Source organism: Sulfuricystis multivorans, from assembly GCF_003966565.1.
In the GTDB taxonomy this organism is placed as follows: domain Bacteria; phylum Pseudomonadota; class Gammaproteobacteria; order Burkholderiales; family Rhodocyclaceae; genus Sulfuricystis; species Sulfuricystis multivorans.
The window spans coordinates 728,363-784,416 of the sequence record NZ_AP018718.1; the positions used below are offsets into that span (position 1 = coordinate 728,363).

Below are 56,054 nucleotides of genomic sequence, written 5' to 3' on the forward strand. Positions count from 1 at the left end.
CGCCCGCGCTGGCCGTCGGCGGCTGGTTCAAGAACACGGTCTGCGTGATGCGCGGCGATCAAGCCTTTCTCTCGCAGCACGTCGGTGACCTCGACAACGCGGCCGCCTGCGGCTTCTTCGCGGAGAGCGTGGCCCATCTGCTCTCCATCCTCGATGTCGAGCCAGCCCTCGTCGCCCACGATCTGCATCCCGACTTCTTCTCGACGCGCTTTGCGGCGCAGTTTGCGGCCGAGCGCGGCATTCCGGCCATCGGCGTGCAGCATCATCATGCGCATATCGCGGCAGTCTGCGCCGAGCACGGCATCGCTGCGCCGGTGCTGGGGCTCGCGCTCGACGGTGTTGGCCTTGGCACGGACGGCACCGCTTGGGGTGGTGAGCTCTTGCGCGTCGAAGGCGGCGCTTTCGAGCGTCTCGGGCATCTTTTCCCCTTGCCGCTGCCCGGCGGCGATGTCGCGGCGCGCGAGCCCTGGCGCATGGCGACCGCCGTCTTGCATAGACTGGGGCGCACTGACGAGATCGTCCGTCGCTTCCCTGACGAGCCGGCCGCGCCAACCGTCGCGCAGATGCTCATGCGGGGCTTCAATTGCCCGTCGACATCGAGCGCGGGCAGGCTGTTCGATGCGATGGCCGGAATGCTCGGTGTGCGCCGCAGACAGAGCTTCGAGGGGCAAGCGGCGATGCTGCTCGAAGGCTTGGCCGTGCGACATGGGCCGGTGGCGCCGCTCGATGGGGGGTGGCGCATCGAGGATGGGCGGCTCGATCTGCTGCCGCTGTTCGCCTACCTCGAAGACTGCGAGGATGCCGCGGCTGGCGCGGCATTGTTCCACGCCACCTTCGCCGCGGCGCTCACCGACTGGGTGACCGCAGCGGCTCGGCAGACCGGCATCCTCACGGTGGCTGCGTCCGGCGGCTGCCTGCTCAACCGCTTGCTGTCGGCGACGCTGTGCAGTAGCCTTGCCGAACGTGGCGTGCGGCTCATTAAAGCGCGCCTGCTTCCGCCCAATGATGGCGGTTTGAGCCTCGGTCAGGCTTGGGTGGCCGGCAGCCGGAGTGTGTGCGGCCGGGCTTGATACTCCGCCCCTTCCGCCCCCATTTATGCGCATGACTTGATTTGGAACAGGCAAAGGCATGGAATTCAAAAACTATTACGAGGTGCTCGGGGTCGCGCGCGATGCGACGGCGGACGAGATCAAGAAGGCCTTCCGCAAGCTGGCACGCAAATACCACCCCGATGTCTCGAAGGAGCCGGATGCGGAAGCGCGCATGAAGGAGGTCAATGAGGCCTATGCGGTGCTCTCCGATCCGGAAAAGCGTGCCGCTTACGATCAGTTGGCGCAAGGCTATCGGCCGGGGCAGGAATTTCGCCCGCCGCCCGGCTGGGATGCCGGTTTCGAGTTCAGCGGGCATGGTTTCTCGCCCCACGAGGCTGCGGAGTTTTCGGATTTCTTCGCCGAGCTGTTCGGGGGGCTGGGCGGGCGCACGCGCCGCGCCGGCGGCTTTCACGCCCGCGGCGAGGATCATCACGCGAAGATCTATCTCGATCTGGAAGATGCCTATCGCGGCGCGACGAAGCAGATCAGCCTGCGCGCACCCAGGCTCGATGCCCAGGGGCATGTCGTGTTGGAGACGCGCACGCTGAATGTGAAGATCCCGAAGGGCGTGCGGGAAGGGCAGACCATCCGTCTGGCCGGCCAGGGCGCGCCCGGCCTCGGCGGCGCGCCAGCGGGGGATCTGCTGCTCGAAGTGCATTTCCAGCCCCATCCGCGCTACCGCGTCGATGGCCGCGATCTATTCATGACGCTGCCGCTCGCGCCTTGGGAAGCCGCGCTGGGTACGGTGATCCCGATCGATTTGCCGGAGGGCAGCGTGAAGGTGCGCATTCCACCCGGCGCCCAATCGGGCCAGCAATTGCGGGTGCGCGGCAAGGGCATTCCTGCCGACCCGCCCGGAGATCTGCTGCTGAATTTGCAGGTGGTGGTGCCGCCGGCCGATACGCCGCGGGCACGCGAGCTTTATGAGACGATGGCGCGCGAGCTGGCCTTCGATCCGCGCGCCGGGAGATGAAGATGAGCGAAAACGAAGTCTTGATCGGCACGCTGCTCGATGAGAGCTGGCTCACACTCGAACAAGTCGCTGCCGCCTGCGATGTGGAAACGGACTGGCTGCTGGCTCATCTCGAAGCCGGCCTGTTTCCGCATGCCGAGAGCGTCGCGGGGGTGTGGCGTCTGGCCGGGGAGACGCTGCGGCGGGCGCGGCGCATGCGCGCGCTGGAACGCGATTTCGACGCGGTGCCCGAGCTGGCGGCTCTGGTGGCCGACCTGCTCGAAGAAACCGACCGTCTGCGCGCGCGGCTTTACTGCCTTGGCGAGGAATGAATGGCCCGGCTGCATGCGCTGGCCAACCGGCTGCAAAGCGCGCTCCTCGTCGCCGTGTTGCTGGCGATCGCGGGAACGGCTGGCTGGCTGCTGCTCGGCCCGGATGGTCTGTGGATGGCCCTCGGCGCTTCATTGCTGGCGCTGTTGATCGAGCCGGTGGCCGCCGGACGTCTGACGCTGGTCCTCTATCGGGCCGAGCCGCTCTCGCCCGTCGCCGCGCCCACGTTGCACCGGCTGGTCGATGAGCTTGCCGACCGTGCCGGGCTGACCCGGGCCCCAAGGCTGTATCGTATTCCCAGCCCGCTGGCCAACGCTTTTGCGGTCGGCGGGCGTGACGACGCCCACATCGCGCTGACCGACGGCTTGCTCCATGCGCTCGACTTGCGCGAGCTGGCCGGCGTGCTGGCGCACGAGATCGCCCACATCGTCCACGGCGATCTCAGGGTGATGGGCATGGCCGATTATGTGAGCCGGCTGACTGCCTTGTTCGCGACGATCGCCCAGGTGCTGTTGTTGTTTTCCTTGCCCGCTTGGCTCACCGGCGCGGTCGAGGTGCGTTGGGCGGCGCTCATCTTGTTGCTGTTTTCGCCGCAGCTGGCACTGCTGGCCCAGCTGGGTCTGTCACGGGTGCGCGAGTTCGATGCCGATCTTGCCGCCGCGCGGCTGACGGGTGATCCGGCGGGTCTGGCTTCGGCATTGCGGCGCATCGAGCAGGCGACGCGTTCCTGGCGCAGCTGGCTGCTGCCGGGCTGGGGTAATCCCGAACCTTCCTGGCTGCGTACCCATCCAGCCACCACAGAGCGCATCGCGCGGCTCATGGCGCTGGAGGGTGGCAGCCGTTGGATGCGATTTGAAGACTGGCGCTGGCCGGGGGCTGCGCCGCTGGGCAATCCGCGCTGGCGCATCGGCGGCATCTGGCGTTGAACCTAAAAACCCCAGTTGATCGCTCCTCAAGGCAAAAAATGTCTTCGGAAATCAGCAGTTATCTCGCTTTCGCTGCTCACCAAAAAGGTGAGCCCGCTACGCACCCCCTGGCGCACCCCGGCGGGCGCCTGGCTTTGTTGCTCCTCCTTGCAGGCATGAGCCTGCTGCGTCGTCGCGTCGCGCCATGCACCCGCCGGGACGCACCATCGGGCGCGTCCAACTGAGGTTTTTAGGTTGAAAGGATCGGTGTCATGGAACAGAAAACGCAATGGAACACCTTCTACTGGATCGTCGCTGCGTTGATGTTGCTGTTCATTCAGGACTGGTGGCAGGCGAGCCGCAGCATCGAACAGGTGCCCTACAGCGAGTTCGAGCAGGCCTTGAAGGAAGGCCGCGTTGCCGAGGTGATGGTGACGGACAAGGTACTCACTGGCCGGCTCAAGTCACCGGACATCAAGGGCAAGACGATGATCATGGCCACCCGCGTCGAGCCCGACCTCGCGGCACGGCTGTCGGAATACGACGTGCCTTACCGGCGCGTGATCGAGAGCACCTTCCTGCGCGATCTGCTGTCCTGGATCGTGCCGGCGGTGGCCTTTTTCGCGGTGTGGTTCTTCCTGTTCCGCAAGTTTGCCGAGAAGCAGGGCATGGGCGGCTTTATGACCATCGGCAAGAGCCGCGCCAAGGTCTATGTCGAGAAAGATACCGGCGTGACCTTCAACGACGTCGCCGGCGTCGATGAGGCCAAGGCGGAATTGCGCGAGGTGGTCGATTTCTTGAAAAACCCGCGCGAATACGGGCGGCTGGGCGCGCGCATCCCGAAAGGCGTGCTGCTCGTCGGCCCACCGGGCACCGGCAAGACGCTGCTCGCCAAGGCGGTGGCGGGCGAGGCAGGCGTGCCGTTCTTCTCGATCTCCGGTTCGGAATTCGTCGAGATGTTCGTCGGTGTCGGCGCCGCCCGCGTGCGCGATCTGTTCGAACAGGCGCGCGAACGGGCGCCGGCGATCATTTTCATCGACGAGCTCGACGCGCTGGGCCGGGCGCGCGGCGCGGCGAATCCGCTCGGCGGCCATGACGAACGCGAGCAAACGCTCAACCAGCTGCTCACCGAGATGGACGGCTTCGATTCCTCGGTCGGGTTGATCATCCTCGCCGCGACGAATCGGCCGGAGATTCTCGATCCGGCGCTGTTGCGCGCCGGCCGCTTCGATCGGCAAGTGCTGGTCGACCGGCCGGACAAGGCCGGTCGCGTCGCGATCCTGCGTGTCCATGCGAAAAAGATCACGCTGGCGCCGGACGTCGACCTGGAACAGGTGGCGGCGCTGACGACCGGTTTTTCCGGCGCGGATCTCGCCAACCTGGTCAATGAGGCGGCGCTGATCGCCACGCGGCGCAAGGCCGATGCCGTCACGCTGGCCGACTTCACCGCCGCGGTGGAACGCATCGTCGCCGGCCTCGAAAAGAAGAGCCGCGTGCTCAATGAGCAGGAACGCCGCACCGTCGCCTATCACGAGATGGGCCATGCGCTGGTCGCCTTGGCGCTGCCGGGCACCGATCCGGTGCACAAGGTCTCGATCATTCCACGCGGCATCGGCGCGCTCGGCTACACGATCCAGCGCCCGACCGAGGACCGCTACCTGATGACGCGCGAGGAACTGGAAAACAAGATCGCGGTGTTGCTCGGCGGCCGGGCGGCGGAAAAGCTCGTCTTCGGCAAGCTCTCCACCGGAGCTGCTGACGATCTCGCGAAGGCGACCGACATCGCCCGTGACATGGTCACCCGTTACGGCATGGACGAGGAGTTGGGATTCATCGCCTATGAGGCGCAGCGGCCGCGTTTCCTGGACGTCCCCGAGATGGTCGCGGGCGGCTGCCGTGTCTCGGAGGCTACCCAGGGACGCATCGATCAGGCCGTGCGCGGCATCGTCATGGGCGTGTTCTCGCGCGCCTATGGCATCCTGGAGAAAAATCGCGCCATTCTCGAACGCTGCGCCAACGAGCTGCTCGCCAAGGAAACCCTCGACGAGGCGGCGATCGCCACGCTGACTGCCGATCTCGACCGGGCGCACCCGGCTTCCGACAGCGCTTGAGGCTACAATCCGCCGCCAGGCCAATGATCAATGTCTTCAAGGTCATGAATTCCAAACAATATCCATTCCTCGATCGTTTCCGCAAGGAATGGGCGGTGCTCGGCATCTATGAGCGCCTCGAGCAGATCGTCGCGATCATCTTGTCCGGCGTCATTGCGGTGATCGTGGTGATTTCACTCATCCAGCTGATTCAGCAAGTGTTTTTGCTGTTGTGGCTCAATGCCTTCAATCCGCTCGATCATAAAGTGTTCCAGGCGGTGTTCGGCGCGATCATGACCTTGCTGATCGCGATGGAATTCAAGCATTCGATCATCCAAGTGGCGATGCGTCGAGGCAGCATCATCCAGCTCAAGACCGTGATCCTGATCGCGCTGTTGGCGCTGGCGCGCAAATTCATCATCCTCGATCCGGAATCCATTGGCGCAGAAAAGATCGCCGCACTCGCTGGCGCCACTTTGGCGCTAGGCATCGTGTATTGGACGATACGCGAACGCGATGAGCATGAACAACGCGTCGGGGAGAACGAGACTCAATGAAAATCGGAGTATTGTTACGCGCCCTGTTACTGGCAGCCGTCATTTTCCTTGTCTGGCAGGGCGCGGCGCTGTTCCTCGATGGTGGGCGCGATGCCCAGCCGCGTCTCGTGACGGCCCGCGGCGATCTGGCGGCCGACGAGCAAGCGACGATCGAGCTGTTCGAAAAGTCGAAGGACAGCGTCGTCTTCATTTCCACGCGTGCCGCGGTGATGGATGTCTGGACGCGCAATGTGTTCACCGTGCCGCGCGGCACCGGTTCGGGCTTCATCTGGGACGATGCCGGCCATGTCGTGACCAATTTCCACGTCATCGAAGGCGCCAGCGAAGCCCTGGTCAAGCTCGCCGACGGTCGCAGTTTCAGAGCCGCGCTGGTCGGCGCTTCGCCAACCCACGACATCGCGGTGCTGAAGATCGGTGTCGGCTTCAAGCGTCCGCCGCCGGTGCCGATCGGCACCAGCCATGACCTGAAAGTCGGGCAGAAGGTTTTCGCGATCGGCAACCCGTTCGGACTCGACTGGACGCTCACCACCGGCATCGTCTCGGCGCTGGATCGCTCGCTCGGCACCGAACGAGGCCGCAGCATCGAGCATCTGATCCAGACCGACGCGGCGATCAACCCGGGTAATTCGGGCGGCCCGCTGCTCGATTCTGCGGGACGGCTGATCGGTATCAACACTGCCATCTACAGCCCCAGCGGGGCGAGCGCCGGAATCGGTTTCGCGGTGCCGGTCGATACGGTCAATCGCGTCGTGCCGCAGCTGATCGCGAAAGGCAAATACATCCGTCCGGTGCTGGGCATCGAGGTCGATGAAGGACTCAACGCACGGCTGACGAAGTTACTGGGCGTGGAAGGCGTGGTGATCCTGCGCGTGTTGCCGGATTCGGCTGCTGCGGCGGCGGGATTACGCGGTGCCGCTCTGGCCGCGGATGGTTCGCTCGTGCCGGGCGACATCATCGTCGCCGTGGCGGGCAAACCCGTGCGCAATGTCGCCGAGCTGTTCGCGCGCTTGGACGATCATCAGGTCGGCGAGGTCGTCTCGCTGCGCATCCGGCGCGATGGACGCGATGTGGAGGTGAGCGTCACCCTTCAAGCGGGGGCCTGACATCCGCCTGGGGTGGCCGCCGGAAGTGGCCGCGTCAGAATAAAATGAGATATTTAAGGAATGATCATGGCCCAGCCGCTTTTCGAATCCACCATTGCCAGTCTGCCACTCATCCATCGCGGCAAGGTGCGGGACATCTACGCGGTCGGCGACGACGAGATGCTCATCGTCACGACCGATCGGCTTTCGGCTTTCGACGTCATCCTCCCCGACCCTATTCCCGGCAAGGGCGAGGTGCTGACCGCGATGGCCAACTTTTGGTTTGCCAAACTGGCGCACATCGTGCCGAACCAGCTCACCGGCATCGATCCTGAGTCGGTGGTCCAGCCCAACGAGCGTGAGCAGGTGCACGGCCGTGCGATCGTCGTCAAACGGCTCAAGTCCTTGCCGATCGAGGCGGTGGTGCGCGGCTATCTGATCGGCTCGGGCTGGAAGGATTACCAGAAGACCGGCAAGGTTTGCGGCATCCCGCTGCCCAGCGGCTTGCGCATGGCCGAGAAGCTGCCGCAGCCGCTGTTTACGCCCTCGACCAAGGCGGCGCTCGGAGAGCACGACGAGAACATCGATTTCGCCACCGTCGAGAAGACCATCGGCCCGACGTTGGCTACCCAAGTGCGGGATGTGGCGCTCAAGCTCTACACCGAGGCCGCCGAATATGCCCTGAGCCGTGGCATCATCATCGCCGATACCAAGTTCGAGTTCGGTCTGGATGAAGCAGGCCGGCTCCATCTGATCGACGAGGTGCTCACCCCCGATTCCTCGCGCTTTTGGCCGGCCGATACCTACCAGGTCGGCGTCAGTCCGCCTAGTTTCGACAAGCAATTCGTGCGCGATTACCTCGAAACGCTCGATTGGAACAAACAGGCGCCCGGTCCGCACCTGCCGCCGGAGATCATCGAAAAGACCGCCGCGAAGTACCATGAGGCGCTCGAACGCCTCACACACCGAAACTCGGCGCTGGCGGGGCGGCATTGAAGTTTCGTCTTCTGCACTCGAATGAACATGAATCCTCTGCTCGATTTTTCCGGGCTGCCGCGCTTTGCGGAGATCCGGCCCGAACACGTCGCTCCGGCGATCCGCCAGTTGATCGCAGAATACCGTGAGGTGCTCGCCCGGCTGGAGCGTCCCGAGACGCCGCCCACCTGGGACGACTTCGTCGTGCCGCTGACTGACGCTGGTGAGCGGCTCGGCCGCGCCTGGGGCGTGGTCGGCCACATGCATGGCGTCAATGACGTGCCCGAATGGCGAGAAGCCTACAATGCGCTGCTACCCGAGGTAACGCGCTTCTACGCCGAGCTGGGCCAGAATCTCGCGCTATTCGAAAAATTCAAGGCGCTTTCCGCGAGTCCCGAATATCTGCGCCTGAACGCGGTGCAGCGACGCATCGTCGATCACGAGCTGCGCGATTTCCGGCTCGCCGGCGCGGCATTGCCGCCCGAGCAGAAACCGCGTTTTCAGGCGATCCAGGAGGAACTTTCGGCACTCGGCGCGAAGTTTTCCGAGAATCTCCTCGATGCGACCAATGCTCACGCCGAATGGGTGACCGATTTGGCGGCTTTGGCCGGCCTGCCGGAAGACGTCAAGGCTGCAGCGCGTCAAGCGGCCGAGAAGGACGGCAAGCCGGGGTGGAAATTCACCTTGCATGCGCCGTCCTATCTGCCGGTGATGCAATATGCCGACGATCGCGACCTGCGTTACCGGATGTATCACGCCTATGCCACCCGCGCGTCGGAATTGGGCCCTGCCGAATGGGACAATGGGCCGCTGATCGAGCGCATCCTCGAATTGCGTGCCGAGGAGGCAAAGATGCTCGGCTTCGCGAACTATGCGGAGCTCTCGCTGACGCCCAAGATGGCCGACTCGCCCGCACAGGTCGCCGCCTTCCTGCGCGATCTGGCGGCAAAGGCGCGGCCATTCGCCGAGCGCGATCTTTCTGAGCTGAAAGACTTTGCCGCGCGCGAGCTGGGGCTCGAATGTCTCGAAAGCTGGGACATCTCCTGGGCTTCCGAAAAGCTCAAGCAGTCGCGTTACAGCTTTTCCGATGACGAGGTGAAGCAATATTTCCCGGAGCCGAAGGTGCTCGAAGGATTGTTCCGCTGCGTCGAGGCGCTGTTCGGCGTCGAGATGCTGCCTGATACCGCGCCCGCCTGGCATCCCGAGGTGCGCTTTTTCCGCATCGAGCGACAGGGGAAACTCGTCGGCCACTTCTTCCTCGATCTCTATGCGCGCGAAACCAAACGTGGCGGCGCCTGGATGGCGGATGCGATCTCCCGGCGGCGCAAGAAAGACGGCACGATCCAGACGCCTCTCGCTTATCTGTGTTGCAATTTTCCCGCCCCGGTGGGCGACAGGCCGGCGCTATTCACGCACGACGACGTGCTGACGCTCTTTCATGAGACCGGCCATGGGCTGCATCACCTGCTCACCGAGGTCGAGGAACTGGCCGTCTCGGGCATCGATGGCGTGGAATGGGATGCCGTCGAGCTGCCCAGTCAGTTCATGGAAAACTTCTGCTGGGAATGGGATGTGCTCAAAGACATGACCGCGCATGTGGACACCGGTGAGCCGTTGCCGCGCGCGCTCTACGACAAGATGATCGCGGCGAAGAATTTCCAGAGCGGCTTGTTTACGCTGCGGCAGATCGAGTTCGCGCTGTTCGATCTGCGTCTGCATTGGGAAGGCCGCAGGGATTTCATGACCGTGCTCGACGAGGTGCGCCGCGAGGTCGCGGTGGTCATGCCGCCCGAGTGGAACCGCTTCCCGCACAGCTTTGCGCACATCTTCGCCGGGGGCTACGCGGCCGGCTACTACAGCTACAAGTGGGCCGAGGTGCTTTCCGCCGATGCCTATGCCGCCTTCGAGGAAGTCGCGCCGGAAATCGGCACGGTACTCGACGCGGCGACCGGCGAGCGCTTCTGGCGCGAGATCCTCGCCGTCGGCGGCTCGCGCCCGGCGCTGGAATCCTTCAAGGCCTTTCGCGGCCGCGAACCCTCGCCCGAAGCGCTATTGCGCCATAATGGCATGGTCGCCACGATGCCGTGAGAAGATTGTGATGAAACGCATCGTCTTGCTTTGGGGTTTGGCCTGTGTCGCGATCGTCGCGCAGGCGCAGTATTACCGCTGGGTGGATGAGCAAGGCAAGGTGCACTATGGCGATCGCCCACCGCCGTCGCTGGCGGGCAAGGCGCAGGTGATGCGGCATGGCGCCCCGGCGCCGGATCGGGAGCTTCCCTACGCGGTGCGTGAGGCGATGGCGAATTTCCCCGTGACGCTTTATGTCAGCGCCGATTGCGGGCAGGGATGCCGAGATGGGCGCGATTACCTCAAGCAGCGCGGCATCCCCTTCACCGAAAAGCCGGTTGCGACGAAGGAAGACGTCGAGGCGCTCAAGAAACTGGTCGGCGAGGACGAAGCTGTGGTGCCGGTGCTCGCGGCCGGGCCGAAGACCGTGGTTGGCTGGCGTCTGGCCGACTGGCAGCACCTGCTCGACGCGGCCGGCTATCCAAAGGAAAAGGGGCGCTGAGCTTTGAGCGGGTTGAAGGTCGCCACCTGGAACGTCAATTCACTCAAAGTCAGGCTGCCACATCTGATCGACTGGCTGAAGGCTGTACAGCCGGATGTGGTCTGTTTGCAAGAAACCAAGACCGAGGATGCCGGCTTTCCGTTCGCCGAGATCGCGGCAGCCGGATATCACGCGATCCACAACGGGCAGAAGACCTACAACGGTGTGGCGATCCTCGCTCGCAGTCAGGCCGGTGACATCGTGCGTGAGCTGCCGGGGTTCGAGGATGGCCAGAAACGCTTGCTTGCGGCAACGGTGGGACCGGTGCGCTTCATTTGCGCCTATATGCCAAACGGCCAGGCGGTCGGCTCCGCCAAATATGCCTACAAGCTCGCCTGGCTCGATGCGCTCGCCCGCTGGCTCGGTGACGAGTTGCGGCGCCATCCGCAACTGGCATTGCTCGGCGATTTCAACATCGCTCCCGAGGATCGCGACGTGCACGATCCGGCGGTCTGGCAGGGACAGGTGCTGACGAGTGAGCCGGAGCGCGAGGCTTTCCGGAGACTCATCGCGCTGGGGCTCGTCGATGCCTTTCGCCTCTTCGATCAGCCGGAAAAAAGTTTCACCTGGTGGGATTACCGGATGATGGCCTTTCGCCGCAACCACGGCCTGCGCATCGACCACATCCTCGTCTCGCCGGAACTGGCCAAGCGCTGCACGGCCTGCTCCATCGACAAGGCGCCGCGCAAGCTCGAGCGGCCTTCAGATCATGCACCCGTCGTCGCGGAGTTCGAGCTGTGAATCTCGATGCGCTCTACCCGGTGCTCGGCGAGCTGCCTGATGAATTACGCACCCGCATCGCCGCGACGATCCAGCCGATGAGCGTGCCGGGCGGCACAGTGCTGTTCGATGAACGGCAGCCCTGCCAGGGCTTTCCCTTCGTGCTCTCGGGTTGCATCCGTGTGTTCAAGCGGGCGGCCAACGGCCGCGAGCTGCCCCTCTACAAGGTGCTGCCGGGTGAGAGCTGCATCATCACCTCGAGCTGCCTGCTCGGTCATGCCGATTACAACGCCTGCGGCGTGACGGAAGGCGAGACCCGTTTGGCGCTGTTGCCGCGTCCGATGTTCGATGAGCTGCTCGAGGCGCCGGCTTTCCGCGATTTCGTCTTCGCCCTGTTCGCCGAGCGCGTCGCCGATTTGATGCAGCTCGTCGAGGAGGTGGCCTTCCGCAAGCTCGATGCGCGGCTCGCCAATCTGCTGCTCGGACACGGCCGGCAATTGAACGTCACCCACCAGCAGCTTGCCGACGAGCTGGGCAGCGTTCGGGAAATGGTCAGCCGGCTGTTGAAGGGCTTCGCCGAGCAGGGGTTGGTGCGGCTCGGTCGCGAACAGATCGAGATCCTCGATCCTGCCAGTTTGCGCCGGATTGCCGGCTGAGAGTCGGCGCTGCCGGGACGGCACTCTGTGACCTAGGTTACTGAACGAAACCGGCAGCGCGTGTTCTAATGATCACGATGTAACTCACCCCAAAGGAGATCGCTATGAAACAAAACGTTGGTGGTATCGACCGTGTGTTGCGTATCGTCGTCGGCTTGGCTCTGATCGCCTGGGCATTGATGGGCGGGCCCGTCTGGGCGTGGATCGGCATCGTGCCGCTGGGCACGGGCCTGGTCGGCTTCTGCGCGTTGTATCCTCTCTTGGGCATCAATACCTGTCCGAGCAAAAAATAACCCGGTTTTGCCTTTTCGCGTTGTCAACGGCGTGCCTGGGCACGCCGTTTTCGTTGGCGATGGCATGTCTGGTGACTCCATTTCCGGCCCCTCCAGGCATCCTGAGGGGTAAAATCAGTCCATGCTGAAGCAACGCACCCTCAAATCCATCGTCAAGACCACCGGCGTCGGTCTCCATTCCGGCGCCAGGGTGACGCTCATGCTACGTCCGGCAGCGCCCGGAACTGGCATCGTCTTCCATCGAGTCGATCTGGATCCGGTCGTCGACATCAAGGCCGACGCGCTCGCGGTGGGCGATACACGTCTGGCCTCCTGCCTGGAAAAGGATGGCGCGAAGCTCGCTACCGTCGAGCATCTGATGTCCGCGCTGGCGGGGCTGGGCATCGACAACCTTCATGTCGATGTCGATGCCGAAGAGATTCCGATCCTCGATGGCTCCGCGGCGCCTTTCGTTTTCCTGATCCAGTCGGCGGGCATCGAGGAGCAGAATGCAGCGAAGCGTTTTCTGCGCGTCAAGAAGGTCGTCGAGGTCGAGGACGGCGACAAATGGGCACGCCTGTCGCCGTTCGAGGGCTTCCGGCTCGAGTTTTCGATCCAGTTCAATCATCCGGCGGTCGACAAGTCCGGCACGCGCGTGGCGATCGATTTCGCCGACCAGTCCTACATCCGCAACATTGCCCGGGCGCGCACTTTCGGCTTCATGCAGGATATCGAAACGATGCAGGCACAGGGGCTGGCGCTGGGCGGCAGCCTGGACAACGCGATCGTGATGGATGAATACCGCGTGCTCAACCCGGACGGCTTGCGCGTGCCCGACGAGTTCGTGCGGCATAAGGTGCTCGATGCGATCGGCGATCTTTATCTCGTCGGCGCGCCGTTGTTGGCCGCTTTCAGCGCGCACAAGTCCGGCCATGCGCTGAACAATCGGTTGCTGCGCGCCTTGCTGGCGGATGCGACGGCCTGGGAATGGGTGAGCTTCGAGCGGCCGGCATCGATCCCGGCACGCGTCGCGCAGTTGTACCCGGACGTGCAGTTCGCTTGAGCGATGTTCTTTTTGCGTTTTGTCGGCATTCTCGCTGCGATCGCCATCGGCGCCGGCATCCTGGCCTTTCTCTTCACTGGCGAGCGCCGCTATCTTGGACTTTCCTGGCGCATCGCCAAGTATGCGCTGATCTTTGCGCTCGTGCTGTTCGCGCTGCTTGCGCTCGAGCGCCTGATGGTCATTCTCTAGTCGTTGCCAGCAGCCGTTCGAGCGCCGCCTTGAGCGGCGAGCCGTCGGGCAGCCCGGCGGCCAGCGAGGTGAGTGACTGCTTCGGCCGGATACCCAGCTCTTTCGGGAGGATTTTTTGTTGTGGCAGCGAAATTCGTCTGCCGGGTTGCACCCTTACCTCGATTCCGCTAACCTCCTGCCCCTGTTGATTGAGCCCTGCGGCGAGCCTCGGCCCCAATTGCCTTAGCTTGACCGCGACCGCGCCGCTGTCGGCGTGGATGACGACTTTGCCCCGCTTGAGATTGGCGACGCGTGCCGCGGTTGCCAGATGGATTGGCAGCATCGCGTCGAGTAAAGCCTGCAGCTGGCGTAGGCGTTCTGCCTGGTCGGCAAGCCGGGCAAAGCTGTCGCTGTCGGCGAGATGATCGGTCAGCGATCCGCGTTTGCGAGCAGGCATCGTGTGAGCAGTGCGGTTTTTCTGGCGAAACGTCAAGTCGGCATACCGGGTTGTCGGAATGAAAAGGGAGTATACGCGTGCAGATAATTCTCGTATCGGATCGAATGGCGACTGCCCGCAGTATCACTTTGACCGGGCGTCATCTGGCCTTGGCCGTCAGTCTTCTGATCGTCACCGTGCTGGTGCTCGCGACGATGTTTTCCTATCTGACGGTGCGACATGCCGCGGAAATGCGCCTGCCTTTCCTGGAACAGATGCTACGCAACATCAGCCTCGAGGAGGCGGCGAAGACGCGGGACCTGGTGCGCGAAAACCTGGTCAACATGGCGACCCGGCTTGGGCACATGCAGGCCCAGCTGATGGAGCTGGACTCGCTCGGCGAACGGCTGGCGGGCATGGCGGGCGTCAAGGTCAAGGACCTCAAGCCTGCGCCCGTGGCAAAGAGCGCCCAGGGCGGCCCACTGGTTTCGCCGGAGAACCTCGATGCACAAGCCTTGCAACGCGCGCTGGATGATCTCTCGCGGCAAGTCGAGGCGAAGAGCGAAGCGTTGGCGAGTCTGGAGAATCGGATTTTCGACGAGCGCATCCGTAAGAGCTTGTTGCCGACATCGAATCCCATAGCCGATGGGGTGCGCGGCTCGGGCTTCGGCTGGCGCACCGATCCATTCACCGGTCAGACGGCACTGCATGAAGGGATCGATTTCGCCGCTGATCCCGGCACGCCGATCCTCGCGGCGGCGCCCGGGATCGTGCTCAATGTCGAGCGCCATCCCGAATATGGCAACGTGGTGGATATCGATCATGGCGACGATCTGATCACCCGCTATGCGCACGCCTCGCTGGTGTTGGTCAAGCCGGGTGAGTTCGTCCGACGCGGCCAGCAGATCGCCGCAGTCGGTAGCACCGGTCGATCGACCGGCCCGCATCTGCATTTCGAGGTACGCGTGAAAGGCGTGCCGCAAAATCCCGCCCGCTTCCTCGATCGCGGCGAGCAGGTGGCAAAGCGCTGATCCCGGTAGGGTAGAATCACCGGCTCTTTCCCAAGCCGGCTGGATTCATGATCGCAAATTTCCTCAAGAAGATTTTCGGCAGCCGCAACGACCGGCTGCTGAAGCAGTATTCGGCTGTCGTCAGGACCATCAATGCGCTCGAACCGCGCATCCAGGCCTTGTCCGACGACGAATTGGCGGCGCAGACGCCGGCCTTCAAAGCGCGGCTGGCCAATGGCGAGCCGCTCGACAGCCTGCTGCCCGAGGCGTTCGCGGTAGTGCGCGAGGCGGCGCGGCGGGTGCTCGGCATGCGCCACTTCGACGTTCAGCTGATCGGCGGCATGGTGCTCAACGACAACAAGATCGCCGAGATGCGCACCGGCGAGGGCAAGACGCTGGTGGCGACACTGCCGGCCTATCTGAATGCGCTGACCGGCCGGGGCGTGCATGTCGTCACCGTCAACGATTACCTCGCCAGCCGCGACGCGGCCTGGATGGGGCGCGTCTATAGCTTCCTCGGCCTTACCGTGGGCTGCAATCTGCCGCACATGGATCACGCCGCCAAGCAGGCCGCCTATGCAGCTGACATCACTTATGGCACCAATGGCGAGTTCGGCTTCGACTATCTGCGCGACAACATGGTCTATTCCGCCAGCGAGCGGGTACAGCGCGGCCTGAACTACGCGATCGTCGACGAAGTCGATTCGATCCTGATCGACGAGGCGAGAACGCCGCTGATCATCTCCGGTCAGGCCGAGCAGCATACCGATCTCTACGTCAAGATGAATGCCGTGCCGCCGCTTCTGGAAAAGGGTGTCGCGGCGCAGAGTCCAGAAGAAAAGGATACCGGCGATTTCATCGTCGATCTGAAGGCCCATTCGGTGCTGCTCACCGAGCAGGGGCACGAGAAGGCCGAGCGCATCCTCGCGCAGATGGGGCTTTTGCCGGAGGGCAGCAGCCTCTACGATCCGCACAACATCCTGCTGATCCATCATCTCTATGCCGCGCTGCGCGCGCATCATTTGTTCCACCGTGACCAGCATTACGTGGTGCAAAACGGTGAGGTGATCATCGTCGACGAATTCACCGGCCGTCTGATGGTCGGGCGGCGCTGGTCCGATGGCCTGCACCAGGCGGTGGAAGCGAAGGAGGGCGTGCCGATCCAGTCCGAGAACCAGACGCTGGCCTCGATCACCTTCCAGAACTACTTCCGCATGTACAAGAAGCTCTCTGGGATGACCGGCACGGCCGATACGGAAGCTTATGAATTCCAGCAGATCTACGGTCTCGAGACGGTGGTCATCCCGACCAACAGGCCGATGATCCGCAAGGATCTGAACGACCAGATCTACCGCACTGCGAAGGAGAAATATCAGGCGATCCTCAATGACATCAAGGACTGCCAGCGACGCGGCCAGCCCGTATTGGTCGGCACCACGTCGATCGAGAACTCCGAGCTGCTCTCCGGCCTGCTCGACAAGGAAAAACTGCCGCACCAGGTCTTGAACGCCAAGCAGCACGCGCGCGAGGCCGAGATCGTCGCCCAGGCCGGCCGGCCGGGGATGATCACGATCGCCACCAACATGGCTGGCCGCGGCACCGACATCGTGCTGGGCGGCAATGTCGAAAAGCAGATCGAGATGATCCGCGCCGATGCGAAGCTCTCGCCCGAAGAGCAGGAAGCGAAGATCGCGGCGCTGAAGGACGAATGGGGACGACTTCACGAGCAGGTGATCCAGGCCGGCGGCTTGCACATCATCGGCTCCGAGCGTCACGAATCGAGACGCATCGACAACCAATTGAGAGGTCGCGCCGGTCGTCAGGGCGATCCCGGTTCCTCGCGTTTTTACCTTTCGCTCGAAGATCCGCTCCTGAAGATCTTCGCCGGCGACCGGCTGAACGCGATCATGGTGCGCCTGAAGATGCCCGAGGGCGAGCCGATCGAGCATCCGCTCGTGACCCGTTCGCTGGAATCGGCGCAGCGCAAGGTCGAACAGCGCAACTTCGACATCCGTAAGCAGCTGCTCGAATACGACGATGTCGCCAACGACCAACGCAAGGTGATCTACCAGCAGAGAAACGAGCTCCTCGATGCTGCCGACATTTCGGACACCATTCATGCCATGCGCCAGGGCGTGATCCACGATCTGTTCCGCGAGTTCGTCCCGGCCGAGAGCGTCGAGGAGCAGTGGAACCTGTCCGGTCTCGAAACGGCGCTCTCTGGCGAGCTCTCGCTCAAGCTGCCGGTCATGCAATGGGTCAAGGACGATCCGAAGCTGACCGACGACGATCTCTTGAAACGCATTCTCGATGCCGCCGACGCCGCCTACGCGGAGAAGGTGGCGAAGGTCGATCTCGCCGCCTGGCAGGGCTTCGAGCGCAGCGTGATGCTGCAAAGCCTCGACAACCACTGGCGCGAGCATCTGGCCGCCCTCGATCATCTGCGCCAGGGCATCCACCTGCGCGGCTATGCGCAGAAGAACCCGAAGCAGGAATACAAGCGCGAGGCCTTCGAGCTGTTCGAAGCCTTGCTGAATGCGGTGCGCAACGAGGTCACGCGCCTATTGATGACCGTCGAGGTTCGCAGCGAAGCACAGATCGAGGAGGCCGAGCAGGTTCATCCGCAGCTCGAGAACGTGCAGTATCACCATGCCGATTACGAGGAAGCGCTCGCCAGCGCGGCCACGGCCGGGAAAAAGCCCCAGCCGCAAGAGCGGGCGCTGCCCAAGGTCGGGCGCAACGATCCCTGTCCCTGCGGCTCCGGCAAGAAATACAAGCACTGTCACGGCAAACTCACATAACGCCCGTCCGCCCCAGCCCTGCCTTCGCGGGCGGGGAGACTGGCAGCTCGTTGCGCCCGAAATGAGCACCCTTCTGCAAACCATCGCTGAGGAAAACGGCGACGTCGTCATCCTCGATCAAACGAAACTGCCGGATGAAGCCGTCTACGTTCGTCTCAAGACGCTTTCCGATGCGGCGCATGCGATCCGCGTGATGCAGGTGCGCGGCGCGCCCTTGATCGGCGTCACGGCGGCCTATGGCGTCGCGCTGGGCCTCGAGGAAGGCAAACCGCTCGACGAGATCCTCGCCCAGCTTTCCGCCACGCGGCCGACGGCCGTCAATCTGCATTGGGCGCTTAAGCGGATGCGTCGCGTGTTGGAAAACTCGGCGCCGGCGCAACGGCAGCGACGCGCCTGGGAAGAAGCACGGGCGATCGCCGATGAGGATCGCGAGGCGAATGCCGCGATCGGTCGGCATGGTCTGGTCGTTCTCGAAGCCATCGTCGAGCGCAAGGGCGCCGTCTCGGTGATGACCCATTGCAACGCCGGGTGGCTGGCCACCGTTGCCTACGGCACGGCGCTGGCGCCCATCTATGCCGCACATGCAGCGGCTCTTGCGGTGCATGTCTGGGTTTCCGAAACCCGCCCGCGCAATCAGGGCCGGCTCACCGCCTGGGAGCTCGCGCAGTCGCAGGTTCCCCATACTTTCATCGCCGACAATGCCGCGGGCCTCTTGATGATGCAGGGCAAGGTCGATGTCGTGATCGTCGGTGCCGACCGCATTGCCGCCAACGGTGACACTGCCAACAAGGTCGGCACCTATCTGAAGGCATTGGCCGCAAGCGCGCACCACGTGCCGTTCTACGTCGCCGCGCCACTATCGACGATCGATTTCGCCTGTCCGGACGGCGCGCAGATCCCGATCGAGGAGCGTGCCGCGGAGGAATTCGGCGAACTGCATACGCCGGTCGTCAACCCGGCCTTCGACATCACGCCGGCGCAACTCATCACCGGCATCATCACCGAACGCGGCATCGTCGCGCCCGGAGAACTGGCCAAGGTGAGGCCGTGACGCTCGCCGCAGAAGTGCTCGCCACCGCTCGCGCCATCAATGCCTCCGGCATCAACCGCGGCGCGGCGGGCAATGTCAGCGCGCGTGACGGGGAGGGTTTCATCATCACGCCGACCGGCATGGCTTATGACCGGTGCGTTCCCGAGGACATGGTGAAAGTCGGCGCTGACGGCATGGCACAGGGCAGGCGCAAGCCTTCGTCCGAGTGGCGCTTCCACCGCGACATTTATGCCACTCGGCCAGAGGCCGGGGCGATCATTCACGCCCATTCTCCTTTCGCCACGGCCTTGGCCTGCCAGGAACTCGACATCCCGCCTTTTCACTACATGATCGCGCGCTTCGGCGGCGACACGGTGCGCTGCGCAGCTTATGCCACCTTCGGCACCCAGGCGCTTTCCGATGCGATCGTCGCCGCGTTGGCTGGGCGATGCGCCTGCCTGATGGCGCATCACGGCATGGTGGTGTTTGGCAGCGATCTTACCGAGGCCCTGGCGCTGGCGGTGGAGTTCGAGGCGCTGTGCGAACAGTACTGGCGGGTGCTGCAGCTGGGGGCGCCGAAGCTCTTGCCGAGTGACGAAATGGCGCGCGTGATCGAGAAGTTCAAGGATTACGGCAAGCAGTCATCCAGTCACTCGTAGCGCACGTCGAGGATTTCGTATTCGCGTCGGCCGCCGGGGGTGTGCACTTCGACGATGTCGCCGGCGTACTTGCCGATCAGCGCACGGGCGACGGGTGAGTTGAGAGAGATCTTGTTCTGCTTGATATCGGCTTCGTCGTCGCCGACGATCTGGTAGGTGACCGTCTGACCGGCGTCGATGTCCTCGATCTCCACCGTGGCGCCAAAGACCACGCGGCCATCGGCATCGAGCGTGCGTGGATCGATGATCTGCGCATTGGCGAGCTTGCTTTCGATCTCGGCGATACGGCCTTCGATGAAACCTTGCCGTTCCTTCGCGGCGTCGTATTCGGCGTTCTCGGACAGATCGCCATGCGAACGCGCTTCGGCGATCGCGGCGATCACCGCTGGACGATCGACGGTTTTCAGGCGCTGCAGCTCGTCCTTGAGCTGCTGGGCGCCGTTGAGGGTCAGGGGAATCTTGCTCATGGATGCAACTCGGCGTGCAGTGTCTGCAGCGCATAGGTTTCGAGGCCGGAGTGCTGCATGCCGATGCAGGCGGCGCGCGCTCCTTCGATGGTGGTAAATAGAGTCACCTTCTGGGCCAGCGCCGAAGTACGGATCGAGCGCGAAGCCTGGATCGCGGCGCGTTTTTCATCGACGGTATTGACGATCAGCACGATCTCGTCGTTTTTGATCATATCGACGATGTGCGGGCGACCCTCGCTGACTTTGTTGACCGGGCTGACCGGGATGCCGGCTGCCTCGATCGCCGCTGCGGTGCCGCGCGTGGCCAGCAGCGTGAAACCAAGTTCGTGAAGCAGCTTGGCGACTTCGACGGCCTTGGGCTTGTCGGCCGGTTTGACGCTGATCAGCGCCTTGCCGGATTTGGGCAGACGCGCGCCGGCAGCGATCTGCGACTTGACGAAGGCTTCGCCGAAGCTGCGGCCGATGCCCATCACCTCGCCGGTCGATTTCATCTCCGGGCCAAGCAGAGTATCGACGCCGGGAAACTTGTTGAAGGGGAAGACCGCTTCCTTGACCGAGAAGTAGGACGGCACGACCTCGTGCGTGATGCCCTGCTCGGCCAGGCTCTTGCCGGCCATGCAGCGCGCGGCGATCTTCGCCAGCGGCAGTCCGGTGGCCTTCGAGACGAACGGCACGGTGCGGGAGGCGCGCGGGTTGACTTCGAGCACATAGACGACGGAATCGGCTCCATGCCCCTGGATCGCGAACTGGACGTTCATCAGGCCGACGACATTGAGACCCTTGGCCATCAGCGCGGTCTGGCGTCTGAGCTCGTCCTGCACCTCGCGGCTTAGCGAGAACGGCGGCAGCGAGCAGGCGGAATCGCCCGAATGCACGCCGGCCTGCTCGATGTGCTCCATGATGCCGCCGATGATCACCTGCTGGCCATCGCACAACGCATCGACATCGACTTCGGTGGCATCGTTGAGAAAGCGGTCGAGCAGCACCGGCGAGTCGTTCGATACCTTGACAGCCTCGCGCATGTAGCGTTCGAGATCTTTTTCCTCATGCACGATTTCCATCGCCCGGCCACCGAGCACATAGGAGGGGCGCACGACGAGCGGATAGCCGATTTCGCGCGCCAGCCGCAAGGCCTCTTCTTCGGTGCGCGCCGTGCGGTTCGGCGGCTGCTTGAGGCCGAGATCGAAGAGCAGCTTCTGGAAGCGTTCGCGGTCTTCCGCGGCATCGATCATTTCCGGCGTGGTGCCGATGATCGGCACGGCAGCGGCTTCCAGCGCCAGGGCGAGTTTGAGTGGCGTCTGGCCACCGAACTGGACGATCACGCCGACGGGTTTTTCGACATGGACGATCTCGAGCACGTCTTCGAGGGTGAGCGGCTCGAAATAGAGGCGATCCGAAGTGTCATAGTCCGTCGATACGGTCTCCGGGTTGCAGTTGACCATGATGGTTTCATAACCATCCTCGCGGCACGCCTGTGCCGCATGCACGCAGCAGTAATCGAATTCGATGCCCTGGCCGATGCGGTTCGGCCCGCCGCCCAGCACCATGATCTTTTTCTTGTCCGTGGGCTGGGCCTCGCACTCTTCCTCGTAGGTCGAATAGAGGTAGGCAGTGCTGGTGGCGAACTCGGCGGCGCAGGTGTCGACGCGCTTATAGACTGGTCGCACAGCGAGCGCATGCCGCCGGGCGCGCACCGCTTGCTCGGAGGTCGACAGCAGATGAGCAAGGCGTCGGTCGGAAAAACCTTTGCGCTTGAGCTGGCGCAGCTCCTCGGCGTCGAAGGAATCCAGCGTGCGTTGCTCGATGGCCAGTTCCAGATCGACCAGCTCCTTGATCTGGGCCAAAAACCACGGATCGATGCGCGTGAGCTGATGAACCTTGTCGATCGACATGCCGATGCCGAAGGCATCGGCGATGTACCACAGACGTTCCGCCGAGGGGCGCGCCAGCTGCTCGTCGATGGTGTCGGGATCGACGCTCTTCAGGTTGAGGCCATCGACGCCGACTTCGAGGCCACGCAGGGCCTTCTGCAGCGACTCCTGAAAGCTGCGGCCGATCGCCATCACTTCGCCGACCGATTTCATCTGTGTGGTGAGCGTCGCGTCGGCCTGGGGAAACTTTTCGAAAGCGAAGCGCGGCACCTTGGTGACGACATAGTCGATCGATGGCTCGAACGAGGCGGGGGTCGCGCCGCCGGTGATTTCGTTCTTCAGCTCGTCGAGCGTATAGCCCACCGCCAGTTTCGCCGCTACCTTGGCGATCGGAAAGCCGGTGGCCTTCGAGGCGAGTGCGGAGGAACGCGACACACGCGGATTCATCTCGATCACGATCATGCGCCCATCTTCGGGGTTGATCGCGAACTGCACGTTCGAGCCGCCGGTATCGACGCCTATCTCGCGCAACACCGCAATCGCGGCGTCGCGCATGCGCTGGTATTCCTTGTCGGTGAGCGTCTGCGCCGGCGCGACGGTGATCGAATCACCGGTGTGCACCCCCATCGGATCGAGGTTTTCGATCGAGCAGACGATGATGCAGTTGTCGTGCCTGTCGCGCACCACCTCCATCTCGAACTCTTTCCAGCCCAGCAGTGACTCCTCGATCAGGAGCTCATGGGTTGGGCTCGCTTCGAGGCCGCGCTTGCAGATCTCGATGAATTCTTCCTGGTTGTAGGCGATGCCACCGCCCGAACCACCCATCGTGAAGGAAGGCCGGATGATGGTCGGAAAGCCCAGCGCGCCTTGAACTTGCTGTGCTTCCTCCAGGCTATGGGCGATGCCGGAACGCGCCGAGCCCAACCCGATCTTGGTCATCGCCTTCTTGAACTTCTCGCGGTCTTCGGCCTTGTCGATCGCCTCGCGGGAGGCGCCGATCAGCTCGACGCCATATTTTTCCAGCACGCCATGCTTGGCGAGATCGAGCGCACAGTTCAACGCCGTCTGACCGCCCATGGTCGGCAACAGCGCGTCTGGGCGCTCCTTGGCGATGATGTTTTCCAGAACCTGCCAGGTGATCGGCTCGATGTAGGTGACGTCGGCCATTTCCGGGTCGGTCATGATCGTCGCCGGGTTGGAATTGACGAGGATGATCTTGTAGCCTTCTTCCTTCAATGCCTTGCAGGCTTGGGCGCCGGAATAGTCGAATTCGCAGGCCTGGCCGATGATGATCGGGCCCGCGCCGATGATCAGGATGGAATGGATGTCAGTTCTTTTTGGCATGTTCCATCATTCCGATGAAGCGGTCGAAGAGAGAGGCAACGTCGTGCGGCCCAGGGCTCGCTTCGGGGTGGCCCTGGAAGCACAGCGCTGGACGGTCGGTCCAGGCCATGCCCTGCAGCGAGCCGTCGAACAGCGAGACGTGCGTGACCTTGACGTTGGCCGGCAGCGTGGCCGGATCGACCGCAAAGCCGTGATTCTGGCTGGTGATCAGCACCTGCCCGGTCTCCAGGTCCTTGACTGGATGGTTGGCGCCGTGATGGCCGAATTTCATCTTCAAGGTTTTCGCGCCGGCGGCCAGGCCCATCAGCTGATGGCCCAGACAAATGCCGAAGGCGGGAATCTTGCGGTCGAGGAGTTCCCGGATCGCGGCGATCGCGTAGTCGCAGGGTTCGGGATCGCCAGGTCCGTTCGAGAAGAACACACCGTCCGGGTTCATGGCCAGCACCTCGCTGGCGGAGGTTTGCGCCGGCACGACGGTGAGCCGGCAGCCGCGGCTGGCGAGCATGCGCAGGATGTTGCGCTTGACGCCGAAATCAAAGGCGACGACGTGGAATCTGTCCTGCGCCGGTGCCATGTAGCCAGCGCCGAATCTCCATTCGCCTTCGTGCCAGGCATAGGGCTTGCGGGTTGATACCACCTTGGCGAGGTCCATCCCGGCCAGCCCGGGGAAAGCCCGGGCTCGGGCAATCGCGTCATCTGCATCGAGAGCCTCGCCGGTCATCAGACAACCGGCTTGCGCGCCTTTCTCGCGGAGGATGCGGGTGAGCCTGCGGGTATCGATGTCGGCGATGGCGACGACGCTCTCGCGCTTCAGGTAGTCGGAAAGGGTCTGTTCGGAACGGAAATTCGAGGCAACGAGCGGCAGGTCGCGGATCACCAGCCCGGCGGCGTAGATCCGGTCGGCTTCGCAGTCTTCGCGATTGACGCCGGTATTGCCGATGTGCGGGTAGGTGAGGGTGACGATCTGGCGCGTGTAGGAAGGGTCGGTGAGGATTTCCTGGTAACCGGTCATCGCGGTGTTGAAGACGACTTCACCGACCGTGCTGCCAATGGCGCCGATGCCCTTGCCCCGAAATACCGTTCCGTCGGCGAGGGCGAGCAAGGCAGACGGGAATGCGGTCAAAATCGGGCTCCTGGTCGAATATTGCGCCGCATCAATCCCTTGGGCATCTCAACAAACCTGCTGCGCGACCCGATTGCTGCGTTGGGTGGTGCTCGCTCCCTCGCCTAACTCATTGTTATGTCTCGGTCGCTGCGCACCAATCGCCTTGCACTCGGGCCGCTCGCGACGGTTTTTCGCGATGCCCCATTAAAAACAGGATGATGGGCAAACCGGCGCATTATAGCCGATTCGCCTCGCCCTCGGCAGGCGCGGCTATTTCAGCCCCAGGACATCCTGCATGTCAAACAGGCCGTTCTTCTTGCCTCGCAGGAAGCGCGCGGCCCGCAAGGAGCCCAGCGCATACGACATCCGGCTCGCCGATTTGTGGGTGATCTCGATGCGTTCGCCGATACCGGCGAACAGCACGGTGTGATCGCCGACGATGTCGCCACCGCGAATCGTCGAGAAGCCGATTTGCGTCGCCGGTCGCTCTCCGGTATGACCTTCACGTCCAAAGACGGCACAGGACGCGAGATCGCGGCCGAGTGCCGCAGCGACGACTTCGCCCATGCGCAACGCGGTGCCGGACGGGGCATCGACCTTGTGGCGGTGGTGCGCCTCGATGATCTCGATGTCGTAGCCTTCGTCGAGGATGCGCGCCGCGACATCGAGCAGCTTGAAGACGGCATTCACCCCCACCGCCATGTTCGGCGCGAAGACGATCGGAATCACCTGCGCGGCGGCGACGATCTGCTGCTTTTGCTCTGGGGTGAAACCGGTGGTGCCGATCACCATATGCACGCCCAGGCGGCGGCAGATCTCCAGGTGTTTGAGCGTGCCTTCGGGGCGGGTGAAGTCGATCAGACAGTCGGCCCGGGAAATCGCCGCTTCGGCGTCGTCATCGACATCGAACGCGGCGGCGAGCTCGGCATCGGCCGCGGCACTGACCGCTTCGATCAGCATCTTGCCCATGCGGCCATTCTTGCCGGCAATCGCGTAACGAATCGTCGTCATTGTTCAGTCCTTCTTCGGTTCGGCGGGGACTTCGATGAAGCGCGCGGACGGCGCAGGCGCCGCTTCCTCCGTCGCGCCGCCTTCGCCTGCAGGCACGACATCACCACCGACGCGTACCAGCTTGTCGCCCTCGAAAAAGACGGAGAGGCGGCGCAGCTGGGATTCGCCACGGCCGGGCTGGAAGCGATAGACGTAGTCCCAGCGGTTGGCGTGGAAGATATCGGTCACCAGCGGGGTGCCGAGCGCGAAGCGCACCTGGTCGCGGCTCATGCCGGGCTTGAGTTTCGCCACCATCTCCTGCGTGACGAAATTGCCCTGGCGCACGTCGATGCGATAGGGCGAGAGGCGGGAAGTGATGTCCGGAGCGCTGGAACAGGCAGCGAGTGCGGTGGCGAGCAAGATCAGGCTCGAGAGCGGTCGGCGCGACGGCATGGACGGGAAGGAAAATGGATGAGGCGCGAAAAACTATATCATACGGCCATTCCCCCCTCCGAGAGCACGCCAACCATGACCGACCGCACAGAACTGCAAAGCATCGGCCTCAAGGCGACGGTGCCGCGCATGACGATCCTCGATCTGTTCCGCAAATCGACGACGCGTCACTTGAGTGCCGAGGACGTCTATCGCCTGCTCATCGCCGACAATGTCGATATCGGTCTTGCGACCGTGTATCGCGTGCTGACGCAGTTCGAACAGGCCGGCTTGCTCGAACGGCACCACTTCGAATCCGGCAAGTCGGTGTTCGAGCTCAAGGATGGCAAGCATCACGACCACCTCGTCTGTCTGCAATGCGGTCGTGTCGAGGAATTCACCGATCCCGAAATCGAACGGCGCCAGATCAAGGTGGCCAAGGAGCGTGGCTTTCGCATCGTCGACCATGCGCTTTACCTCTACTGTGAATGCACCAAGAAAGACTGCCCGTATCGACCGATCGGCAAGGGGTGAGCGGGTGTTCAACGAATACCGGCGGGCAGGCGGGCCAACAGGCGGCCGGTGGCGGCATCCGTGAAGCGCACCTCTTCGAGTCTGCCGACCAGATAGCGCTTTTTGAGCGTGAAATCGACTGGTTTGGAAATGGTCGCTTTCCAGAAGGTGGTGCTGTCGCTGAGGCAGTTCTCGTTCAGCCGGGCACGCACGGCCATGCGCAGATCGCCGCCTGCGAGACGCTGCGCTGCCGCTGCCGGCAGAACGATCTCGGCGGCGAAGCCGGTCTGCTCTCCGGCATCGCGGGGATAGAACTCATAAGGATTGTCGAAGGCAAGGAAGTAATCGAAATGCCACTCGACCGGGTATTCGATCGTCTTGCCGTCCAGGGCCGTCAGCCGGTCGCTGCTACGCGATTCGGTGGTCGAGCCGAGCGGTAGATATTTGAAGGTGTAGTAGTCCCGCCCGGCGGCAACCTCTTCCGGGTGCCAGTTCCAGCCTTCCGTCAAATCATTGAACTGCATCGGATAGAAAACGCGCAGACGACTACTCGTGGCGTCGTAGTCGATCTTCATGTCGTTGGGCAGCGGCACGGCGAGCAGGACCGTTTCGCCGGCGATGCAACGCTGCTCTGCTGCCCGTGCGAGATATTCACTCTCGCCATCGCGCGGGGTCTCCTCGGCTGCCTGAACGGCCGACACGGTCAGCGCGAGAGCGGCTGGCAGCCAACGAAATGTTGGCATTTTCATGGTATTCGAATATGTAGAAGAGTGAATTAACCGCAACATTATTGGTTTGCCGACGAAGTCTGTCCTTGATCACGATCAGGTGCCGTATCATGCCGCCGACTCTCGCGAGCTTCAGCGGGCCTTGGCGAAGAAAACCCGCACGAGAATGGTCAGCACGAAGGCGAGCAGTGTCAGCGCATTGCCGATCGCCGCCCGTTGCGTCAGGGTAGGCAGCGATGCGAGATCGCCGGCGATGCGGGCAAACACCGTCAAGTGCAACAGCGTCAGCGGTAGATAGAACACCGGATGATAGGGAATCTTTACCTTCGCGACAGCAGGGAAGATGATCGGCGCATGGCCGAAGATCATCGCGAACACGAAACCGAGCAGGATCGCGTGTAGCGCTGCATCGCGCCAGGGACTCCCCGGTGCGAGGCCGCCGATTCCCCCCAGCAGACCGCCGATTACGAGCCAAAAGTAGCCCGTCAGCAGGCAGACTGCGATATACCGGGTGAGCCCGCGCTGCCTGATCGTCTGGCGTGCAATGTCGTGGCGCAGCAGCCACGCCGCCAGCGCCACGAGCATCAGCGCGAACAGGGAAAGGCCGGTCGACTCTAACCACAGGCTCAGCATAGCTGCGCCAAGCAAGCCAAAGATGATGGCTGCAAAGCCATGACGCACCGTTTGCGGGGTGGGCAAAAAGCGCGTCAGCTCCAGTCGTTCGCCGGCTATGGTCAGCACCAGAAAAGCGAGCCACCACGGCACGGCGGGCAACAGCGTGTGAGTCACCAGCCAGACCAGATTGCCGGCAAACCAGCTCAGCGCGCCGAGCGTCAGCGTGGCGAGATACATCGCAGGCTGACGTAGGTAGAGCAAGGCGCTGCCGGTCGTCACGATGGCACTGGCGGCAATGAAAAGAAATTGCGTGAGGACGACAGGTGCGCCGATGAGGTGTGCCAGCCCGCCAACGCCGGCAAACAGCGGCCCGGCGAATGGCCAGAGGCGACTTTCGCCGGCAAGCGCCACGGCGCGTTCGAGCGCAATTACCGTGCCGAGAAAGCCGCCGATCATCAGCGCGCCATGATTGCCTGCCTGCGCTGCAGCGAAGCTTGGCACATCCACCGCCAGCCGCGCCAGGCCGGCGAGTACGCCGGTGACCAGCGCGATCATGCCCAGCAACAAGAGCGGCAGGCGGGACGCTGCCGAAGAAAATGCCATCCCTACCTCCGGCGGTCGAAATGCCGGCGCGCAGCTTCCGACATTTTCTCCGGCGTCCACGGCGGCTCCCAGACCAGCCGCACATCGATGGGCGTATTGGGCGGCAAATGCCTGCGCAGGGCTTCATCGACCTCGTCGGCGATCATCTCGCCGAGTGGACAAGCTGGTGACGTCATGGTCATCTCGACCACCACGACGCCATCCTCAAACGCAATGCGATAGACGAGGCCCAGATCGACGATATTGATGCCGACTTCGGGGTCGATCACCTCACGCAGGGCTTCCCGCAAGGCGTCAGGCTCGGGCAGCGCGCTGGAATGGCTCATGCCTCATGCGCGCTTGATGAAATCGATCATCACGCCCTCCGGCTCGCGGGCGCGATAGGCGATCTCGACGGCATTCCCGTAGCGTGCCTGCATCTGCTGCAGCAGCGGAATCGGGTCGTGATCGTTGACGAAGCGCATCACCTCGCCCGGCTGCAACGCATCGAGCGCGCCGAAGATCGCGGCATGGCGGAAACGCTTGGCGATGCCGCGCGCGTCGAAGCCGTAGATGCCTTCGGGATTGGTGTGGGTGTGGACGTGGATGGTGGTGGTCATGAGCTGGCTCCTGAAAGATGAGTGACGCAGCGCTCATCATAGTTGACCGTGGAAGTCAAGTAATTGATCTGGATCATCCACTCAGCGGCTTTTGCTAAAGCCAAAATTCCGGATAGCGCCGAGAACGCGGCAGGTTGTTGATCAGCAACGCGATGGCGAGCAGCTTGGTTGCTGATCTACAAAAAAGAATCCCCGGCGGTGAGAGAGGTGAAGAAGAGCCGCCGGGGTTTCCCTGAGGGAAGCAAAACGAGAAAAACAGTTGCGTCGCAATCAGTGCTCGCCTTTTGTACGCCGCATGCCGGCCAGACGATTGCCTTGCTTCTGTGGGCCGCCTTTCGGAAACAAATCATGCAAGTAACGGTTGTTGCCGCGTTCCGGACCCCAAATTTCTCGGAAGTGCTTGATCATGTCACGCACTTGGGGCTGTACATGATGCTCGGCATAATGATCACGAATGAAACGGATCACTTGCCAGTGTTCGTCGTTGAGCTCAAGCCCTTCCTCGTTTGCCAATGCGCGCACGAAGTCTTCGCTCCACGCATCCATGTCCTGGATGTAACCCTCCTGGTCGAGCTCGATCTCCTTGTCGCCGACTCGCAACAGCTTGATTGCAATCGCGTAGGGATTGACTCGCTTCGGTGTACTCGATGTTTGTGACATCACGGTCATTCTCCTTTAAGCGCTGCGCCGGGCACGCACGATCTGATAGGCGCGAAACAGATAGCCGACCGGCACGCTCCAGATATGCACCAATCTCGTGAAGGGGAAGAACAAAAACAGCGACATGCCAAGGAAGACATGTAACCGATAGATCGGATCGACCTTCAGCATCAACTCAGGCTCAGGAGAAAAAGCCACGATACTTTTCGCCCAAGCCGAAAGGGCGAGCATTACTTCGGCATCGCCTTTGCTCGCGTGGCCGGCCGAAACGAAGATCGTCGACAGGCCAACCAGCAGCGTAATCAATATCCAAGAAAGCAATGCAATGTCCATCCAACGGCTGGCGGCACGCACGCGGGGATTGAACATACGCCTCATCCAGAGCATCGATCCGCCGATCAAACAGAGGATGCCGAACAAAGCTCCGGCATACATCGCCAGATACTGGTGACCCAGATCGGAGATTCCCAGCGCCTGCCACATCGCATGCGGGCCAAGTAGTCCAAAGAGGTGGCCGAAGAAGATGCCGAGAATGCCGATATGGAAGAAGTTGCTGGCAAGACGCATATTGGCACGTGAAAGCAGCTGACTCGAATCGCTCTTCCAGGTGTATTGCTCGGCATCGAAACGAATCCAGCAGGCAATCAAAAACACCGTGCCGGCGAGATAGGGATAAACCCCGAAAACGAATTTGATCAAATAATCCATGATGTTCCTCCGTTTGACTCAGGCAGACACAGGTGCCAGTGTGGCTCGATTCTCGACCAGGCGCACGAGCGGCGCCCAGGGACTGGCGGTTTCCTCGAGATTCGCGGCGAGCATGGTCAGCACCTTGCGCACATGCGATAAGAACAACCTGGCTTCAGTCGTCTCCAAGGTAGCAGCGAATTCAAGCATCAAAGGCAAATAATCGGGCAGTTCGCCGGAAATCGGTTCTAACCCATAGGCGCGGTAATACTCATCCATGTCGATCAACGCCGGTCCTCTGTTTTTGTCGTCACCGAGAATATGGTGCGTCAGATGCAGACTGTGTCTGGCATCGAGATCGAAAGTGGCGACGTACTCCGCCTGTAAATCGATGAGGTCGATTCGTTCGAGCCAGCCGAGAAAACGATCTACCAGATCACGTTCGTCGTCAGAAGCATCCGATTGTGCGAGTGCCGCGCGTATCTCAGGCAAATGTTTCTTGAGCTCGTCACGCGGATAGTCGAGTAGAAGGGATAGGAGTTTATATACGCTCATCATCGTCCCCTCACTTGGCAATTTCGTCAGCCAGAGGCGCCGGCTCTTTGGGCTCGACGGTCTCGATCCGTCGCCGCGGGAATAGCGTGACCGAGCTGATGCCGACTGCGTCGTCGTTGCCGAAGGAAAAGCCATTCTGGCCCTGGAACCCATAAGCATCTTCCAGCGGGACTTCAGCATGGCTGGTGGGGATCACGAAGCGGTCGTTGTAATCGGCAATTGCCAAAAGACGATACATTGCATCGGCCTGCTCCGCCGTCAAACCGACATTTTGTAAAGCGCTCATTTCTTGAGCGCCGTCGACGTGTTTGCTGCGTTGATACGAGCGCATCGCGATCAGTTTGCTGAGCGCTTGGCGAATGGGTGCTTCGTCTCCGGCGGTCAGCAGGTTGGCAAGAAAGCGTGTCGGCGTACGCAACGTTTCGTATTTCGGAATCACGCCATCGGCTTCGGTAGGCAATGTTTTTTGATCGAGCGCCGATTGCACTGGCGAAAGCGGCGGCACGTACCAAACCATTGGCAGGGTGCGAAACTCAGGATGCATCGGGAAAGCGATCTTCCACTCCATCGCCATCTTCCAGATCGGCGAGCGGCGCGCCGCTTCGATCCAATCCTCTGGGATGCCGTCCCGACGCGCTGCTGCCACGACCTCCGGATCGTTCGGATCAAGGAAAATCTTCAGATGCGCTTTATAAACATCCTTGTCGTTTGGCGTCGCTGCATACTCGGCGATCTTGTCGGCATCGTAAAGCAGGATACCGTTATAGCGAATGCGGCCGACGCAGGATTCCGAACACACGGTCGGCATGCCCGATTCGACCCGAGGATAGCAGCCGATGCACTTTTCCGCTTTGCCCGACTCCCAGTTGTAAAAAACCTTTTTGTATGGGCAGGCGGAAACGCACATGCGCCACCCGCGGCATTTATCCTGATCGACGAGCACGATGCCGTCCTCTTCGCGCTTATAGATCGAACCCGATGGGCAGGCGGCAACACAGGCCGGGTTCAGGCAATGGTTGCAGATGCGCGGCAGATAGAGCTGGAAGGTATTTTCGAACTGGGCATAGATCTGTTTCTCGACCGCCTGGAAGTTGGCGTCGCGACTACGGCTTTCAAACTCGCCAGCGAGATGATCTTCCCAATTCGGCCCCCAGGTGATTTTCTCGATCTGCTCCCCAGTGATTTGTGACATCGGGCGGGCGGTCGGTGTCGCTTCCAACAATCTGGCATTCTGCAGATGCGCGTAGTTGTAAGTGAATGGATCGTAGTAATCGTCGATCTCGGGCAGATCAGGGTTGGCAAAGATATTGAGCAATTTCGTTGCGCGGCCGCCAGCGCGCAGCTCGAGCTTGCCGTTCTCGACGCTCCAGCCACCCCGCCACTTGTTTTGATCCTCCCATTGTTTGGGATAACCAATGCCCGGCTTAGACTCGACATTGTTCCACCACATGTATTCCGCACCCCGGCGGTTGGTCCACACGTTCTTGCAGGTCACAGAGCAGGTGTGGCAGCCGATGCACTTGTCCATGTTGAAGACAAGGGCAAATTGCGCTCGTACTTTCATTTTCGTCTCCTTAAACCGTATCAACGTGTTCCGATGCCGACCGGGTTGAGTTGTTTTTCACGCTCGGCCGTCAATGGGCGTTCCAACCAGTCGATCGCGCTATCTTCGATCTTTCTGACCAGCACCATCGTGTCGCGGTTACTGCCTACCGTGCCCATATAGTTGAAGCCGTATGAGAGCTGGGCGTAGCCACCGATCATATGCGTCGGCTTGACGACGATGCGCGTCACCGAATTCAGGATGCCGCCGCGTTTGCCCGTCGTCGGGCTGCCCGGAACATTGACGTTCTTTTCCTGCGCGTGGTACATGATGGCCATACCGCGCGGTACCCGCTGACTGACGACCGCACGCGCTACGGTTGCACCATTGACATTGACCGCCTCGACCCAGTCGTTGTCGCGGATATCTGCCTCCTTGGCGTCGAATTCCGAGATCCAGACATAAGGCCCGCCTCGAAACAAGGTGAGCATGCGCAGGTTGTCCTGATAGGTCGAATGGATGCCCCATTTCGAGTGGGGCGTAATCCAATTCAGCGTCAAGGCTTTCTTGTTTTTCGCACGCTCGGGCAGGTTGTCGAGTTCTTTGAGATCGAGTGGCGGTTTGTAACAGCAGAAGCCTTCGCCGAAGTCAAGAATCCATTCATGATCGAGATAGAACTGGCAACGGCCGGTCAGCGTGCGCCAAGGGATGAATTCATGTACGTTCGTATAGCCGGCGTTGTAGCTCACCTCATGCGACTCGATACCTGACCAGGTTGGCGCCGTGATGATTTTCCGCGGCTGTGCCTGGATGTCTTTGAATGTGATGATTTCGTCACGACGTGCATCGCACAGATGGTTGTGATCGAGTCCCGTTTTCTTGCCCAACGCTTTCCAGGACTTGTGCGCAACCTCGCCGCAGGTTTCGGGCGCCAATCTCATCACTGCGTCGCAGGCATGCACCACATCGTCGAGAGAGGGTAAGCCCTTTGACGGTCCATCGAGCGTGATCACGCCGTTGTGCTTCTTGAGCTCCTCATACTCATGCTCGGTATTCCAGTCGATGCCTTTGATGTTATTGCCAAGCTTGACCATGAGCGGTCCCAGTGCGATGTATTTGTGATAGACCGAACCGTAATCGCGCTCGACGAGCTTCAATAGCGGCATGGTTTTGCCGGGCAAGGGTTCGCACTCGCCACGCTTCCAGTCCTTGACCTGGCCAAAGGGCTGTGCCAACTCGAATGGCGAATCATGCAGCAAAGGTGCAGCGACGAGATCCTTTTTCTTGCCCAGGTGCTTTGTGGCAAGCTCGGAGAAACGTTTGGCAATGAACTTGAAGATTTCCCAGTCCGATTTGGCTTCCCATCCCGGTTTGACGGCTTCGGACAAGGGGTGGATGAATGGGTGCATGTCCGTGGTATTGAGATCGTTCTTCTCGTACCAAGTAGCTGTCGGAAGGATGATGTCAGAATAAGCGCCGGTGGAATTGAGCCGGAAATTGATATCCACGGCGAGATCGAGCTTGGCCGCGGCCGCTTCATCCACCCATTTCACTTCCTTGTTGCGGGCGCCTTCGCCACCCTCTTGCAACACGCCATTTTGGGCACCAAAGAGATGCTTGAGAAAGTATTCGTGCCCTTTTGCCGAGGTGCCCACGAGATTGCCGCGCCAGACAAATAGATTGCGTGGCCAATTGCTCGGGTTGTCGGGATCGGCGAAGGCGACGTCGATGCGCCCTGCTTTCAACTCCTCGGCTACGTATTTGGCAATACCGGCTTCATCTTGAATTCCGGCTTTTTCGGCCGCGGCGACGATATCGAGCGGATTGCGGTTGAAATGAGGGGCGGATGGCAGCCAACCCAGGCGCGTCGCGACGACGTTGTAGTCGGCGCAGGTATACCCTTTGTTTTTGGCCTTGGCTGCGGGTTGCATCAGCGCATCGGCATCGATCGACTCATAACGCCATTGATCGGTGTGGAAGTACCAGAACGAAGTCGAGTTCATCTGCCGCGGCGGGCGCTGCCAGTCGAGCGCGAAAGCGATGGGCGCCCAACCGGCTTGCGGCCGCAATTTTTCCTGGCCGACGTAATGTGCCCAGCCACCGCCCGACTGACCGACACAGCCACAGAGATGGAGGAGGTTCATGATCGAGCGATAGTGCATGTCGTTGTGATACCAGTGATTGATCGCGGCTCCCAAAATCACCATCGACTTGCCCTTCGTCTTGGCAGCATTGTCGGCAAATTCGCGGCCTGTCCGTTCGATGTCGGCAGCCTTGACACCGGTGATTTTCGCGGCCCAGGCTGGCGTGTAAGGCACCGTCGGATCGTCATAGGACTTGGCCACATTACTGCCGCCCAAGCCGCGATCGATACCGTATTGTGCGATCAGCAGATCGAATACCGAGGTGACAAATACTTCCCGGCCATCGGCCAACGTCAGTCTGCGTGCAGGCACGTTGCGCGCCAACATCCTCGGTTCGTTCGGTGCATAATGGGGAAACGAAACTGTGACCACTGTATCGCGACTGTCGATACAGGTGAGTTCGGCACGAATCTCTTGCTGGTTGGCAGCATTTCTTGGCAGAATGTTCCAACGACCTTCTTCGCCCCAGCGGAAGCCTATCGAACCATTGGGTACGACGAAACTCTTGGTGATCTCGTCATAGACCACGGTCTTCCATTCGGGGTTATTGGTTTCTCCCATCGCGCCAGTGAAATCGGAGGCGCGCAAGAAACGTCCAGTGACGTAACCCTCGTCAAAGGGTTCGAGCATCACCTGCATCGGCAGATCGGTGTAGGTGCGCGCATAGTGATCGAAATAAGGATCACGCTTGTCGAGATAAAACTCCCTCAGCACGACATGTCCCATCGCCAAAAACGCAGCAGAATCGGTGCCCTGCCGAATCGGCATCCATAGATCGGCAAATTTGACCTGCTCGGCATAATCGGGCGCCATGGCAACGATCTTCGCGCCTTTGTAGCGCACTTCGCTGTAGAAATGCGCATCTGGAGTGCGCGTTGTCGGGATCGAAGAGCCACAGCAAATGATGTAGGTCGAGTTGTACCAGTCGGCCGCCTCGGGTACGTCGGTTTGTTCCCCCCAGACCTGAGGACTTGCGACCGGCAGATCGCAATACCAGTCGTAGAACGAGCCACAGAAACCGCCAATCAATGACAAATAACGACTGCCTGCCGCATAGGAGAGCATCGACATCGCAGGGATCGGCGAAAAGCCGAAGATGCGGTCGGGTCCCCATTTTTTGATCGTGTAGACGTTGGCAGCGGCGATGATCTCGACGACTTCTTCCCAGCTCGTCCTGACGAATCCACCTAGCCCGCGCACGGCTGTGTATTTCCTGCGTTTTTCCGGGTCGGTCTGGATTGCCGTCCAGGCGTCGACCGGGTCTTTGCCGTTCATTCTTTCCGCGCGATACAGCTCGAGCAGGCGGCCACGAATCAGCGGGTATTTGATTCGATGCGGACTGTAGAGATACCAGGAGAACGAGGCACCGCGCTGACAGCCGCGTGGTTCGTGATTCGGCATGTCGGGACGTGTCTCCGGATAATCCGTCTGTTGTATTTCGAAAGCGACCAGACCATTCTTGACGAAGATTTTCCACGAGCAGCCGCCAGTGCAGTTCACGCCATGCGTCGAGCGCACGACCTTGTCATGGCGCCAGCGGTTGCGATAGGCATCCTCCCACTTGCGATCCTCGACAGTGACGATGCCATGACCGTCTGAAAAATTATCTTTGATCTTCGAGAGGAAGTTGAGGCGGTCGAAGAAATGACTCATGTGCGTCTCCTGGAGCGTGAAAACGAAAATCTCAGGGATTCTTGATTTCTGCGCCACGGCGCAGGTAGAACCACCAATTGATGAACAAGCAGAGGGCATAGAAGATGGCAAAACCGTACATCGCGTATTGGGGTGTACCAGCCTTGAGTTGCCCCTTGATCACTTCTGGAGCAATGAAAGCGCCATACGCGGCGACTGCGGAAGTCCACCCGAGTACCGGCCCAGCCTGCACCCGATCGAAGATCACGCCGACGGTGCGGAAGGTCGAACCGTTGCCGATACCAGAGGCGGCAAACAAAATCACAAATGAAATCATGAATTCAGTGAAATAAATTTCTGGGGTCGCCGAATGGTATGCTTGCATCATGATGTAACCTGTATAAGCTGATGCGACTACCATTACGACCGAAATGATTTGCGTGACGATCGAGCCACCGACCTTATCCGAGATCCAGCCACCCACAGGTCGGATCAGCGCACCGACGAAGGGGCCAATCCAGGCATAGGTCAGAGCCGAAGGTGCGTTCGGGTTCTTGGAATGAATCCAGGTCTGTGTAGCGGTATCCAAGATATGCGAGCTGCCGAAAATCACTGTGATCGACAGAGGTACTGCCGCAGAGAAGCCGATGAAGGAACCGAAGGTGACGACATAAAGTGCGGTCAGTGACCAGGTATGCTTGTTCTTGAAGATCGCAAATTGCCTGGCAATGCTTTCTTTCATGTCGCCGATGGCAGCCATTTTCATCACGAATAACGTGGCGACCATGATCAGAGGCAAAGCGACCCACATGTTGAGTAGCCCCAATCCGGTCGGTGGCGGCAGATAGAAATACAGACCGACTCCTGCCGTGACCAGGGCCAGCCCATAGAGCCAAAGAATCTTGGCGAAAGCGGCTGCTGTCGAACCGATGTCCGGCGAGACCACGAGCAGGTTATTCATGCCGAAAAAGCCCAGGAACGCCAGCGGGATCAATAACACCAACCAGATGAAGCTTGCATTCTGAATGTATGTCGACGTACCAGCCGGAATCTTGCCGAGGATCCAGCCGGAATCTTTGATCAACGTCATCGGCTCACCCCCCAATGCGCCGAATACGCCGGCAGTCATCACCAGCGGGATCATGACCTGCATCGTCGTGACGCCAAAGTTGCCGAGGCCGGCGTTGATGCCGAGCGCCGTTCCTTGCAATCGCTTGGGAAAGAACGTGTTGATGTTCGACATCGAACATGCGAAATTGCCTCCGCCGATTCCGGACAGCAGCGCCAACAGTTGAAACACCCACAATGGCGTATTCTTGTCCTGCAACGCGATTCCGGCGCCAAAGGCAGGAATCATCAGCAATGCGGTGGTCAGGAAAATCGCATTGCGTCCCCCGGCAATGCGGATAAAGAACGATGAAGGGATGCGCAAGGTGGCGCCCGATAGTCCGGCAATGGCGGTGATGGTGAACATGTCTTCGGGCTTGAAGGGGAAACCGAGGTTGAGCATCTGCACAGTGATGATGCCCCACATCAACCAGACAGCGAAACCACACAACAGACTCGGGACGGATATCCAGAGATTGCGGTAGGCGATCGCTTTGCCGGTGGTTTCCCAGAACGCCTGGTCCTCGGGGCGCCAGTCGGCGATGTCACGGCTGGAGGTGGTTTTGACGTCGATTGCTGCGGTTGTCATTGTTACGTTCTCCTATGTCATTCGAGGATATCGGGGTGAGGACGGCGACGCATCATCAAATCGAGCTTGCGCACTTCGGTGAAATACATCCAGATCAGGGATACCCAGACGACGCCATACATCAGCATGAAGCAGGTCGAACGAATGCCCGTCAGATCGACGAGCGCGCCGAACATGATCGGCAGTAAAAAACCACCCATCCCCCCTGCGAGCCCGACGATGCCGGATATGACGCCGATGTTCTTCGGATAGTCGTCGGAGATGTACTTGAATACCGAGGCCTTGCCCACCGCGAATGCCACACCGATGATGAACATCAGAATGGTGAACAGCCAAACGTTGAGACCCACCTGGAACGTCTGAAGACCACTGACGGTCTTGATCGTCAGCTCGGTTTGCGGATAGGAAAGGATGAACAGACAGACCCAGGATATCCAGAGCACCCACCAGGTAACGCGGTGCGCTCCCCACTTGTCAGACATCCAGCCGCCCAGTGCGCGCAGGACGCCGCCCGGCAAAGAGAAACATGCGGCTAGAAAGGCAGCGCTTTTGATATCGAAGCCGTATTCGGAGACGTAATATTTCGTCATCCACAGCGAAAGGGCGACATAGCCGCCAAAGACGATCGAGTAGTATTGGCAATACTTCCAGACCGTCGGGTCCTTGAGTGCGAGTAACTGGTCGCGCCAAGTGACATGAGATTCCACTCGATGCGCCAGATCGTCGTAGGTGAAGAGCCAAAACAAAATCAGCGTTCCCAGCATGATGGCAGCGTAGACCTGTGGCACGAACTGCCATCCATAGGCGACCACCAGCGTCGGTGCGACGAGCTTGGTTACCGCTGCGCCGGAATTGCCCGCGCCGAAGATGCCCATTGCCAGGCCTTGCTGCCTTTTCGGGAACCAGCGCGCGCAATAGGCGATGCCGACCGAAAACGAAGTGCCGGTCAGTCCCACGAAAAGGCCGAGCAGCAGGTAGTGCCAGAATTCGGTGCCGTATGCGATCAGATAGATCGGCACCACCGTCGCAGCCATGATCGCAGCAAACACGATGCGGCCGCCGTATTTGTCGGTCAGCATCCCGACTGGCAGGCGAAACAGCGACCCGGTCAGGACTGGCATAGCCACCAGGATGCCGAACTGCGTTTCGTTGAGGTCAAGCGTTTTCTTGATCGGAATGCCGATTACCGCGAACATCATCCAAACCATGAAACACACCGTGAACGCCAGCGTGCTCATGATCACCACCGACCAGGCCTTGCGTTTGTGTGTTACTGAGGTCATGCCGATTCCCTCCGCCCTAGTTGACCACACCGGCATGCTAGGGTGGAACGAGCAGGAAAGGAATCAGTCGGAAGTTGGGCTTACCTGCTGCAAAAGAAGGTAAGTGTCTCGTGCTATGGAACTAGTTCTTTGGAACTATTCCATGTTCGACCGCAAAGACTGCTACCTGCACGCGGCTCGCCATGTTGAGTTTGCGCAAAATGCTTTGTACATGGATCTTGACCGTGCTCTCGGCCAGATTCAGTGCCCGCGCGATTTCCTTGTTGCTGGCACCGCGCGCAAGAAAGCCGAGGATCTCCTTTTCGCGTGGCGAAAGTTTTTCGATTTCCTCGTGCATCGGTGGGCGTGCGCCGCGCCGCAAATTGTTCATCAGGCGCGTCGTCATTTGCGGCGCCATTACCGCTTCACCCTCTACGGCACAACGAATCGCTTTGATCAGGAATTCAGCATCGATGTTCTTGAGCAGATAACCTTGCGCGCCAGCTCGCATCACATCGATCAGATCATCCGGATTTTCGGAGACGGTCAGTACGATTACTTTGACCTCTGGAGCCTCCTCGACGATCAACTGTACCGCTTCCTTTCCAGCGATGCCTGGCATGTTCAGATCAAGCAGGGCGACGTCCGGCTTCAGCGAAACCGCACGTTTGACGCCTTCCAGTCCATCACCAGCTTCGCCGACGACTTCGAAATCCGGCACTCGCGATAGAAGAGCTTTTATGCCGCTGCGGAATAAAGCATGGTCATCGACGAGCAAAACACGAATCACGGCAGTCATCGGCTTACCTTGGGTAACACAAGACGGACACATGTGCCGGCATTGGGTCTGGATTCGATCTGGCACAGCGCACCAATGCGGCGAGCGCGATCGCGCATGATACCGATGCCGACGTGATCGGTTGATTTTTCAGGATTGGCAGCAAGCGCGAAACCTGTTCCATCGTCGGCGATTTCGATCATGAGAGCATCGACGCTATTGACCAATGAGATCGTCACCCGCCTCGCTTGTGCATGTTTGCGCACATTGGACAATGCTTCCTGGACGATATGCAGAATCTGTAATAGTGTGGTTGGCTGCACTGCAGGTGCTTCGCCGGATCGCTCGACATAAACGGCGATTCCGGTTTGCCCCTCGAATTTCTGTGCTGCGTTTTCGATTGCTTCAACCAGATCCGTGTGTTCGATGCGGATGCGAAAATGCACGAGCAGCTCGCGTACGTTGTCATAGCTTTCCTGAATGCCTTCGCGAATTCTGACCAGTTCCGCTCGTGCGCTGGTCACGTCGCCCTGCCGCAACGATGCTTCGAGCATCTGTGCCTGGATGTTGAGAAAGGCAAGCCCTTGGGCGATGCTGTCGTGGAGCTCCTGGGCGAGAAGGTTGCGCTCTTCGGATACCGCCATCTCTTTTTCTCTTTCGGCAAGCTGTAGGTTTTCGATGGCGACGCCGAGATGGCGGCCGACTGTTTCGAGTAGCCGGATCTCACCCTCTTCGAATTTTCGTGGCGTAGAGAAAAAGAGATTGAAGATTCCCAGTACGCGGTTCTTGGCACGTACCGGAATGGCAACGACCGACTGGAATCCTTCACGATAACAATTGAGTAGCAATCTGGGGTCGCCATCGGGGCGCGGGCAGCCAGCGAAAGGGCGCTCGGTTGCTGCCGCGTTGCCGCACAGACAGACGCCGACAGGCAGGCATTTTTCGCTAATCAAGAGCTCTTCGGGAAGGTTGCTGACGGCAACGAAAGACAATGATCCATTCTTTTCGTCGATCAGGCGCACAGCCCAAGCATGGGCCTCGAACAGATCGCGCACACGCTCGAGCACGCCTCGGGCCAACTGTCCGAGCTCGGCTGGTTCGCTGAGTGAAGCGGTCACTTCATAAAGTAGTCCGAGCTCGCGTGCTCGCACCGCAAGATCGTGCGTCTTCTGTTTCACGCGCTTTTCCAGGGTGGAATAGAGCTCCTGCAGATGATCGGCCATATGGTTGAAACCCAAAGCCAGATCGCCGAATTCGTCATGGCGATCGATTGGCAAGCGGGTACTGAAATCGGCCTGGGCCATGCTTTCCATGCCTTGCCGCAGTCGTTCCACCGGTTCGATTATCAGCATGCGGAACAGGTAAAGTAGCAACAGGGTGCCGGCCAGTGCAAAACCGACGAGAGCATTCTGGAATGACCACATTAGATCGGTATGGTGCGCATTGCTTTTCTCGATCTGCAATACCAGCTGGTTGATTTCCGGCACGAAATTGCGTATTTCGTCATCGATGCGATGCAAGACGTTGCGCGCCTGGATCGACTGGGGAGCATCCGTAATGTGGGTGAACGCCTCCTGCAACAAAGGTTCGAAATGAAACCTCCAGTGCTGCTTGAGCCGCTCCATCTGTTCACGCACCGCCGTTTCCCGTGGTAAGAACAGCGGTCGTTCGGTGTCGCCAACATCGATCAGATCGATCGCAGCACCGAATTCTCGCATCGTCGTTTCAGCCTCTTGCAACAATTCACGGCGTTTTCCCGGTAGCAACAGCGACTGTTCGATGAGATAACCGATGCGGTAAGTGCGCATGCGCAAAGCGCCTGCTTCGTTGATCGCCGCGGCGCCACCTTCGAGTTGCCGACCGACGTAGAGCGTCAGGCCGATCATCGTCAGCGCGAACAAAAAGAAGACCACCAAGATCCCGTCGATTTTGGCAGCCAAGGACCCCGGCAGGCGGTGTATCAGGCGCATTTCACATTCTTACTGATGGCGGGCTGCTATCACACATTTGCCGTCCTTACCTCAAGGCATGATCTCGACGTATTCATAGACTTCATTATCCACCAGGCACTTCCTTACTGGGACGGTCAGTTTGCCAAACCAGGCGTGCGGGTCGTGTTTGTCGACCTCGCGGCCGATGAACTTGACGAGCTCGCAGATCGGTTCGACGACGTTCTTGCGGTAACGTTCATCGTTTTTGACGTAGCCCAGATAGAGGTTCTTCATGCAGTTGCGGCGGCACCAGGAAAAAGCTTCACAGGACTCGCAGGGCATCGCCGGGGTCGGCTGCAAGGGACTCTTCTTCAGCCAGTTGCCCTGGATCTCGCCCATCTTCATCTCATGCGCATACATCATGTCCGGGCAGGGATAGATCTCGCCGCTGGGCATCACGTTGATCAGATGCGAGGAGACGCGGCACTGCGTCAGCCCGCCATAGAGCTCGATGCCGCGATTGGGCAGCAGCTTGTTCCTGACGATGCCCATCAGGGGAATGAAGGGATAGAGCGCGTCGGTGCGTGAGAAGAACTTGTCGATCAGTTTCACCAGCACCGCCTTGCGCTTGGCGACCGAATCGCCAAAGTACATCTCGTCGGCGACGAACTGCCAATAGACATAGTCGATCGCCTCGATCGCGGTGGCGAGCTCGTCGAGCTCCTCGAAGCTGGTGTCGGGATTGCCCCAGGTCACCCGCGCGGTGATCGTGCCGCCGACCTTGTCATGCACCTTGGAGAGGTTGGCAATCACCTGACGCCAGATGCCGCGGCCGCGATAGCCGTCGGTGATCGCTTCGCCGCCGTCGATCGAGACGAGGATATTCGAAAGCTTCGCCAATACCCAGTCTGGCAAGTCGTCGAGCAGCGTGCCGTTGGTTTGCAGCTGATAGCGGAATTCGGGAAAACGTCGCATCACGTCTTCCATCATGCGACGGTTGAGAGTCGGCTCGCCGCCGTAAAAGGTGACGTAGATCTCCTTGCCGGCCAGGTGCGTGTCGATGAAGCGCGCGAGCTGGTCGATGTCGTATTTCAGCTCGGTCTGCGAACCGAGCACGTCGCCGACGCCGAGCGAGCAATAGGTGCATTTCAGATTGCACTTGAGCGTGGTGAGCAACTGCAATTCGATGCGACCACCGAGGATCGGCTCGGGATCGGAAATGGGAGCGCACTGCGGCGCGAATTCGAGAGTGTGCGGGATCATGAAGGCTTCCTCCAAATGAAGAATCGAACGGGGCAACGGCTGTGGCCGGCCAGTGTGGTCAGGAGAAAGCGCACGGCGGGGCGGTCTTGGGCAGCGCGGTGATGCCGAAACGCAGCCAGCCGGTCGCGGCTTCCGGGATGGCGCCCAGAGCACGAGCGTGAAATCTGCACGGGAAAATGCGATCCAGCGTGGCAGTCGCAAGCATAAAATTATAGGCGAGTGCCCTGGTTGGAAACTTGATCCAGGTTGCCTTTGCGCAACTGCGCTTCGCCGGGGACGGCGAACAAGCCTTCGAGGCGCAGCAGCTCGTCGCGGTGTTGGCGTGCCAAATTTTCGACCAGCCGGGCGCCTTTATGGGTGAGATGCACTTCGACCGTTCGCCCGTCGTTACGTCCGGGACGACGTTCGACCAGTCCCAGCCGTTCACAGCGTGTGATGAGCGCCACCGTGCCATGAGGCTTGGCAACGAGGCGCTCGGCGAGTTCCCCGACGGTTGCCCAGTCGCGGCCGGGGAAGCCCTTCACATGCAGCAGCAAAAGGTATTGCAGGTTGGTGATGCCGGCGCGCCGGGTCAGCCCCTCGCTCCAATGCACGAAACGTCGCAGCTGATAGCGAAAGTGCGACAGTATCTCGAAATCCGCTTTGGTGAATTCGACATCATTCATGGCGCTCATAACCCATCCGGGGAGTTGATTGCAATCGAGATGCCAGCAAAATAATATCACGGTGTGACATAATTCATCAGCCCAAACGGAGGAGATCGACATGAGCACTACCATCGAGATGCCCACACGCGATGCCGAAGGCTACCTGGTCGAACCGGCGGAATGGAATGAAGCGGTGGCGACCGCGCTGGCGGAAGAGCTCGGGATCGAGCTGGGTGCCGATCACTGGGACGTGATCCGTTTCATGCGCGAGTATTACGACGAACACCAGGTCGCGGCGGATGCGCGTCATGTCATCAAGCATCTGGAGGCACGTTATCAGGGCAATGCGCGTCAGCGGCTGTTCGAGCTGTTCCCCTACGGTTATCCCGCCCAGGCGTGTAAGATCGCTGGCATGAAACGGCCGCGCGCTTGGAGCACGGGGTGAATCGTACTACCGTCTGTCTCAAGGCGGGCGACGTCAGATCGGTCGCCCTTCACCCGCTTCTTCGTGGGTCTTGCCGTCGCGGATGTGATAGATGCGCTTGAAGGTCGGGATGATCTTTTCGTCATGGGTGACGACGACGATCGCGGTGCGATACTCGCGAGCCAGATCGTTGAGAATGCGCACGACGGTGAGCGCGCGTGCCGAATCGAGTGGTGCAGTGGGTTCGTCGGCGAGAATCACCGGCGCGTGATTGGCGAGCGAGCGGGCGATGGCGACGCGCTGCTGCTCGCCGCCGGAGAGCTGCGATACCGATGCGCCGGCGCGATGCGCCACATCCAGCGCAGTCAATAGCTCCAGGGCGCGTTTGCGCGCACTGGCATTGTCCTGACCGGCGAGCATCGGCAGCAGTGCGACATTGTCGGTGACATCGAGGAAGGGGATCAGATAAGGCGCCTGGAAGACGAAGCCGATCTTGTCGCGCCGCAAGGCGCGCAGGTCGCGGATCTTCCAGCCATCGTCATAAATCACCTCACCGGCCAGCTCCATGCGCCCGGCGGTCGGTTCGATCACTGCGCCGAGGCATTTGAGCAAGGTGCTCTTGCCCGAGCCGCTGGGGCCGACCAGGCCGACGACCTCGCCAGGCCAGACGGTCATGTCGACACCTTTCAGCGCATCGACCGCGGCCTCGCCGCTACCGTAGCGTTTTTTCAGTCCGGTCAGCCGGATTGCCGGGATCTCGACCTTATCCACCGATGGCCTCCGCCGGGTCGATGCGCAGCGCGGTGCGGATGGCGACGCTGCTCGCCAGCGCGCAGATCGTCAGGGATCAGGCTGCGACGGGTCGGGGTCTTCATGGTCGTGCTCCGCGAAAGCCATCCAGCAACAGTGGGAAGACGCGCTGCGCCGCTGCGCGCAAATCGAGCGCGCCGGAAAACAAGGCACTTTGCACCACCAGTCCTTGCACCGTGCCGATGAACAACAAGGCGGCGACTTCCTCGTCGAGTGTCGCGGGCAACTGACCGGCCTGTTTGGCACGCATCAGCAATGACTTCACGCGTTCGCGATAGCCGCCGACGATACGGCGCGCCACACCAGAGAGCACCGAACCGCGCGGCCGCTGCAGTTCGTGGAACAGGAGACGCGGAACACCCGGGTGGCCGGCAACGAAATCGACTTGAGCCTGGAACAATCGCTCCAGCATTTCCAGCGGCGTGCCGCCCGCTGCGATGGCGGAGTCGGCCAGTCGGCCGAGTTGCTCGCCCAGCCAATCGAACACCGCCGCCCAGATCGAGGCTTTGTCTGGAAAATGACGGAACAGCGCACCATGGGTCACGCCGATGCGCGATGCGATCGCTTGAGTGGTGATGCCTTCAGGGCCATGTTCGCGGGCCAGATCGACGACGGCGGCGACGGTCTGCTCGCGTCTTTCCTCTGCCGAATGACGCTGGCGCGCGGTTTCGGCGGCAATGGTGGTGATCGGCATGGTGAAAGCGAAGGTTTGTTGTGCCGTTAAGTAAGTAACCTGTTACTATCTTACTGCAATTTTCCATTCCACAATTGCCCAGAAAGGTTACACAATGCGTTTTCCCGATTTTTTCTCCGCCGCACCGGTGATCCGAATGCGTGATCCGCTGGCGGAATTCCTCGGTGCCACTGGCGATGGCGAGTTCGAATATCGTTTCGAAGATGCCGTGCGGCTTGCCGGCCACAGCTGCCCGACGGTCGCTTCCGCCTTCCTGATGACGCGAGCGGCGCTCGCACGGCTTTATCCGGAAGAATTGCCCGTGCGCGGCGAGATTCGTGTCGATCTCGCCGACGAGCGTGATGCCGGAGTGGCGGGCGTGATCGCCAGCATCTTGACGCTCGTCACCGGTGCTGCTGGTGACACCGGCTTCAAGGGTATCGGGGGGCGATTCGATCGCCGCGAGCGACTTTTTTTCGCCCAACCGCTCGAACACGGCAGCCTGCGTTTCACGCGTCTCGACAGTGGCGCCGCCGTCGAGGTGGCCGCAGATCTGTCACATGTGCCAGGTGACCCCCGGCTGGCTGAGCTGCTGCCGCGCTGCCGTTCCGGCCGCGCCAGCACTCAGGAAATGAGCACGTTTCGCAGCTTGTGGCAGGATCGCGTGCGGCGCCTGCTGCTCGAACACGCCGACGATCCGCAGACGATCCTGATCTTCCCGATCTGAGGTGCCATCCCGCCAGCGCCGACTTTCATCCCGGCTTGCCATCGACGCGCGGCGCGGCAAGCATCGGCAGAGTGCGCCAGAGCAGGAGGCCGAAGGCGACGAGCCAGCAGCTTCCGGCCAGATGCAGGAACATGAAGTAGCCGGGTGGATAGAACTGCGGCGCGACGACGCGGGCGAGGAAGCCCGCGATCATGATCCAGAGCACGGACTTGTCGAGGCGCGTAAAAACCACTTCGCGGCCGGTGTGGCCCTTCGAGATGCGCACGATCATCGCCGGGCCGATGAGACCCATCACGCCGACGGTGAAAAGATGCACGGCCACGGTGCCGACCCACGGCGGTTCGGCGAAACGGCCGAGGCCGGATACGACGAGCTGCGCGACGATCATCAGATAGCCGATGTACATGATGCCGATGTCGAGCCGTGAGAGCGCCCTGGCCGGGTGCCAGAAGGCGAAGCGCCAGCAAAGCAGCGCGGCGAGCAGAAATTCGAGCGCGCCAGCCAGCGAAGCAGGCAGCAGTTCGGCAAAGATCAACGCAACGGCGAGCCACTTGATCGGCAGATCGAGACGCGCATCGCGTAGGATCTCGAGCCGGAAGGCATGGCGCATGAACTGCACCTGCGTGCGTTCGAGCATGATCAGGAAGGCCAGCCGGAAGAGGGCCAGCGACATGCCGACGCCGAGCGTATAGAAATCGCCCTGCAGGATGAGGACTTTCGCCGGCAAGAAGAGCGGCAGCGCGATCCAGAAGAAGTAGTTGTCGCTGCCGGAAGCGCGCAGACTTTGCTTGAGTAGCGTGTGCATCAGCATCACGACGATCGCGAGCTGGAAGAGTAGCGTGGATGGCCAGAAGAGCCATGGCGACCAGGCCGTGTCGATGCTCAGCGCGAAGCGATCGAGGAGCCAGGCGCCAGCGAGAAACGCGAGCGCCCCGCCGTGCCAGCCGCGCACGCCGACCCAGTTCTTCGTCGCGGTGAGCAGAAAGCCACCCATGAGCGCCCAGCCGTAGCCATAGAACATCTCGTGGGCGTGCCATTGCAATGGCGACAGGACGAAACTCGGCGCTGGCGGAAGCGAAGACGTCCCGCCGGGCGCCGCCTCATTTCCAAAAGTCGGCGCTGGCGGAAGCAAAGACGTCCCGCCGGGCGCCGCCTCATTTCCAAAAGTCGGCGCTGGCGGGACGGCACCCGTGAACACCAGCACCCACCACAGCGGCAGGATCATCCCGGCGAGGCAGGCGAGAGGAAACAGGGTGCGAAAGCCAAGGGCGAAAATCGGATGGGCAAGGAGTTTCATGCGTTCCCGGTCAGTTGAGCATAAAGCAGCGGCAGCCGGTCGGGCAGTTCCTCGGGCTTTCTGACGATGGTGTAGCCCGCCGGGCCAAAGAGATGCGGCAGATAACCAGCGCCTTCGCGGTCGATCGTCACGCAGAAGGGCTTGATGCCGGCTTCGCGTGCTTCGATCAGCGCCATCCGCGTGTCCTCGATGCCGTAGCGCCCTTCGTAGAGGTCGATGTCGTGCGGCTTGCCGTCGGAAAGGATCAGCAGCAGGCGGCGCTGGGCCGGTTGTTTTTCGATCAGTTGCCGCGCGCGTCGCACCGCCGCGCCCATGCGCGTGTACCAGCCGGGCTTCAATGCCGCGATGCGGCCGCGCGCGAGGGTGTCGAGCGGGCGGTCGAAGGGTTTGATCTCGTGGAAGCGCACGAAGCTGCGTTTCAAGGACGAGAAACCGTAGAAGGCGAAGGCATCGCCGGTGGCGGAGAGCGCCTCGCCGAAGAGCATCAGGCTATCGCGGATCACATCGATCACTTTCTGCCTGTCGTTGGCGTAGGCATCGGTCGACAGCGACAGATCGGCGAGCACGAGGCAGGCGAGATCGCGCTCGGTCGGCCGGTGGTTCAAATACGCGCCGGCGCCCGAGAAATGCCAGCCGGCCAGGCGATCCGCAGCGATGCGCACGCAGGCGTCGATGTCGAGCTCCGAGCCTTCGGGCTGGGCTTTCTGCCAGCGGCGCACCGGTGCCAACGCGGCGAACTGGTTCTTGAGCTTGCGCGCATGGCGCTTGAGGCGCTCCGGCAGTGGCTGCGGCACGGAATCGCGCGCCACCATCGTCTGCACGCGGCAGAAATCGGGCTTCATGATGCGGCGTTTCCAGTCCCACTCCGGCAGCGGGATGCCGGGGCCCACGAGGAGGTCGTCCTCTGCCGCCGCCGGCAGGTCGAGATCGAAGCGCACCTTCGAGGCAACCCTAACGTCGTTCTCTGCGAGGGTGAGTTTCTCGAGTGATTCGGCGGCGCGGCCGGCATCGGGGTTCTCGTCCGCGTCGAGCGCGCGGTTGACGCGCAGATATTCGGCCCAGGAAAGCAGGCTTTCGGCGCGAAACAGCAGGATCAAGGGTGATGCGTTTTCCGGCGGCGCATCGCGCTCGGCCTGATAGCGCTTGTTCTGGACCGACTGCTCTTGGGCTTGCTCGCCTTCGGCCTCTGTCGGGAGCGGATCGATGCGGCGCGCGCCGTTCTTCGCCGGCGGCGCGGGATAGAGCCACAGCGGCACCGGCTGGAGGGTCTTCGCCTTGGCGCGCGCAAGCGGCGGCAGCTCGGCGACGCTGCCGGGATCGAAGAGCGCCTTGAGCACCGCGCGCTCTTGCGCGGCCTCGTCGTCCGGCATCTTCTCCGGGGGGATGCGCTCGGCGACGACGGCCTCGACCAGTCGCCGGTAGCGTGATTCGAGCCCCGGATAGCGTTGCAGCGTCACCCAGGTCGCGAACTGGTTGCACACGATCCATTCCTGCGAAAACCTTTCCAGCGCCGGGCCGGCGCTCGCCGCCAGCGCGGCGAGCCACACATAGAGATCGCGGTTCAAACTCGGCGTTGGCAGGACGGCAAGACGCGGGGGCAGCACCAGGGTTTCGTGGTCGAGCGCGGCATGGGCGACGCGCTGACCGATGCCGGCGATGCGTTGCAACAGGCGACGGCGCGCGCCGTGCGCCTGATCGGCGGCCGCGGCGATGCGCAGTCCCGGATCGCCGCCCAGCGCGCGGAAGATCACGCCGAGCGCCTTTTCGATGTCCTTGAGCTCGACCGCCGCGTCCGGATGGTCGCGCCGCGCTGTCTGGGTGATCCAGCGATCCCAGAGTCCGCCGATCCACTCTTCCATCTAGACGCCTTCGCAGCGCGGGCCGATCCAGAGGCCGACGAAAGAGGTCTGGTCACTCACGGCACTGGCAGGCCATTGAAAAACGTCACGAGGATGGTCAGATGCAAGGCGTTTGGTGCGCAGCGAGGTTGCGGCGAAGGCTAAGCTCGGCTTTGTCGAGGTTGAGCGAAGCGGCCGAAGCCAACACCGCGCAACGCCGAAGAATGCCCACCGCAGTAGTTTTTTCAGCGGCCTGCTAGACAAGCGGCCGGCGAGAATGTACAGTAACGCGTACATATATGGAGGAGCCCGGAAATGGATGCGATTACCTACACGACGCTTCGCGCGAATTTGGCGAGCGCGATGGATCGAGTCTGCGACGACCACGAAGCCTTGATTATCACCCGCAACGGAGAGCAGTCGGTTGTGATGCTCTCGCTTGAAGACTATAAGGCGTTGGAAGAAACCGCCTATCTCTTGCGCACACCCGCGAACGCGAAGCGTCTTCTCACGGCGGTAGCGCAATTGAATGCCGGCAAGGGCATCGAGCGGAAACTGGCCAAGTGAAGCTGGTCTTCGCAGACGAGGCATGGGAAGACTACCTGTATTGGCAAAAGCAGGATAAAAAAATGGTCGAGCGGATCAACAAACTGATTCGCGAGATCCAGCGAGAACCATTCGGCGGCGTCGGAAAACCCGAACCGCTGAAACACGCACTCTCGGGATTTTGGTCACGCCGGATCACAGACGAGCACCGAATAGTGTATCGGGTTGAAGGCGACCAACTTCAAATAGCCCAATTGCGTTTCCATTACTGAGGCGTTCAACCCAGATTGTCCATTGGAACGCGAGCGGGTATCAAAAGCGAGGGCGAGCAGGTTTGCGCCCCCGCGACGAGCCAATAACAGTGTCTGGCGATACGCGGGGGCGCAAAGATGCCGCCCGCAGCTCGAAAACCGCCGCGTAGGGCGCTGAAATGATCGTATCGAATGCTCATGGCGAATCAGCCCGCTCTCAATGGACAATCTGGGTTCAACGTTCATGCTCGGGGACGCGCTACTCGCGGCGTTTCGCAGGGGTTTCATTTGAGCCCCTCGCAGCGCGGGCCGATCCAGGGGTAGCGATAAGGCTTGCCGGCCATGGCCTTCGCAAGCCCGAGCATGCCGAACAGGATCAGCGTCGAGTGGATACAGGTGAAGTAGAGGATCACCGCGACCCAGGTCCATTCCCAGTCCCAGCCGAGGAAAAACAGGAATGCGGCGCAGATGGCGATGATCAGCGCGCCGCCCCACAGGCTGACGAAGAAGGTCTGGTCGAGATGGCAGCGCGCCAGCGGCGGCGCAGCGACGCGATGCTTGAGCCACAGCCAGGCCAAGAGCAGGAAGGCAAGCCCCGGTGCCAGCATCAAATTGACGAGAAAGAGCGATTCCGCCGCAACGGCGAGCCCCTGGCCAGGCGTTTCGTGTGCGCGGCTCATTTGCCGAAGGTGGCGAGCACCACTTCCTCGAGCGCGGCGGCGACTTCGAGATCGTCGGTGAGCGCTTCGATGAGCGCCGCACGGCAGGCGTCCACGGGATCCATGCCATCGCGGATCAGGATCGCGGCATAGACGAGCAGCCGCGTGCTGGCGACCTCTTCGAGGTCGACGTCTTTCAGGGCACGCAAGCTGCGGCCGATATTGACGAGCCGTTTCGCGATCATCGCGTCGCAGCCGGTCTCGCCGATGAGGATCGCCTCTTCGTGCGCGGCATCGGGAAAGCCGAAGCGCAGCGCGACGAAACGCTGGCGCGTCGATGGCTTCATGCCTTTGAGGAAATTCTGGTAGCCAGGGTTGTAGGAGACCACCAGCATGAAGCTGTCGGGAGCGTGCAGCACCTCGCCGGTGCGGTCGATCGGCAGCACGCGACGGTGATCGGCCAACGGGTGGATCACCACCGTGGTGTCCTTCCTCGCCTCGACCACCTCGTCGAGATAGCAGATGCCGCCCTCGCGCACCGCACGGGTGAGCGGGCCGTCCGACCAGTAGGTGGCGCCATCGCCGATCAGATGGCGACCGACCAGATCGGCGGCGGTGAGATCGTCATGGCAAGCGACGGTGAATAGCGGCAGGCCGAGCTTCGCGGCCATGAACGCGACGAAGCGCGTCTTGCCCACACCGGTCGGCCCCTTGATCAACACCGGCAAACGATTGCGGTGTGCGTGCTCGAACAGGTCGATCTCGTTGCCGGCGGGTTGGTAAAAGGGGAGCTCGCTCATGGAATCTCGTTTCATCCAGCGGGAAAAGCGCGAATGCTACTTTAACCCAGATTGTCCATTGGAACGCGAGCGGGTTTCGAAGGCGAGGGCGAGCAGGTTTGCGTCCCCGCGACGAGCCAATAACAGTGTCTATTGGCGAGGAGCGGGGGCGCAAAGATGCCGCCCGCAGCTCGAAAACCGCCGCGTAGGGCGTTGAAATGATCGTATCGGATGCTCATGGCGAATCAGCCCGGTCTAATGGACAATCTGGGTTTAAGCACCGCTAGCGTGCGTGTCCTTGACAGCCATCAATGCAGCGTGGTGATGCGCCGCAGGACATCTCCCCAACCGTGACTGAAGATCACCATCAGCGGCACGAGGGTGACGAAGCCATGCAGGATGCGGCGGATGCGCGGATGGGCAGTGGTGATCGCCATGTAGTGATCGATCACCAGCCGGCCCTTGATGGCGATCAGGCCGGCGACGACGAAAGTCAGCGGCCAGCCGGCGTGACCGGTTTCGGCGAGCCAGGCGCCAGCGAGCGTGAGTGCCAGGAGCAGCAGCCAGATTTTTTCGGCGTGGCCCAGACGATTCATCGCAGCACGTAGAAGAACGGAAAGAGGATCAACCACAGCACATCGGTGCCGTGCCAATACATCGCTGCGGCTTCGAGGCCGCTGTAATCGCGCGACGAATAGACGCCCAGCGCGGTGCGCGTCGCCACCCACGCCAGCCCCAAGAGGCCCCAGCTGACATGCACCAGATGGTTGAGCGTCAGGTAGTAATACACCGTGTAGAAGATGCCGGCGGCGCCGTCGATGCCGTGGGCGACGTTCCAGCGGATTTCGAAGAACTTGACGCACGGGTAGCCGAGACCGAGCAGCAGGGCCGCCAGCACCCAGCGCAGCGTGGTGCGCCGCGCATCGCGGCGGATTGCCGCGACGGCTTTGACCATGCAATAGCCGCTGGTGAGCAAAAGCAGCGTGATCGTCACGCCGGCGACGGTGGCGAGCTGATCCGGCCCTCTTTCGAAGGCGGCCGGATGGTGCGCCTTGGCGATGAAATAGACGCAGAACAGCAGCAGGAACTCGACCAGCACGCAGAAGATGCCGACCCAGATGCCACGGTTGCCGGGGACGGACTCGCCGATGGGTTCCGGCGCGCGCAGGCCGGCAGTCATTTCCTGGCTCATTCGTCCTGCAGATGCGTGATGTAGGCGAGGATGTCCTGGATGTCCTTTTCCGTAAGCCGGTTGAGCACGCCGAGCTTCACCGTCTTGGGTTTGGACTTGCCGTCCTCTTCATCCTCGTCGTCGGCGACCTTGTCGTGAAGGCGCTCGCCCTTGATATAGGCATTGATCTGCTTTTGCAGGTAGTTCGTGTATTGCCCGACGAGCATCGGAAAGCGCGTCTTGCCCCGGCCATCGATGCCGTGACAGTAGGCGCATTCCTCCTGGTAGAGTCGCTTGCCGTTTTCCAGATCCCCTTCCAGCTTCGGGATGATCATCACCTTTTCCATTGCCAACAGGCGGGTCAAGGCATCGTCGGTCGGTTTGAAATCGGGAATCTTGGTCGACAGCTGGATGCCGGCCAGATAGGCGGCCACCGTCTTGATGTCCTCATCCGGCAGCTCGCGTTCCTGGGTGTAGGGGAACATCGGGATGTTGATGCGCTCGCGCGAGCGGAATTTCTTCAGCGTGTATTCGATATAGGCGGCGCGCTGGCCGGCCAGACGCGGATATTCGCCGCGCTTGCCGCCCTGGCCGAGGTCGCCGTGGCAGGCGGCGCAGGGCCCGTAGATTTCCTTGCCGCTTTCCTGTTCCGGCGCGGCGGCATGGGCGCGTGCCGGCAGGAAGACCAGGCCGAAGGCAAAGCAGAAAATGCGCAAGCTGGTGAGCATGGGCATGAGGTCACTCCATCGCGGGGGTGGGATCGGAAAGGATGCGATACGGTGCCGAGAACGGCGCCAGCCGTTCGAGGAAATCGAGCAATTCGAGCACCGGCGAATTGCGGAAGAAGGTGGTCATCGGTGTTTCCATCCAGATGCGGTCGGCATAGAGCCAGACCTCGTGCGGGGTGTCGCCGATGCCGTCGCGATCGCGGTCGAAGCCCTGGTATTCGTCCCAGCGGTTATAGCGCCAGACGTTCGCGGCGGCCGCGCCCACGCCGCTGATCGCCACGGTGGTGAGGTTGTTGTCGAAACGGTTGTGCGCGAAGCTGTGTCCGCCGGCTTCGCCGTAGAAAAACAGGCCGATGATGTTGTGCGCGAAGCGGTTGTCGCGCACGTCGAGCAGGTCGATCTTCTCGGGCGGCGCATCCACCTTGAGGCCGACTGCGCAATGCAGCACGGTGTTGCCGATGACGCGACCGGAATCACTTTCCTTGAAGACGATGCCGGCGCCGCCACCGGTGAGCGCATGGGCGATGGTGTTGCCGCGCAGCACGACGTCGCGCGAATAGAGCACGACGATGCCGGTGGCCATCCGCTCGATGCGATTGTCCTCGATCGACAGGCGCGGCGAGAATACTATCTGCATGCCATAGCGGCCATCGCTGAACTGGTTGCCGATGATCACGCTATCCTGCGAGTTGATGAAAGTCAGGTCGCGCGCGCGCTGGAAGCGGTTGTGCTCGATGCGATTGGCAGTGCCATGCCACATGCGGATCGCGTCACCGCGCATCGAAAGCTGCAGCGGCTTGCCGGTCACTTGGTTGCTGCGCACCACGGTATTCACGGCCTGGCGCAGATGGATGCCGAACAGCACATCCTCGATGCGGTTGTTCTCGATGAGGTGATCATGCCCTTCGACCTGGATACCGGCATCGACGGCATCATGGAGCTCGCCGCTGCCGCTGATCGAGAAGCCGCGCAATGTCACGCCGCGGCCACTGATGCGCACCACCGTGCCGCGGCCGGCGCTGCGAATCTGGGCCTGCCCACCGCCTTCGAGGACCAATGGCTTGTCGATCGTCACGGGCCCGGCATACACACCTGGCGGGACGTGCAGCGTGCTGCCCGCTGGCGCGGCATCGATCAGCGCCTGCAATGAGGGCGCTGCCCAGACGAGCGGCGTGGCAAGCCACAGGACGAGCCGGATCAGTGGGCGAAGCATGTTTGGCTGTCCTGCGGATCGATGCTCGCTTCGATCAAGCATCCCCTGGGCAGCGGCGCGAGCGCGGCGCGCAACGCCTCGAGCGTGTGCACGCGCTCATGCGTCATGCCGAATGCCGCGGCGAGCGCGGCCAGATCGCAGCGTTGCGGCGCGATCCAGCCGTGCCTGAGCAGTTCCGGCGGCAGCGCCGACGCGAACGGCAGATGCGCGAAGATGCCGCCGCCGCCGTTGTTGAGCAGCACGACGGTCACGCCGTGACGAGCGGCGAGGGCGAGGCTCGTCGCGTCGTGGAGCAGCGTCTGATCGCCGATCAGCGCGACACTCGGCGCGCCGCTCGCTTGCGCAATGCCGGCGGCCGTGGCGATGCTGCCATCGATCCCTGAGGCGCCGCGGTTGCCGTAAAGCGTCAAGGGCGTTTCACCCAGGCCGCCGAAGGCATCGACGGCGCGGATCGCCAGCGAGTTGCCGACGAAGACCTGGCAGCCGGCAGGAAGCTGGGCGAGCAGCGTGCGGGCGATCGTGCCTTCGAAGAAGCGGGTGTCAGTCATGGCGCGGGCGTCGACCTCGGCGCCCAACCAGTGGGTGGAAAACTCGGCGCTGGCGGAAATCGAGACGTCCCGCCGGGCGCCGAGTCGTTCCGGAAACTCGGCGCTGGCGGGACGGCACGAGGATATGAGGGCCGAGGCGATCGCGAGCGGCTCGCCGCGCAGCACGGAGCCGCTTTGCCACAGCGGATCGGGCCAGCGGCCAGGCGGTGCGACGAGGAGGTGCTCGGCAGCGGTGAGACTTTTGAGCCAGCGCTCGAGCGCGCGTGAGATGGGAAAGGCGCCAAAGCGCAGCACCCAGGCTGGTTCCGGCAGATTGGTCTCGCGCAGAAAGCGTGCGGCGTGAGCGACGAAACGCGACTTGTCGTGCGGGCCGAAGCGCAGGTTGGAAAGCGCCTCGACGATCACCGGCGCCTCGAGCGCGTCCGCCAGTTGCGCGAGCGCCTGCGCAAAGCCGTCCGGGTATGAGGCTTCGCCACAGATGATCACGCCCGGTCGGCCAAAGAGCCGCGCGGCGATTGCGTCGAGGTTTTCCGGTGACTGGGTCGCGGGCGCAGGCAAGACGATCGGCGCGGGCAGCGCTGGCGGCGCCGGCAGGGTTTCCGGCAGCAGCGGTTCGCGAAACGGCAGATTCACATGCAACGGCCCTGGCAGCGGCGTTGTGGCCGTGGCAACCAGCCGCGCGGCGAGCGCGGAGAAAAAGCGCGCCTCGATCGCCTCATCCGGCGGCGGCAGCGCATGAAAGGCGCGCACGTGTTCGCCATAGAGCTTCGTCTGATCGATAGTCTGGTTTGCCTCCCAGCCGTGCATTTCCGGCGGCCGGTCGGCGGTCAGTGCGATCAGCGGCACGCTGGCGAGGTTCGCTTCGACGATCGCCGGCAAGAGGTTCGCCGCGGCGGTGCCGGAGGTGGTGATGACGAGCG

The 56,054-nt window shown here is 61.6% G+C and carries 56 protein-coding genes (2 of these 56 running past the window's edge); 24 read left to right on the forward strand and 32 right to left on the reverse strand.

The window, feature by feature from the left end; all coding sequences use genetic code 11:
- The 15 genes from hypF to EL335_RS03685 all read left to right on the forward strand — a co-directional run.
- Positions 1-1,070: the 3' portion of a carbamoyltransferase HypF gene (gene hypF / locus EL335_RS03615; protein ID WP_284155433.1), read on the forward strand. It extends 1,162 nt beyond the left edge of the window; only the last 1,070 of its 2,232 coding nucleotides appear in the window; its start codon lies beyond the left edge, outside the window; the stop codon is at positions 1,068-1,070.
- Between the two features lie 58 nt (positions 1,071-1,128).
- Positions 1,129-2,064, forward strand: coding sequence for a DnaJ C-terminal domain-containing protein (locus tag EL335_RS03620; protein ID WP_126444289.1), 936 nt, complete (start codon positions 1,129-1,131; stop codon positions 2,062-2,064).
- Positions 2,065-2,066: 2 nt separating this feature from the next.
- On the forward strand, positions 2,067-2,375 hold the full coding sequence (locus EL335_RS03625; RefSeq protein ID WP_126444290.1) for a chaperone modulator CbpM: 309 nt from the start codon (positions 2,067-2,069) through the stop codon (positions 2,373-2,375).
- Entirely contained in the window at positions 2,376-3,299 is a 924-nt protein-coding gene (locus EL335_RS03630) for a zinc metalloprotease HtpX (RefSeq protein WP_126444291.1), read from the forward strand.
- 251 nt (positions 3,300-3,550) lie between these two features.
- A complete protein-coding gene (ftsH, locus tag EL335_RS03635; protein WP_126444292.1) occupies positions 3,551-5,389 on the forward strand; it encodes an ATP-dependent zinc metalloprotease FtsH in 1,839 nt (612 codons plus the stop codon).
- A 44-nt stretch (positions 5,390-5,433) separates the two neighbouring features.
- On the forward strand, positions 5,434-5,925 hold the full coding sequence (locus tag EL335_RS03640) for a phosphate-starvation-inducible PsiE family protein (protein WP_126444293.1): 492 nt from the start codon (positions 5,434-5,436) through the stop codon (positions 5,923-5,925).
- Positions 5,922-7,028, forward strand: a complete 1,107-nt coding sequence (locus EL335_RS03645) for a S1C family serine protease (RefSeq protein ID WP_126444294.1) — start codon at positions 5,922-5,924, stop codon at positions 7,026-7,028. Before EL335_RS03640 ends, EL335_RS03645 begins: the two co-directional genes overlap by 4 nt.
- A 66-nt stretch (positions 7,029-7,094) precedes the next feature.
- Complete coding sequence (locus EL335_RS03650) at positions 7,095-8,003, forward strand: phosphoribosylaminoimidazolesuccinocarboxamide synthase (protein WP_126444295.1); 909 nt, start codon at positions 7,095-7,097, stop codon at positions 8,001-8,003.
- 21 nt (positions 8,004-8,024) lie between these two features.
- Positions 8,025-10,070 carry a M3 family metallopeptidase gene (locus tag EL335_RS03655; protein WP_126444296.1) on the forward strand — a complete coding sequence of 682 codons (2,046 nt, stop codon included), beginning with the start codon at positions 8,025-8,027 and terminating at the stop codon, positions 10,068-10,070.
- A 10-nt stretch (positions 10,071-10,080) separates the two neighbouring features.
- On the forward strand, positions 10,081-10,551 hold the full coding sequence (locus EL335_RS03660) for a glutaredoxin family protein (protein ID WP_172600019.1): 471 nt from the start codon (positions 10,081-10,083) through the stop codon (positions 10,549-10,551).
- A 12-nt stretch (positions 10,552-10,563) separates the two neighbouring features.
- Positions 10,564-11,331 (forward strand): exodeoxyribonuclease III, encoded by a 768-nt coding sequence (gene xth, locus EL335_RS03665; RefSeq protein ID WP_126447661.1) that lies wholly within the window; start codon positions 10,564-10,566, stop codon positions 11,329-11,331.
- Positions 11,328-11,966, forward strand: coding sequence for a Crp/Fnr family transcriptional regulator (locus EL335_RS03670; RefSeq protein WP_431306255.1), 639 nt, complete (start codon positions 11,328-11,330; stop codon positions 11,964-11,966). Before xth ends, EL335_RS03670 begins: the two co-directional genes overlap by 4 nt.
- Positions 11,967-12,070: 104 nt before the next feature.
- The gene (locus EL335_RS03675) at positions 12,071-12,259 is read left to right on the forward strand and encodes a YgaP family membrane protein (RefSeq protein ID WP_126444298.1); all 189 of its coding nucleotides are present in this window, start codon (positions 12,071-12,073) and stop codon (positions 12,257-12,259) included.
- A gap of 121 nt (positions 12,260-12,380) precedes the next feature.
- Positions 12,381-13,301: a UDP-3-O-acyl-N-acetylglucosamine deacetylase gene (gene lpxC / locus EL335_RS03680; RefSeq protein WP_126444299.1), complete on the forward strand. Its 921-nt coding sequence runs from the start codon at positions 12,381-12,383 to the stop codon at positions 13,299-13,301.
- A gap of 3 nt (positions 13,302-13,304) precedes the next feature.
- Positions 13,305-13,490 carry a hypothetical protein gene (locus tag EL335_RS03685; RefSeq protein ID WP_126444300.1) on the forward strand — a complete coding sequence of 62 codons (186 nt, stop codon included), beginning with the start codon at positions 13,305-13,307 and terminating at the stop codon, positions 13,488-13,490.
- Here EL335_RS03685 and EL335_RS03690 read toward each other — a convergent pair.
- Positions 13,480-13,926 carry a DciA family protein gene (locus EL335_RS03690; protein ID WP_126444301.1) on the reverse strand — a complete coding sequence of 149 codons (447 nt, stop codon included), beginning with the start codon at positions 13,924-13,926 and terminating at the stop codon, positions 13,480-13,482. The genes EL335_RS03685 and EL335_RS03690 overlap by 11 nt on opposite strands.
- A 104-nt stretch (positions 13,927-14,030) precedes the next feature.
- Here EL335_RS03690 and EL335_RS03695 point away from each other — a divergent pair, with 104 nt between their 5' ends.
- The 4 genes from EL335_RS03695 (at position 14,031) to EL335_RS03710 (ending at position 19,405) form a co-directional block, all read left to right on the forward strand.
- On the forward strand, positions 14,031-14,936 hold the full coding sequence (locus EL335_RS03695) for a M23 family metallopeptidase (RefSeq protein ID WP_284155434.1): 906 nt from the start codon (positions 14,031-14,033) through the stop codon (positions 14,934-14,936).
- A gap of 47 nt (positions 14,937-14,983) precedes the next feature.
- Complete coding sequence (gene secA, locus EL335_RS03700; RefSeq protein ID WP_126444303.1) at positions 14,984-17,716, forward strand: preprotein translocase subunit SecA; 2,733 nt, start codon at positions 14,984-14,986, stop codon at positions 17,714-17,716.
- Between the two features lie 61 nt (positions 17,717-17,777).
- Positions 17,778-18,767 (forward strand): S-methyl-5-thioribose-1-phosphate isomerase, encoded by a 990-nt coding sequence (mtnA, locus tag EL335_RS03705; protein ID WP_126444304.1) that lies wholly within the window; start codon positions 17,778-17,780, stop codon positions 18,765-18,767.
- Positions 18,764-19,405, forward strand: coding sequence for a class II aldolase/adducin family protein (locus EL335_RS03710; RefSeq protein WP_126444305.1), 642 nt, complete (start codon positions 18,764-18,766; stop codon positions 19,403-19,405). The genes mtnA and EL335_RS03710 overlap by 4 nt, the downstream gene beginning before the upstream one ends.
- On the opposite strand, the gene greA is transcribed toward EL335_RS03710, so the two are convergent.
- The 5 genes from greA to EL335_RS03735 all read right to left on the reverse strand — a co-directional run bounded on the left by greA (position 19,396) and on the right by EL335_RS03735 (position 25,635).
- The gene (gene greA / locus EL335_RS03715; RefSeq protein WP_126444306.1) at positions 19,396-19,872 is read right to left on the reverse strand and encodes a transcription elongation factor GreA; all 477 of its coding nucleotides are present in this window, start codon (positions 19,870-19,872) and stop codon (positions 19,396-19,398) included. The genes EL335_RS03710 and greA overlap by 10 nt on opposite strands.
- Positions 19,869-23,087 carry a carbamoyl-phosphate synthase large subunit gene (carB, locus tag EL335_RS03720; RefSeq protein ID WP_126444307.1) on the reverse strand — a complete coding sequence of 1,073 codons (3,219 nt, stop codon included), beginning with the start codon at positions 23,085-23,087 and terminating at the stop codon, positions 19,869-19,871. The genes greA and carB overlap by 4 nt, the downstream gene beginning before the upstream one ends.
- Positions 23,071-24,210 (reverse strand): glutamine-hydrolyzing carbamoyl-phosphate synthase small subunit, encoded by a 1,140-nt coding sequence (carA, locus tag EL335_RS03725; protein WP_126444308.1) that lies wholly within the window; start codon positions 24,208-24,210, stop codon positions 23,071-23,073. The genes carB and carA overlap by 17 nt, the downstream gene beginning before the upstream one ends.
- Before the next feature lie 252 nt (positions 24,211-24,462).
- Positions 24,463-25,203, reverse strand: a complete 741-nt coding sequence (dapB, locus tag EL335_RS03730) for a 4-hydroxy-tetrahydrodipicolinate reductase (RefSeq protein ID WP_126444309.1) — start codon at positions 25,201-25,203, stop codon at positions 24,463-24,465.
- Between the two features lie 3 nt (positions 25,204-25,206).
- On the reverse strand, positions 25,207-25,635 hold the full coding sequence (locus EL335_RS03735) for an outer membrane protein assembly factor BamE (RefSeq protein WP_126444310.1): 429 nt from the start codon (positions 25,633-25,635) through the stop codon (positions 25,207-25,209).
- 75 nt (positions 25,636-25,710) lie between these two features.
- On the opposite strand from EL335_RS03735, the gene fur reads away from it, so the two are divergent.
- Complete coding sequence (fur, locus tag EL335_RS03740; protein ID WP_126444311.1) at positions 25,711-26,148, forward strand: ferric iron uptake transcriptional regulator; 438 nt, start codon at positions 25,711-25,713, stop codon at positions 26,146-26,148.
- An 8-nt stretch (positions 26,149-26,156) separates the two neighbouring features.
- Here the strand turns inward: fur and EL335_RS03745 are convergent, their stop codons facing one another.
- The 15 genes from EL335_RS03745 to EL335_RS03815 form a co-directional block, all read right to left on the reverse strand.
- Entirely contained in the window at positions 26,157-26,870 is a 714-nt protein-coding gene (locus EL335_RS03745) for a hypothetical protein (RefSeq protein ID WP_126444312.1), read from the reverse strand.
- Between the two features lie 117 nt (positions 26,871-26,987).
- Positions 26,988-28,073, reverse strand: coding sequence for a DUF8744 domain-containing protein (locus EL335_RS03750; protein WP_126444313.1), 1,086 nt, complete (start codon positions 28,071-28,073; stop codon positions 26,988-26,990).
- Positions 28,074-28,075: 2 nt separating this feature from the next.
- Positions 28,076-28,399: a metal-sulfur cluster assembly factor gene (locus EL335_RS03755; protein ID WP_126444314.1), complete on the reverse strand. Its 324-nt coding sequence runs from the start codon at positions 28,397-28,399 to the stop codon at positions 28,076-28,078.
- A 3-nt stretch (positions 28,400-28,402) separates the two neighbouring features.
- Positions 28,403-28,672 (reverse strand): DUF2249 domain-containing protein, encoded by a 270-nt coding sequence (locus EL335_RS03760; RefSeq protein ID WP_126444315.1) that lies wholly within the window; start codon positions 28,670-28,672, stop codon positions 28,403-28,405.
- Between the two features lie 270 nt (positions 28,673-28,942).
- On the reverse strand, positions 28,943-29,341 hold the full coding sequence (locus tag EL335_RS03765) for a TusE/DsrC/DsvC family sulfur relay protein (RefSeq protein WP_172600020.1): 399 nt from the start codon (positions 29,339-29,341) through the stop codon (positions 28,943-28,945).
- A gap of 6 nt (positions 29,342-29,347) precedes the next feature.
- Entirely contained in the window at positions 29,348-30,040 is a 693-nt protein-coding gene (gene narI / locus EL335_RS03770) for a respiratory nitrate reductase subunit gamma (RefSeq protein WP_126444316.1), read from the reverse strand.
- An 18-nt stretch (positions 30,041-30,058) separates the two neighbouring features.
- Positions 30,059-30,577, reverse strand: a complete 519-nt coding sequence (gene narJ, locus EL335_RS03775; protein ID WP_284155435.1) for a nitrate reductase molybdenum cofactor assembly chaperone — start codon at positions 30,575-30,577, stop codon at positions 30,059-30,061.
- A gap of 7 nt (positions 30,578-30,584) precedes the next feature.
- Positions 30,585-32,138, reverse strand: coding sequence for a nitrate reductase subunit beta (gene narH / locus EL335_RS03780; RefSeq protein ID WP_126444317.1), 1,554 nt, complete (start codon positions 32,136-32,138; stop codon positions 30,585-30,587).
- A 20-nt stretch (positions 32,139-32,158) separates the two neighbouring features.
- Positions 32,159-35,914, reverse strand: a complete 3,756-nt coding sequence (locus tag EL335_RS03785) for a nitrate reductase subunit alpha (RefSeq protein ID WP_126444318.1) — start codon at positions 35,912-35,914, stop codon at positions 32,159-32,161.
- Between the two features lie 31 nt (positions 35,915-35,945).
- On the reverse strand, positions 35,946-37,589 hold the full coding sequence (locus EL335_RS03790) for an MFS transporter (RefSeq protein WP_126444319.1): 1,644 nt from the start codon (positions 37,587-37,589) through the stop codon (positions 35,946-35,948).
- Between the two features lie 17 nt (positions 37,590-37,606).
- Complete coding sequence (locus tag EL335_RS03795) at positions 37,607-38,872, reverse strand: MFS transporter (protein ID WP_126444320.1); 1,266 nt, start codon at positions 38,870-38,872, stop codon at positions 37,607-37,609.
- Between the two features lie 121 nt (positions 38,873-38,993).
- Positions 38,994-39,650, reverse strand: coding sequence for a response regulator (locus EL335_RS03800; RefSeq protein ID WP_126444321.1), 657 nt, complete (start codon positions 39,648-39,650; stop codon positions 38,994-38,996).
- Positions 39,647-41,599: a type IV pili methyl-accepting chemotaxis transducer N-terminal domain-containing protein gene (locus EL335_RS03805; RefSeq protein WP_126444322.1), complete on the reverse strand. Its 1,953-nt coding sequence runs from the start codon at positions 41,597-41,599 to the stop codon at positions 39,647-39,649. The genes EL335_RS03800 and EL335_RS03805 overlap by 4 nt, the downstream gene beginning before the upstream one ends.
- Before the next feature lie 51 nt (positions 41,600-41,650).
- On the reverse strand, positions 41,651-42,823 hold the full coding sequence (locus EL335_RS03810; RefSeq protein ID WP_172600021.1) for a radical SAM/SPASM domain-containing protein: 1,173 nt from the start codon (positions 42,821-42,823) through the stop codon (positions 41,651-41,653).
- 209 nt (positions 42,824-43,032) lie between these two features.
- A complete protein-coding gene (locus EL335_RS03815) occupies positions 43,033-43,497 on the reverse strand; it encodes a MarR family winged helix-turn-helix transcriptional regulator (RefSeq protein ID WP_284155436.1) in 465 nt (154 codons plus the stop codon).
- A 91-nt stretch (positions 43,498-43,588) separates the two neighbouring features.
- On the opposite strand from EL335_RS03815, the gene EL335_RS03820 reads away from it, so the two are divergent.
- Positions 43,589-43,915 (forward strand): TusE/DsrC/DsvC family sulfur relay protein, encoded by a 327-nt coding sequence (locus EL335_RS03820; protein ID WP_126444323.1) that lies wholly within the window; start codon positions 43,589-43,591, stop codon positions 43,913-43,915.
- 33 nt (positions 43,916-43,948) lie between these two features.
- Here the strand turns inward: EL335_RS03820 and EL335_RS03825 are convergent, their stop codons facing one another.
- Both EL335_RS03825 and EL335_RS03830 read right to left on the reverse strand, forming a co-directional pair.
- The gene (locus EL335_RS03825; protein ID WP_284155437.1) at positions 43,949-44,665 is read right to left on the reverse strand and encodes an ABC transporter ATP-binding protein; all 717 of its coding nucleotides are present in this window, start codon (positions 44,663-44,665) and stop codon (positions 43,949-43,951) included.
- Positions 44,666-44,765: 100 nt separating this feature from the next.
- A complete protein-coding gene (locus EL335_RS03830; RefSeq protein ID WP_126444324.1) occupies positions 44,766-45,398 on the reverse strand; it encodes a TetR/AcrR family transcriptional regulator in 633 nt (210 codons plus the stop codon).
- 94 nt (positions 45,399-45,492) lie between these two features.
- On the opposite strand from EL335_RS03830, the gene EL335_RS03835 reads away from it, so the two are divergent.
- Positions 45,493-46,104: a hypothetical protein gene (locus tag EL335_RS03835; RefSeq protein ID WP_126444325.1), complete on the forward strand. Its 612-nt coding sequence runs from the start codon at positions 45,493-45,495 to the stop codon at positions 46,102-46,104.
- A 25-nt stretch (positions 46,105-46,129) separates the two neighbouring features.
- On the opposite strand, the gene EL335_RS03840 is transcribed toward EL335_RS03835, so the two are convergent.
- Both EL335_RS03840 and EL335_RS03845 read right to left on the reverse strand, forming a co-directional pair.
- Complete coding sequence (locus EL335_RS03840) at positions 46,130-47,401, reverse strand: NnrS family protein (protein ID WP_126444326.1); 1,272 nt, start codon at positions 47,399-47,401, stop codon at positions 46,130-46,132.
- Complete coding sequence (locus EL335_RS03845) at positions 47,398-49,260, reverse strand: nitric oxide reductase activation protein NorD (protein ID WP_126444327.1); 1,863 nt, start codon at positions 49,258-49,260, stop codon at positions 47,398-47,400. The genes EL335_RS03840 and EL335_RS03845 overlap by 4 nt, the downstream gene beginning before the upstream one ends.
- 294 nt (positions 49,261-49,554) lie before the next feature.
- Between EL335_RS03845 and EL335_RS03850 the strand changes: the two genes are divergently transcribed.
- Both EL335_RS03850 and EL335_RS03855 read left to right on the forward strand, forming a co-directional pair.
- Complete coding sequence (locus EL335_RS03850; protein ID WP_126444328.1) at positions 49,555-49,806, forward strand: type II toxin-antitoxin system Phd/YefM family antitoxin; 252 nt, start codon at positions 49,555-49,557, stop codon at positions 49,804-49,806.
- Complete coding sequence (locus EL335_RS03855) at positions 49,803-50,057, forward strand: Txe/YoeB family addiction module toxin (RefSeq protein ID WP_126444329.1); 255 nt, start codon at positions 49,803-49,805, stop codon at positions 50,055-50,057. Before EL335_RS03850 ends, EL335_RS03855 begins: the two co-directional genes overlap by 4 nt.
- Before the next feature lie 263 nt (positions 50,058-50,320).
- Here EL335_RS03855 and EL335_RS03860 read toward each other — a convergent pair whose 3' ends face one another.
- From EL335_RS03860 to menD, 7 genes are all read right to left on the reverse strand, one after another.
- Entirely contained in the window at positions 50,321-50,716 is a 396-nt protein-coding gene (locus EL335_RS03860) for a hypothetical protein (protein WP_126444330.1), read from the reverse strand.
- Positions 50,713-51,495 (reverse strand): CbbQ/NirQ/NorQ/GpvN family protein, encoded by a 783-nt coding sequence (locus tag EL335_RS03865; RefSeq protein WP_284155438.1) that lies wholly within the window; start codon positions 51,493-51,495, stop codon positions 50,713-50,715. The genes EL335_RS03860 and EL335_RS03865 overlap by 4 nt, the downstream gene beginning before the upstream one ends.
- A 287-nt stretch (positions 51,496-51,782) precedes the next feature.
- Entirely contained in the window at positions 51,783-52,070 is a 288-nt protein-coding gene (locus EL335_RS03870) for a cytochrome C oxidase subunit IV family protein (protein WP_126444332.1), read from the reverse strand.
- Positions 52,067-52,666, reverse strand: coding sequence for a cytochrome c oxidase subunit 3 family protein (locus EL335_RS03875; RefSeq protein ID WP_284155439.1), 600 nt, complete (start codon positions 52,664-52,666; stop codon positions 52,067-52,069). Before EL335_RS03875 ends, EL335_RS03870 begins: the two co-directional genes overlap by 4 nt.
- The gene (locus tag EL335_RS03880) at positions 52,663-53,379 is read right to left on the reverse strand and encodes a c-type cytochrome (protein ID WP_126444333.1); all 717 of its coding nucleotides are present in this window, start codon (positions 53,377-53,379) and stop codon (positions 52,663-52,665) included. The genes EL335_RS03875 and EL335_RS03880 overlap by 4 nt, the downstream gene beginning before the upstream one ends.
- A gap of 4 nt (positions 53,380-53,383) precedes the next feature.
- The gene (nosD, locus tag EL335_RS03885) at positions 53,384-54,586 is read right to left on the reverse strand and encodes a nitrous oxide reductase family maturation protein NosD (RefSeq protein WP_172600022.1); all 1,203 of its coding nucleotides are present in this window, start codon (positions 54,584-54,586) and stop codon (positions 53,384-53,386) included.
- A protein-coding gene (gene menD, locus EL335_RS03890) for a 2-succinyl-5-enolpyruvyl-6-hydroxy-3-cyclohexene-1-carboxylic-acid synthase (protein ID WP_126444335.1) crosses the window boundary here: on the reverse strand, positions 54,571-56,054 show its 3' portion. It continues 217 nt past the right edge of the window; 1,484 of the gene's 1,701 nt are visible here — the last part of the coding sequence; its start codon lies beyond the right edge, outside the window — the gene reads right to left on this strand; the stop codon is at positions 54,571-54,573. The genes nosD and menD overlap by 16 nt, the downstream gene beginning before the upstream one ends.

Bases quoted from the DNA above. Each gene is read 5' to 3' on its own strand.
- EL335_RS03620 (WP_126444289.1), top strand. From the start codon at position 1,129: ATGGAATTCAAAAACTATTACGAGGTGCTCGGGGTCGCGCGCGATGCG.
- EL335_RS03625 (WP_126444290.1), top strand. From the start codon at position 2,067: ATGAGCGAAAACGAAGTCTTGATCGGCACGCTGCTCGATGAGAGCTGG.
- EL335_RS03630 (WP_126444291.1), top strand. From the start codon at position 2,376: ATGGCCCGGCTGCATGCGCTGGCCAACCGGCTGCAAAGCGCGCTCCTC.
- ftsH (WP_126444292.1), top strand. From the start codon at position 3,551: ATGGAACAGAAAACGCAATGGAACACCTTCTACTGGATCGTCGCTGCG.
- EL335_RS03640 (WP_126444293.1), top strand. From the start codon at position 5,434: ATGAATTCCAAACAATATCCATTCCTCGATCGTTTCCGCAAGGAATGG.
- EL335_RS03645 (WP_126444294.1), top strand. From the start codon at position 5,922: ATGAAAATCGGAGTATTGTTACGCGCCCTGTTACTGGCAGCCGTCATT.
- EL335_RS03650 (WP_126444295.1), top strand. From the start codon at position 7,095: ATGGCCCAGCCGCTTTTCGAATCCACCATTGCCAGTCTGCCACTCATC.
- EL335_RS03655 (WP_126444296.1), top strand. From the start codon at position 8,025: ATGAACATGAATCCTCTGCTCGATTTTTCCGGGCTGCCGCGCTTTGCG.
- EL335_RS03660 (WP_172600019.1), top strand. From the start codon at position 10,081: ATGAAACGCATCGTCTTGCTTTGGGGTTTGGCCTGTGTCGCGATCGTC.
- EL335_RS03675 (WP_126444298.1), top strand. From the start codon at position 12,071: ATGAAACAAAACGTTGGTGGTATCGACCGTGTGTTGCGTATCGTCGTC.
- lpxC (WP_126444299.1), top strand. From the start codon at position 12,381: ATGCTGAAGCAACGCACCCTCAAATCCATCGTCAAGACCACCGGCGTC.
- EL335_RS03685 (WP_126444300.1), top strand. From the start codon at position 13,305: ATGTTCTTTTTGCGTTTTGTCGGCATTCTCGCTGCGATCGCCATCGGC.
- EL335_RS03690 (WP_126444301.1), bottom strand. From the start codon at position 13,926: ATGCCTGCTCGCAAACGCGGATCGCTGACCGATCATCTCGCCGACAGC.
- EL335_RS03695 (WP_284155434.1), top strand. From the start codon at position 14,031: ATGGCGACTGCCCGCAGTATCACTTTGACCGGGCGTCATCTGGCCTTG.
- secA (WP_126444303.1), top strand. From the start codon at position 14,984: ATGATCGCAAATTTCCTCAAGAAGATTTTCGGCAGCCGCAACGACCGG.
- mtnA (WP_126444304.1), top strand. From the start codon at position 17,778: ATGAGCACCCTTCTGCAAACCATCGCTGAGGAAAACGGCGACGTCGTC.
- greA (WP_126444306.1), bottom strand. From the start codon at position 19,872: ATGAGCAAGATTCCCCTGACCCTCAACGGCGCCCAGCAGCTCAAGGAC.
- carB (WP_126444307.1), bottom strand. From the start codon at position 23,087: ATGCCAAAAAGAACTGACATCCATTCCATCCTGATCATCGGCGCGGGC.
- dapB (WP_126444309.1), bottom strand. From the start codon at position 25,203: ATGACGACGATTCGTTACGCGATTGCCGGCAAGAATGGCCGCATGGGC.
- EL335_RS03735 (WP_126444310.1), bottom strand. From the start codon at position 25,635: ATGCCGTCGCGCCGACCGCTCTCGAGCCTGATCTTGCTCGCCACCGCA.
- fur (WP_126444311.1), top strand. From the start codon at position 25,711: ATGACCGACCGCACAGAACTGCAAAGCATCGGCCTCAAGGCGACGGTG.
- EL335_RS03745 (WP_126444312.1), bottom strand. From the start codon at position 26,870: ATGCCAACATTTCGTTGGCTGCCAGCCGCTCTCGCGCTGACCGTGTCG.
- EL335_RS03750 (WP_126444313.1), bottom strand. From the start codon at position 28,073: ATGGCATTTTCTTCGGCAGCGTCCCGCCTGCCGCTCTTGTTGCTGGGC.
- EL335_RS03755 (WP_126444314.1), bottom strand. From the start codon at position 28,399: ATGAGCCATTCCAGCGCGCTGCCCGAGCCTGACGCCTTGCGGGAAGCC.
- EL335_RS03760 (WP_126444315.1), bottom strand. From the start codon at position 28,672: ATGACCACCACCATCCACGTCCACACCCACACCAATCCCGAAGGCATC.
- EL335_RS03765 (WP_172600020.1), bottom strand. From the start codon at position 29,341: ATGACCGTGATGTCACAAACATCGAGTACACCGAAGCGAGTCAATCCC.
- narI (WP_126444316.1), bottom strand. From the start codon at position 30,040: ATGGATTATTTGATCAAATTCGTTTTCGGGGTTTATCCCTATCTCGCC.
- narJ (WP_284155435.1), bottom strand. From the start codon at position 30,577: ATGATGAGCGTATATAAACTCCTATCCCTTCTACTCGACTATCCGCGT.
- narH (WP_126444317.1), bottom strand. From the start codon at position 32,138: ATGAAAGTACGAGCGCAATTTGCCCTTGTCTTCAACATGGACAAGTGC.
- EL335_RS03785 (WP_126444318.1), bottom strand. From the start codon at position 35,914: ATGAGTCATTTCTTCGACCGCCTCAACTTCCTCTCGAAGATCAAAGAT.
- EL335_RS03790 (WP_126444319.1), bottom strand. From the start codon at position 37,589: ATGACAACCGCAGCAATCGACGTCAAAACCACCTCCAGCCGTGACATC.
- EL335_RS03795 (WP_126444320.1), bottom strand. From the start codon at position 38,872: ATGACCTCAGTAACACACAAACGCAAGGCCTGGTCGGTGGTGATCATG.
- EL335_RS03800 (WP_126444321.1), bottom strand. From the start codon at position 39,650: ATGACTGCCGTGATTCGTGTTTTGCTCGTCGATGACCATGCTTTATTC.
- EL335_RS03805 (WP_126444322.1), bottom strand. From the start codon at position 41,599: ATGCGCCTGATACACCGCCTGCCGGGGTCCTTGGCTGCCAAAATCGAC.
- EL335_RS03810 (WP_172600021.1), bottom strand. From the start codon at position 42,823: ATGATCCCGCACACTCTCGAATTCGCGCCGCAGTGCGCTCCCATTTCC.
- EL335_RS03815 (WP_284155436.1), bottom strand. From the start codon at position 43,497: ATGAGCGCCATGAATGATGTCGAATTCACCAAAGCGGATTTCGAGATA.
- EL335_RS03820 (WP_126444323.1), top strand. From the start codon at position 43,589: ATGAGCACTACCATCGAGATGCCCACACGCGATGCCGAAGGCTACCTG.
- EL335_RS03830 (WP_126444324.1), bottom strand. From the start codon at position 45,398: ATGCCGATCACCACCATTGCCGCCGAAACCGCGCGCCAGCGTCATTCG.
- EL335_RS03835 (WP_126444325.1), top strand. From the start codon at position 45,493: ATGCGTTTTCCCGATTTTTTCTCCGCCGCACCGGTGATCCGAATGCGT.
- EL335_RS03840 (WP_126444326.1), bottom strand. From the start codon at position 47,401: ATGAAACTCCTTGCCCATCCGATTTTCGCCCTTGGCTTTCGCACCCTG.
- EL335_RS03845 (WP_126444327.1), bottom strand. From the start codon at position 49,260: ATGGAAGAGTGGATCGGCGGACTCTGGGATCGCTGGATCACCCAGACA.
- EL335_RS03850 (WP_126444328.1), top strand. From the start codon at position 49,555: ATGGATGCGATTACCTACACGACGCTTCGCGCGAATTTGGCGAGCGCG.
- EL335_RS03860 (WP_126444330.1), bottom strand. From the start codon at position 50,716: ATGAGCCGCGCACACGAAACGCCTGGCCAGGGGCTCGCCGTTGCGGCG.
- EL335_RS03865 (WP_284155438.1), bottom strand. From the start codon at position 51,495: ATGAGCGAGCTCCCCTTTTACCAACCCGCCGGCAACGAGATCGACCTG.
- EL335_RS03870 (WP_126444332.1), bottom strand. From the start codon at position 52,070: ATGAATCGTCTGGGCCACGCCGAAAAAATCTGGCTGCTGCTCCTGGCA.
- EL335_RS03875 (WP_284155439.1), bottom strand. From the start codon at position 52,666: ATGAGCCAGGAAATGACTGCCGGCCTGCGCGCGCCGGAACCCATCGGC.
- EL335_RS03880 (WP_126444333.1), bottom strand. From the start codon at position 53,379: ATGCCCATGCTCACCAGCTTGCGCATTTTCTGCTTTGCCTTCGGCCTG.
- nosD (WP_172600022.1), bottom strand. From the start codon at position 54,586: ATGCTTCGCCCACTGATCCGGCTCGTCCTGTGGCTTGCCACGCCGCTC.